This is a genomic window from Pseudarthrobacter phenanthrenivorans, from assembly GCF_036455295.1.
Lineage (GTDB): Bacteria > Actinomycetota > Actinomycetes > Actinomycetales > Micrococcaceae > Arthrobacter > Arthrobacter phenanthrenivorans_C.
The window spans coordinates 5,040-59,098 of sequence record NZ_JAYXNX010000019.1 but is presented as its reverse complement, the minus strand read 5'-3'; the positions used below and the strand labels follow the sequence as shown (position 1 = coordinate 59,098).

At 66.4% G+C, this 54,059-nt stretch carries 58 protein-coding genes, 1 tRNA gene and 1 pseudogene (1 of these 60 only partly in view); 36 read left to right on the top strand and 24 right to left on the bottom strand.

The window, feature by feature from the left end; all coding sequences use genetic code 11:
• Window positions 1-76 carry the beginning of an A/G-specific adenine glycosylase gene (locus VXJ37_RS18690; protein WP_331324542.1) on the bottom strand. Its footprint begins 851 nt before the window's first position, so the window shows 76 of its 927 coding nt (coding positions 1-76); it begins with the start codon at window positions 74-76; its stop codon lies off the left edge, out of view.
• Between the two features lie 175 nt (window positions 77-251).
• Here VXJ37_RS18690 and VXJ37_RS18685 point away from each other — a divergent pair, with 175 nt between their 5' ends.
• A complete protein-coding gene (locus VXJ37_RS18685) occupies window positions 252-956 on the top strand; it encodes a hypothetical protein (protein ID WP_331324533.1) in 705 nt (234 codons plus the stop codon).
• 147 nt (window positions 957-1,103) lie between these two features.
• On the opposite strand, the gene disA is transcribed toward VXJ37_RS18685, so the two are convergent.
• From disA to VXJ37_RS18670, 3 genes are all read right to left on the bottom strand, one after another.
• A complete protein-coding gene (gene disA / locus VXJ37_RS18680) occupies window positions 1,104-2,180 on the bottom strand; it encodes a DNA integrity scanning diadenylate cyclase DisA (RefSeq protein WP_331324532.1) in 1,077 nt (358 codons plus the stop codon).
• 269 nt (window positions 2,181-2,449) lie between these two features.
• Window positions 2,450-2,938 (bottom strand): 2'-5' RNA ligase family protein, encoded by a 489-nt coding sequence (locus tag VXJ37_RS18675; RefSeq protein WP_331324531.1) that lies wholly within the window; start codon window positions 2,936-2,938, stop codon window positions 2,450-2,452.
• Window positions 2,939-2,997: 59 nt separating this feature from the next.
• Complete coding sequence (locus VXJ37_RS18670; protein ID WP_331324530.1) at window positions 2,998-3,228, bottom strand: hypothetical protein; 231 nt, start codon at window positions 3,226-3,228, stop codon at window positions 2,998-3,000.
• A gap of 181 nt (window positions 3,229-3,409) precedes the next feature.
• On the opposite strand from VXJ37_RS18670, the gene VXJ37_RS18665 reads away from it, so the two are divergent.
• Window positions 3,410-5,023, top strand: coding sequence for a peptide chain release factor 3 (locus tag VXJ37_RS18665; protein WP_331324529.1), 1,614 nt, complete (start codon window positions 3,410-3,412; stop codon window positions 5,021-5,023).
• Window positions 5,024-5,029: 6 nt separating this feature from the next.
• Window positions 5,030-6,259, top strand: a complete 1,230-nt coding sequence (locus VXJ37_RS18660) for a beta-ketoacyl-[acyl-carrier-protein] synthase family protein (RefSeq protein WP_331324528.1) — start codon at window positions 5,030-5,032, stop codon at window positions 6,257-6,259.
• 76 nt (window positions 6,260-6,335) lie between these two features.
• Here the strand turns inward: VXJ37_RS18660 and VXJ37_RS18655 are convergent, their stop codons facing one another.
• On the bottom strand, window positions 6,336-6,824 hold the full coding sequence (locus VXJ37_RS18655) for an NUDIX domain-containing protein (protein WP_331324527.1): 489 nt from the start codon (window positions 6,822-6,824) through the stop codon (window positions 6,336-6,338).
• Between the two features lie 135 nt (window positions 6,825-6,959).
• On the opposite strand from VXJ37_RS18655, the gene VXJ37_RS18650 reads away from it, so the two are divergent.
• Complete coding sequence (locus VXJ37_RS18650) at window positions 6,960-7,199, top strand: hypothetical protein (protein WP_331324526.1); 240 nt, start codon at window positions 6,960-6,962, stop codon at window positions 7,197-7,199.
• Window positions 7,200-7,528: 329 nt separating this feature from the next.
• Here the strand turns inward: VXJ37_RS18650 and radA are convergent, their stop codons facing one another.
• Both radA and VXJ37_RS18640 read right to left on the bottom strand, forming a co-directional pair.
• Window positions 7,529-8,902 (bottom strand): DNA repair protein RadA, encoded by a 1,374-nt coding sequence (gene radA / locus VXJ37_RS18645; protein ID WP_331324525.1) that lies wholly within the window; start codon window positions 8,900-8,902, stop codon window positions 7,529-7,531.
• Between the two features lie 29 nt (window positions 8,903-8,931).
• Window positions 8,932-10,059, bottom strand: a complete 1,128-nt coding sequence (locus tag VXJ37_RS18640) for an FUSC family protein (protein WP_331324524.1) — start codon at window positions 10,057-10,059, stop codon at window positions 8,932-8,934.
• Between the two features lie 251 nt (window positions 10,060-10,310).
• Here VXJ37_RS18640 and pstS point away from each other — a divergent pair, with 251 nt between their 5' ends.
• The 5 genes and pseudogenes from pstS to VXJ37_RS18610 all read left to right on the top strand — a co-directional run bounded on the left by pstS (window position 10,311) and on the right by VXJ37_RS18610 (window position 15,080).
• Window positions 10,311-11,432: a phosphate ABC transporter substrate-binding protein PstS gene (pstS, locus tag VXJ37_RS18635; RefSeq protein ID WP_331324523.1), complete on the top strand. Its 1,122-nt coding sequence runs from the start codon at window positions 10,311-10,313 to the stop codon at window positions 11,430-11,432.
• A gap of 103 nt (window positions 11,433-11,535) precedes the next feature.
• Window positions 11,536-12,468 (top strand): phosphate ABC transporter permease subunit PstC, encoded by a 933-nt coding sequence (gene pstC / locus VXJ37_RS18630; RefSeq protein ID WP_141944408.1) that lies wholly within the window; start codon window positions 11,536-11,538, stop codon window positions 12,466-12,468.
• A complete protein-coding gene (gene pstA, locus VXJ37_RS18625) occupies window positions 12,469-13,581 on the top strand; it encodes a phosphate ABC transporter permease PstA (RefSeq protein WP_331324522.1) in 1,113 nt (370 codons plus the stop codon).
• An 82-nt stretch (window positions 13,582-13,663) separates the two neighbouring features.
• A pseudogene (locus VXJ37_RS18615) lies at window positions 13,664-14,538 on the top strand (phosphate ABC transporter ATP-binding protein).
• Between the two features lie 92 nt (window positions 14,539-14,630).
• A complete protein-coding gene (locus tag VXJ37_RS18610; protein WP_331324521.1) occupies window positions 14,631-15,080 on the top strand; it encodes a hypothetical protein in 450 nt (149 codons plus the stop codon).
• A 33-nt stretch (window positions 15,081-15,113) separates the two neighbouring features.
• On the opposite strand, the gene VXJ37_RS18605 is transcribed toward VXJ37_RS18610, so the two are convergent.
• From VXJ37_RS18605 to VXJ37_RS18590, 4 genes are all read right to left on the bottom strand, one after another.
• Window positions 15,114-15,521: a hypothetical protein gene (locus VXJ37_RS18605; protein WP_307309611.1), complete on the bottom strand. Its 408-nt coding sequence runs from the start codon at window positions 15,519-15,521 to the stop codon at window positions 15,114-15,116.
• Between the two features lie 178 nt (window positions 15,522-15,699).
• Window positions 15,700-16,710, bottom strand: a complete 1,011-nt coding sequence (locus tag VXJ37_RS18600) for an inorganic phosphate transporter (protein ID WP_331324520.1) — start codon at window positions 16,708-16,710, stop codon at window positions 15,700-15,702.
• Between the two features lies 1 nt (window position 16,711).
• Complete coding sequence (locus VXJ37_RS18595) at window positions 16,712-17,329, bottom strand: DUF47 domain-containing protein (RefSeq protein WP_331324519.1); 618 nt, start codon at window positions 17,327-17,329, stop codon at window positions 16,712-16,714.
• Window positions 17,330-17,641: 312 nt separating this feature from the next.
• Window positions 17,642-18,301 carry a hypothetical protein gene (locus tag VXJ37_RS18590; protein WP_141944395.1) on the bottom strand — a complete coding sequence of 220 codons (660 nt, stop codon included), beginning with the start codon at window positions 18,299-18,301 and terminating at the stop codon, window positions 17,642-17,644.
• Between the two features lie 209 nt (window positions 18,302-18,510).
• Here VXJ37_RS18590 and VXJ37_RS18585 point away from each other — a divergent pair.
• Window positions 18,511-18,583, top strand: a tRNA-Lys gene (locus tag VXJ37_RS18585).
• 87 nt (window positions 18,584-18,670) lie between these two features.
• Here the strand turns inward: VXJ37_RS18585 and VXJ37_RS18580 are convergent.
• Window positions 18,671-18,976 carry a M23 family metallopeptidase gene (locus tag VXJ37_RS18580; protein WP_331324518.1) on the bottom strand — a complete coding sequence of 102 codons (306 nt, stop codon included), beginning with the start codon at window positions 18,974-18,976 and terminating at the stop codon, window positions 18,671-18,673.
• Between the two features lie 99 nt (window positions 18,977-19,075).
• Window positions 19,076-19,417: a YciI family protein gene (locus VXJ37_RS18575; protein ID WP_331324517.1), complete on the bottom strand. Its 342-nt coding sequence runs from the start codon at window positions 19,415-19,417 to the stop codon at window positions 19,076-19,078.
• A 136-nt stretch (window positions 19,418-19,553) separates the two neighbouring features.
• Between VXJ37_RS18575 and VXJ37_RS18570 the strand changes: the two genes are divergently transcribed.
• The gene (locus tag VXJ37_RS18570) at window positions 19,554-20,582 is read left to right on the top strand and encodes a LacI family DNA-binding transcriptional regulator (protein WP_331324516.1); all 1,029 of its coding nucleotides are present in this window, start codon (window positions 19,554-19,556) and stop codon (window positions 20,580-20,582) included.
• A gap of 38 nt (window positions 20,583-20,620) precedes the next feature.
• On the opposite strand, the gene VXJ37_RS18565 is transcribed toward VXJ37_RS18570, so the two are convergent.
• Window positions 20,621-21,565 (bottom strand): ANTAR domain-containing response regulator, encoded by a 945-nt coding sequence (locus tag VXJ37_RS18565; protein ID WP_331324515.1) that lies wholly within the window; start codon window positions 21,563-21,565, stop codon window positions 20,621-20,623.
• 311 nt (window positions 21,566-21,876) lie between these two features.
• Here VXJ37_RS18565 and arfA point away from each other — a divergent pair, with 311 nt between their 5' ends.
• The 12 genes from arfA (at window position 21,877) to VXJ37_RS18505 (ending at window position 32,120) form a co-directional block, all read left to right on the top strand.
• Window positions 21,877-23,403 (top strand): arabinosylfuranosidase ArfA, encoded by a 1,527-nt coding sequence (gene arfA / locus VXJ37_RS18560; RefSeq protein ID WP_331324514.1) that lies wholly within the window; start codon window positions 21,877-21,879, stop codon window positions 23,401-23,403.
• Between the two features lie 37 nt (window positions 23,404-23,440).
• Complete coding sequence (locus tag VXJ37_RS18555) at window positions 23,441-24,028, top strand: HhH-GPD-type base excision DNA repair protein (RefSeq protein WP_331324513.1); 588 nt, start codon at window positions 23,441-23,443, stop codon at window positions 24,026-24,028.
• Window positions 24,028-25,032: a LacI family DNA-binding transcriptional regulator gene (locus VXJ37_RS18550; RefSeq protein ID WP_331324512.1), complete on the top strand. Its 1,005-nt coding sequence runs from the start codon at window positions 24,028-24,030 to the stop codon at window positions 25,030-25,032. Before VXJ37_RS18555 ends, VXJ37_RS18550 begins: the two co-directional genes overlap by 1 nt.
• A gap of 99 nt (window positions 25,033-25,131) precedes the next feature.
• Window positions 25,132-25,710, top strand: coding sequence for a cysteine hydrolase family protein (locus VXJ37_RS18545; protein WP_331324511.1), 579 nt, complete (start codon window positions 25,132-25,134; stop codon window positions 25,708-25,710).
• A gap of 72 nt (window positions 25,711-25,782) precedes the next feature.
• Window positions 25,783-26,085, top strand: a complete 303-nt coding sequence (locus tag VXJ37_RS18540) for an urease subunit gamma (protein WP_159634196.1) — start codon at window positions 25,783-25,785, stop codon at window positions 26,083-26,085.
• 11 nt (window positions 26,086-26,096) lie between these two features.
• On the top strand, window positions 26,097-26,450 hold the full coding sequence (locus VXJ37_RS18535; RefSeq protein WP_331324510.1) for an urease subunit beta: 354 nt from the start codon (window positions 26,097-26,099) through the stop codon (window positions 26,448-26,450).
• Complete coding sequence (gene ureC / locus VXJ37_RS18530; protein WP_331324509.1) at window positions 26,447-28,177, top strand: urease subunit alpha; 1,731 nt, start codon at window positions 26,447-26,449, stop codon at window positions 28,175-28,177. The genes VXJ37_RS18535 and ureC overlap by 4 nt, the downstream gene beginning before the upstream one ends.
• A gap of 17 nt (window positions 28,178-28,194) precedes the next feature.
• Window positions 28,195-28,680: an urease accessory protein UreE gene (gene ureE, locus VXJ37_RS18525; RefSeq protein WP_331324508.1), complete on the top strand. Its 486-nt coding sequence runs from the start codon at window positions 28,195-28,197 to the stop codon at window positions 28,678-28,680.
• A 150-nt stretch (window positions 28,681-28,830) separates the two neighbouring features.
• Window positions 28,831-29,499 carry an urease accessory protein UreF gene (locus VXJ37_RS18520; protein WP_331324507.1) on the top strand — a complete coding sequence of 223 codons (669 nt, stop codon included), beginning with the start codon at window positions 28,831-28,833 and terminating at the stop codon, window positions 29,497-29,499.
• A 13-nt stretch (window positions 29,500-29,512) separates the two neighbouring features.
• Entirely contained in the window at window positions 29,513-30,127 is a 615-nt protein-coding gene (gene ureG, locus VXJ37_RS18515) for an urease accessory protein UreG (RefSeq protein WP_331324506.1), read from the top strand.
• Window positions 30,124-31,080, top strand: a complete 957-nt coding sequence (locus VXJ37_RS18510; RefSeq protein ID WP_331324505.1) for an urease accessory protein UreD — start codon at window positions 30,124-30,126, stop codon at window positions 31,078-31,080. Before ureG ends, VXJ37_RS18510 begins: the two co-directional genes overlap by 4 nt.
• On the top strand, window positions 31,080-32,120 hold the full coding sequence (locus VXJ37_RS18505) for a HoxN/HupN/NixA family nickel/cobalt transporter (RefSeq protein ID WP_331324504.1): 1,041 nt from the start codon (window positions 31,080-31,082) through the stop codon (window positions 32,118-32,120). Before VXJ37_RS18510 ends, VXJ37_RS18505 begins: the two co-directional genes overlap by 1 nt.
• Window positions 32,121-32,190: 70 nt before the next feature.
• Here the strand turns inward: VXJ37_RS18505 and VXJ37_RS18500 are convergent, their stop codons facing one another.
• Window positions 32,191-34,122 carry an adenylyl cyclase gene (locus VXJ37_RS18500; protein ID WP_331324503.1) on the bottom strand — a complete coding sequence of 644 codons (1,932 nt, stop codon included), beginning with the start codon at window positions 34,120-34,122 and terminating at the stop codon, window positions 32,191-32,193.
• 167 nt (window positions 34,123-34,289) lie between these two features.
• Between VXJ37_RS18500 and VXJ37_RS18495 the strand changes: the two genes are divergently transcribed.
• Window positions 34,290-35,342 (top strand): LacI family DNA-binding transcriptional regulator, encoded by a 1,053-nt coding sequence (locus VXJ37_RS18495; protein ID WP_331324502.1) that lies wholly within the window; start codon window positions 34,290-34,292, stop codon window positions 35,340-35,342.
• A gap of 44 nt (window positions 35,343-35,386) precedes the next feature.
• On the opposite strand, the gene VXJ37_RS18490 is transcribed toward VXJ37_RS18495, so the two are convergent.
• The 5 genes from VXJ37_RS18490 to VXJ37_RS18470 form a co-directional block, all read right to left on the bottom strand.
• On the bottom strand, window positions 35,387-35,836 hold the full coding sequence (locus VXJ37_RS18490; protein ID WP_331324501.1) for a transferase: 450 nt from the start codon (window positions 35,834-35,836) through the stop codon (window positions 35,387-35,389).
• An 87-nt stretch (window positions 35,837-35,923) separates the two neighbouring features.
• The gene (locus tag VXJ37_RS18485) at window positions 35,924-36,583 is read right to left on the bottom strand and encodes a GntR family transcriptional regulator (protein ID WP_331324541.1); all 660 of its coding nucleotides are present in this window, start codon (window positions 36,581-36,583) and stop codon (window positions 35,924-35,926) included.
• A gap of 114 nt (window positions 36,584-36,697) precedes the next feature.
• On the bottom strand, window positions 36,698-37,726 hold the full coding sequence (locus tag VXJ37_RS18480; protein ID WP_331324500.1) for a transketolase family protein: 1,029 nt from the start codon (window positions 37,724-37,726) through the stop codon (window positions 36,698-36,700).
• Window positions 37,723-38,634, bottom strand: coding sequence for a transketolase (locus VXJ37_RS18475; RefSeq protein ID WP_331324499.1), 912 nt, complete (start codon window positions 38,632-38,634; stop codon window positions 37,723-37,725). The genes VXJ37_RS18480 and VXJ37_RS18475 overlap by 4 nt, the downstream gene beginning before the upstream one ends.
• Before the next feature lie 36 nt (window positions 38,635-38,670).
• Complete coding sequence (locus tag VXJ37_RS18470; protein ID WP_331324498.1) at window positions 38,671-40,008, bottom strand: MFS transporter; 1,338 nt, start codon at window positions 40,006-40,008, stop codon at window positions 38,671-38,673.
• A 187-nt stretch (window positions 40,009-40,195) separates the two neighbouring features.
• Between VXJ37_RS18470 and VXJ37_RS18465 the strand changes: the two genes are divergently transcribed.
• The 6 genes from VXJ37_RS18465 (at window position 40,196) to VXJ37_RS18440 (ending at window position 44,929) form a co-directional block, all read left to right on the top strand.
• On the top strand, window positions 40,196-41,020 hold the full coding sequence (locus VXJ37_RS18465; RefSeq protein WP_331324496.1) for a sugar phosphate isomerase/epimerase family protein: 825 nt from the start codon (window positions 40,196-40,198) through the stop codon (window positions 41,018-41,020).
• Between the two features lie 99 nt (window positions 41,021-41,119).
• Complete coding sequence (locus VXJ37_RS18460; RefSeq protein WP_331324495.1) at window positions 41,120-41,893, top strand: SDR family NAD(P)-dependent oxidoreductase; 774 nt, start codon at window positions 41,120-41,122, stop codon at window positions 41,891-41,893.
• Window positions 41,894-41,960: 67 nt separating this feature from the next.
• Window positions 41,961-43,706 carry a dihydroxyacetone kinase family protein gene (locus VXJ37_RS18455; protein WP_331324494.1) on the top strand — a complete coding sequence of 582 codons (1,746 nt, stop codon included), beginning with the start codon at window positions 41,961-41,963 and terminating at the stop codon, window positions 43,704-43,706.
• On the top strand, window positions 43,706-44,197 hold the full coding sequence (locus VXJ37_RS18450; protein ID WP_331324493.1) for an RpiB/LacA/LacB family sugar-phosphate isomerase: 492 nt from the start codon (window positions 43,706-43,708) through the stop codon (window positions 44,195-44,197). Before VXJ37_RS18455 ends, VXJ37_RS18450 begins: the two co-directional genes overlap by 1 nt.
• 22 nt (window positions 44,198-44,219) lie before the next feature.
• Window positions 44,220-44,492: a hypothetical protein gene (locus VXJ37_RS18445; RefSeq protein ID WP_331324492.1), complete on the top strand. Its 273-nt coding sequence runs from the start codon at window positions 44,220-44,222 to the stop codon at window positions 44,490-44,492.
• A complete protein-coding gene (locus VXJ37_RS18440) occupies window positions 44,489-44,929 on the top strand; it encodes an SRPBCC family protein (protein WP_331324491.1) in 441 nt (146 codons plus the stop codon). The genes VXJ37_RS18445 and VXJ37_RS18440 overlap by 4 nt, the downstream gene beginning before the upstream one ends.
• Here the strand turns inward: VXJ37_RS18440 and VXJ37_RS18435 are convergent.
• Entirely contained in the window at window positions 44,907-46,463 is a 1,557-nt protein-coding gene (locus VXJ37_RS18435; RefSeq protein WP_331324490.1) for a carboxylesterase/lipase family protein, read from the bottom strand. The two genes, VXJ37_RS18440 and VXJ37_RS18435, sit on opposite strands and share 23 nt — an antisense overlap.
• Window positions 46,464-46,563: 100 nt before the next feature.
• On the opposite strand from VXJ37_RS18435, the gene VXJ37_RS18430 reads away from it, so the two are divergent.
• Window positions 46,564-47,313: an ANTAR domain-containing protein gene (locus VXJ37_RS18430; protein WP_331324489.1), complete on the top strand. Its 750-nt coding sequence runs from the start codon at window positions 46,564-46,566 to the stop codon at window positions 47,311-47,313.
• Here VXJ37_RS18430 and VXJ37_RS18425 read toward each other — a convergent pair.
• Window positions 47,298-47,618, bottom strand: a complete 321-nt coding sequence (locus tag VXJ37_RS18425; RefSeq protein WP_331324488.1) for a hypothetical protein — start codon at window positions 47,616-47,618, stop codon at window positions 47,298-47,300. The two genes, VXJ37_RS18430 and VXJ37_RS18425, sit on opposite strands and share 16 nt — an antisense overlap.
• Window positions 47,619-48,175: 557 nt before the next feature.
• Here VXJ37_RS18425 and VXJ37_RS18420 point away from each other — a divergent pair.
• Both VXJ37_RS18420 and VXJ37_RS18415 read left to right on the top strand, forming a co-directional pair.
• Window positions 48,176-48,613, top strand: coding sequence for a universal stress protein (locus tag VXJ37_RS18420; protein WP_331324487.1), 438 nt, complete (start codon window positions 48,176-48,178; stop codon window positions 48,611-48,613).
• Window positions 48,614-48,669: 56 nt separating this feature from the next.
• Window positions 48,670-49,134, top strand: a complete 465-nt coding sequence (locus tag VXJ37_RS18415; protein ID WP_331324486.1) for a phage tail protein — start codon at window positions 48,670-48,672, stop codon at window positions 49,132-49,134.
• Between the two features lie 28 nt (window positions 49,135-49,162).
• Here the strand turns inward: VXJ37_RS18415 and VXJ37_RS18410 are convergent, their stop codons facing one another.
• Window positions 49,163-49,504, bottom strand: a complete 342-nt coding sequence (locus VXJ37_RS18410; RefSeq protein WP_331324485.1) for a CBU_0592 family membrane protein — start codon at window positions 49,502-49,504, stop codon at window positions 49,163-49,165.
• A 121-nt stretch (window positions 49,505-49,625) separates the two neighbouring features.
• Here VXJ37_RS18410 and VXJ37_RS18405 point away from each other — a divergent pair, with 121 nt between their 5' ends.
• Together VXJ37_RS18405 and VXJ37_RS18400 are read left to right on the top strand one after the other, a co-directional pair.
• Complete coding sequence (locus tag VXJ37_RS18405; protein WP_331324484.1) at window positions 49,626-50,552, top strand: LysR family transcriptional regulator; 927 nt, start codon at window positions 49,626-49,628, stop codon at window positions 50,550-50,552.
• A gap of 96 nt (window positions 50,553-50,648) precedes the next feature.
• Entirely contained in the window at window positions 50,649-51,800 is a 1,152-nt protein-coding gene (locus VXJ37_RS18400) for a cation:proton antiporter (protein WP_331324483.1), read from the top strand.
• Between the two features lie 14 nt (window positions 51,801-51,814).
• Here VXJ37_RS18400 and VXJ37_RS18395 read toward each other — a convergent pair whose 3' ends face one another.
• On the bottom strand, window positions 51,815-52,585 hold the full coding sequence (locus VXJ37_RS18395) for a FadR/GntR family transcriptional regulator (protein WP_331324482.1): 771 nt from the start codon (window positions 52,583-52,585) through the stop codon (window positions 51,815-51,817).
• Window positions 52,586-52,723: 138 nt separating this feature from the next.
• On the opposite strand from VXJ37_RS18395, the gene VXJ37_RS18390 reads away from it, so the two are divergent.
• The gene (locus VXJ37_RS18390) at window positions 52,724-54,022 is read left to right on the top strand and encodes an ABC transporter substrate-binding protein (protein WP_331324480.1); all 1,299 of its coding nucleotides are present in this window, start codon (window positions 52,724-52,726) and stop codon (window positions 54,020-54,022) included.
• Window positions 54,023-54,059: the final 37 nt, after the last annotated feature.

Genomic DNA, 54,059 nt, shown 5'->3' with positions numbered 1-54,059 from the left:
AGTCAGGCTCGCGCCAGGGCAGGTCGCGTGCGATGCCGTCGAACCAGGAGTTGATCCGGCGGTGGAGCGCCTGCAGGTCTGCATGGCCCGTCGCGGCGTCCGCGGCAGTGGTGGAGGGGGAGGTTTGAGTGTCGATGCCAACACTGTAATGGAAGGGCTCCGGCGCGCCGAAAACCCGGTGTGACCAGAGCAATGGGCGCGCGGCGGCGTGGTGGCAGTGCAGAACCGGCGGGTTTCCCTAGCCTAGGAGGATGGGCAGGCAAGGCAATTCACCAGCACGCGGCACGGCAACGGGTTCCAGCACCGTTCGGAAGCCCAGCGCCGCGGTCTACCGCCGCCGCCGGCTGGTTGTTGGCGGCGCCCTGTTGCTGGTGATCGTACTGCTGGTCAGCGGTTTTGCGCTGGCGGGTGCCTTCACTGGCGGCTCGCGGCAGGCGTCATCCACGCAGCCCTCCTCGCCCGCCCCTGCTGCCACCGGCGCAGCCACCTCCTCTGCTGCCGCCACCCCTTCCGCTTCAGCATCGGCACCGTCCGCAGCGCCGTCGCCCACCGCTTCCGCAACGCCCACCTGCAACCAGAACCAGGTCACGGTGGCCGCTTCCACGGACAAGCAGGCCTACGGCCCCGGCGAAAACCCCATGCTCACGCTGACGGTGACCAACGGCGGGACCGTCCCCTGCGAAGTCAACATCGGAACGTCGCAGATGGAATTCCTGGTGACCAGCGGCTCGGACCGGATCTTCTCGTCAAAGGACTGCCAGGCCTCCAGCGAGGACCTGGTGAAGGTGATTGCTCCCGGCGCAAGCGAAACCGCAAACTTCCCCTGGAGCCGGAACCGCAGCACGGACGGCTGCAAGGCAGTGGCAGCAGCTCCCGGCGGCGGGGGTGCCTACTACATCTTCACCGCGAAGCTGGGCTCCCGGGCAAGCCCAAAGGCCGTCTTCCAGCTGAACTGACTTTTCCACCCATCGATTGCTCCGTAGTTGTCGTTTTGAGGGGTGAAAACGACAACTACGGAGCAATCGATGGGGTTTAGCCGTGGCGCTGGGGGTAGTGCTGCAGGGGCCGAACCGGCACGGTGCTGGGTTCGGCGGGGCAGGGACTTAGAGGAAGCGGTCCAGGAGGCTGGCCTCGGCCATCCGGCTCAGGCCCTCCCGCACGGTGCGGGCACGTTGGTCGCCGATTCCGTCCACTGTCATGAGGTCGTCGATCGTGGCGGCCATGAGGTACTGCAAACCACCGAAATGGTCCACCAGCCGGTCCGCCACCGCCTTGGGAACTGCCTTGAGGCCGGACAACAGCCGGTAGCCGCGGGGCTGGACCACCGCGTCCAGGTTGGCTTCACCACCAGCGAACCCTACGATCGCCGAGATCTTCCCCAGGTCAATAAGTTCCGTGGGGCCCAGGCTGACCAGTTCGTGGACGGCTTTTTCGATGTCCTCGGCGGAGGCGTGGGGGCTGGCATAGTCGCGGATGATCACGTCACTGCCCGGGCCCCGGCCCACGGTGAGCTCGTCGAGCTGGAGGGAGAGGAGCCGGCCGTCTTCGCCCAGTTCCAGGACGTACTGCGAGATTTCCTCGGAGATGCGGCGGACCATTTCCTGCCGCTGGAGGGTCACGGCCACATCCCGCACCGTCACCATTGCCTCGATTTCGAGGGCAGACAGCGAACTGGTCACCTGGTCCAGGCGGGCGCGGTAGCGCTCCAGCGTGGCGAGAGCCTGGTTGGCGCGGGCAAGGACGTTTTCTGACCCCTCCAGGACGTGCCGCAGGCCGTTGACGTACAGGGCGATGATCTGCATGGACTGGCTTACGGAGATAACGGGGACACCGGTTTGCTTGGCCACCCGTTCGGCGGTGCGGTGGCGGGTTCCGGATTCCTGCGTTTCGATGCTCGAATCAGGCACCAGCTGCACCGCGGCGCGCAGGATGTTGCCCGCGTCCTTGTCGCAAATGATGGCACCGTCCATCTTGGCCAGTTCGCGCAGCCGGGTGGGCGAGAATTCGATGCCGATATCGAACCCGCCGGAGCAAATGGAGTCGATGGTGCGGTCCGAGCCCAGGACGATCAGGGCACCGGTACGTCCCCGGAGGATGCGTTCCAGGCCGTCGCGAAGGGGAGTTCCGGGGGCAACCCTGCCCAGAGTTGCCCTCAGCGATTCTTCGGGGCTCCGCGCCATAGGTGTTTCCCTTCAAAGGTGCGGACCGCCGCCCGCAGGAATGCCGGCTTCTGCAGTTGGCCGGCAGGATCGAAAAATGCTCTGATTCCCGCAAGCTCAATGATAGGGGTAAGAAACCCAAGTTCCGCACGGGCAAGCCCCAAAGTGCCCCATTAGGGGGTACCCGGAACCGCTGGCAAAACGCCGTTTTCACACCGTGCCGGACAGGCACTTTTGTCCCTTTCAGGTCCCGGATGCGGCGGCACGTGCCCGGATGCCCACGGGTGGGTTTACAGCGGAGTGACCGTCCTGGTGCTGCTGTCCCAGAGACGCGCGGCCGTGCACCGTCCTGCCACGCGCAGGTCCAGTAACTCCATGGCTGTTCCCAGTTGCCCGGCCGGGATTCGGCTGGAAAGAGTGACGTGCGGCGTCCAGCCACCCGGAAGCGTCAGCGGCAACGCGCCGGTCAAATTGCAGTGGACCTGCCGGTGCAGTTGCAGCAGGGGAGTGCTCAGCAGTACCGATCTGGCCAGGACGTACTTGCCCGTGCCCGCTGGAAAAACGATCACTCCGGAGAATGCGATGTCCAGGGGAAGCGCCTGCCACGGACCGCCCTCCGCCAATTCCAGCTCCCCGCCGGCGGCAAGCGTGATGTGCGGACTGTTGCTGGGGGAGGTGTGGGCTGCCAGGCTGGGCACGCCCGCTGCCTGGAGCCGCGCCCAGTCCGCCCTGATAAGGGAATCGGTGGGTTCGTCAAAGACCAACTCGACGCTGCGCATGAACCCATCATGCCGTCACCCGGGGTTTAGTACGCCGGAGAAGGTGCCGGCGGCCAGGATCAGCGCCTGCGCTCCCTGAGCATCCGCTCCAGGTCCCTGCTGACTTTCGAAAGGGACGCTGCCCTCAGCGCCCTGTGTTCCGCGGGCGTCTGGACCCCGGGCTTTCCGGTGCCAACTGATGATGCGCCGGAGGGGGAGCCCTGGCTGCCAGACGGGCGGGGACCGTTGGCCAGGTTGGTGGCCAGGGGATCGAAGAAAAGGTTGCCGGAGAAGGTGGCGCCATGGATCATGCGCACACGCTATCCGGCCCGCATTTCGCAGCCTTGAACGTCCCGTTTCGCCCGCGTTAAGCGGAACCGGTCCCGTTTGCGGCCCTGCGATAAACTTGTACTTTGGCCGTTTGCCAATGACATTCCCGCCCTCGAGTCGCACACCGCCCCGGGCAGAAACAACCGCAGCGAAAGTAGCACCGTGTCCCAAGATGTCCTGACCCCCGCCCGGATCTCCGCGATTCACAAGGAAGCGGGCCGCCGCAGGACCTTTGCCGTTATTTCGCACCCGGACGCCGGAAAGTCCACGCTCACCGAAGCGCTGGCCCTGCACGCAAAAGTGATCGGTACGGCGGGTGCTTCCAGCGGCAAGGCCAACCGCAAGGAAACTGTCTCCGACTGGATGCAGATGGAAAAGGACCGCGGCATCTCCATCAGCTCGGCCGCCCTGCAGTTCTCCTACCGCGACACTGTCATCAACCTCCTGGACACCCCTGGCCACGCCGACTTCTCGGAAGACACTTACCGCGTGCTCGCCGCCGTCGACTGCGCAGTGATGCTCGTGGACGCCGCCAAGGGCCTGGAAACCCAGACCATGAAGCTCTTCGAGGTCTGCAAGCAGCGCAACCTGCCCATCATCACCGTCATCAACAAGTGGGACCGCCCGGGCCTGGATGCCTTGGCACTGATGGACGAAATCACCGAACGCACCGGCCTGCAGCCCATGCCGCTGACGTGGGCCGTGGGCATCTCCGGCGACTTCCGCGGCGTCTGGGACCTGCGCAACGACCGCTTCGCCCGGTTCCAGCGCAATAACGCCGGGGCGCAGATCGCCATCACCGAGTACTTCACCCCCGAGGAAGCCGCGGCGGACCAGGGCAGCAACTGGTCCGACGCCGTGGACGAAGCCGGTTTGGTGGTCGAGTCCAACCTCGAGTTCGACGTGGAGGCGTTCCACGCGGGCCAGGCCACCCCCATCCTCTTCAGCTCCGCCGCCCTGAACTTCGGTGTGAAGGAACTGCTGGACGCGCTGGTGGACTTCGCCCCGCCGGCCGCTCCCCGGCCGGACATCGACGGCAACGCCCGCCCGGTCGAGTCCCCGTTCTCCGGCTTCGTGTTCAAGGTCCAGGCCGGCATGAACAAGGCCCACCGTGACCACGTTGCCTTCATCCGGGTTTGCTCCGGCGTCTTCGAACGGGGCATGGTGGTCACCCAGACCCGGACTGGCAAGTCGTTCGCCACCAAATACGCACAGCAGGTGTTCGGCCGCGAACGCGAAGTCATCGACGAGGCCTACCCCGGGGACGTTGTGGGCCTGGTCAACGCGTCATCGCTGCGTGTAGGGGACAGCCTGTTCCTTGACGAAGCCGTGGAGTACCCTGCCATCCCGCTCTTCGCCCCCGAGCACTTCCAGGTGGCACGTTCCAAGGACCCCAGCAAGTTCAAGCAGTTCCGCCGCGGCATCGAGCAGCTGGAACACGAGGGCGTCATCCAGCTGCTCCGCTCCGACCTCCGCGGGGACCAGGCGCCGGTGCTTGCCGCCGTCGGGCCCATGCAGTTCGAAGTGGTGGAGGACCGCATGGCGCATGACTTCAGCGCCCCCATGCGCCTGGAGCGCCTGCCCTACTCCCTGGCCAGGATTACGACGGCGGATGCCATGCCTGCGCTGGCAAACGTACCGGGCGCCGAGGTGCTTTTGCGCTCCGACGGCGAATACCTGGCGTTGTTTAACGACGTGTGGGCGCTGCGCCGGATCGAGAAGAACCATCCGGACCTGACCCTCGTGCCCATCGGCACGCACAACCCTGCGAAGTAAGGCACCGTGAACTCTTCCGCACCCCGCGCCGTCATTACCGGTGCCGGCACCATCAACCCCCTCGGTGCCGGCGTCAAGGAGACCTGGGAGGCCCTGCTTGAGGGGCGTTCCGGCATAGGCAGCCTTGAGCAGGACTGGGCAGCCCAGCTGCCGGTGAAGATCGCCGGGCAGGTCAGGGCGGACCTTTCGGAGCACCTCAGCACCCGCGAAATGAAGCGCATGGACCGCTGCGGTCAACTGGCCCTGATCGCCGCGCGCGAGGCCTGGTCCCAGGCAGGCGCACCGGAAGTGGATCCCGAGCGGTTCGCCGTGGTGATCGGCTCCGCGTACGGCGGCCTCGGGTCCACCATCGAGCAGGACCGCACGCTGAACCAGTCGGGTCCGCGCAAGGTCTCGCCGCACACCCTGACCCGGCTCATGGCCAACGGTCCTGCCGCGTGGGTGTCCATCGACCTTGGAGCCCGCGGCGGTGCCCGAACGCCCGTCAGCGCCTGCGCCTCCGGGGCTGAGGCGATTGTCCAGGCGGCCGAGCTGATCCGCTCGGGCGCTGCCGACGTCGTGATTGCCGGCGGCGTGGATGCCTCAGTGAATGACCTGGTGATCAGCGGGTTCTCACAGATCCGGGCCCTGTCCACCCGCTCCGGCGATCCGCAGCTTGCGTCGCGTCCGTTCGACGCCGGCCGGGACGGCTTTGTGCTGGCCGAGGGCGCCGCCGTGGTGGTGCTGGAGAGCGAAGCGCATGCCCGTGCCCGCGGCGCAGCAGTGCTGGGGGCCGTCGCCGGTGGGGCCGTGACCTCCGACGCCAACGACATCGTCGCTGCCGATCCCGCCATGCAGCGCCGCGTCATGGAGAAGGCGCTGGCCTCTGCGGGCCTGCAGCCGGGGGACGTCGGATTCGTCCATGCGCATGCCACCTCCACGCCCGTGGGGGACCGGCTGGAGGGCCAGGCCATCAGCGACGTCTTCGGGGCTTCCGTTCCGGTGACGTCCACAAAGGGGCATACAGGCCACCTGCTGGGCGGCGCAGGCGCGCTGGCCGCCGTCGTGGTTCTTGAAGCCCTGCGCACGGGCCAACTTCCCGGCACCCTGAACGTTGACACGCTGGACCCGGAGGTGGACCTCAACGTCATTACCGCGGCCACCCACGAGCTTCCGCCGGGTTCTGCCCCCGCAGGCTTGGTGAATGCCTTCGGCTTCGGCGGCCACAGCGTGGCCCTGGTCCTCACCGCCGGTTAGCCAAGACGCCGGAACGCTGCGAATACGCCCCACCGTTCCGGCGATCCGGATGCAGCAGGGCGTTCCAGCGGGTGAACTAGTTGGCCGCCATGTCCTCAACCAGTGCGTCGAGGACGGGCAGCTGGCCTTTCACGAGCTTCAGCCGGGCCTCCTGCTCCGGAAACCAGCGGGCGTCGTCAATCTCGGGGTAGTGCTGGATCCTGCCGGACCCCTTTGGCCACTCCAACGGAAAGGTGTTGCTGCTGATCGTCTCGGGGGCGAAATCGGCCTCCGCCGTGAAGACAGTGATGAGTTTCCCGGAGGATTGCCGGAACTCGCCCAGCAGCCGGTAGGCGGTCTCGGGGGCGGCAGTTCCCATCTCCTCTGCGAACTCGCGCAGTGCTGCGGCCAGTGGGTCCTCACCGTCGGCATACTCGCCCTTGGGAATGGACCAGGCGTGCTCGTCCTTTCGGGCCCAGAAAGGGCCGCCCATGTGCGCTATCCACACCTGCAGCGCGTCCCGTGTGCCCCCGTGCCCGGCCGCGTCCTGCCGGTACAGCAGCAAGCCTGCGCTTCGAACGGGCATCGATCCTCCAAACGGGTCACTTCGCAGACGAAGTGCAGTTGCCTTCCGCCGTTAACGTGGCGTTCACGGCGCTGCTCTAGGTTATTCCCTCAGGCACATTGCCAGGCACTCTCCTCGAAAGGGACGGGACCACCCATGGCCAACATTGCTGAAGTTTTGGGCCGGCTGACGCCGGAAGAAGTGGATGAGCTCCGCAACCTTGGTCCGCAGGGCCACCTGCCGCGGCATCTGGTTGATGCCCTGGACAGGGCGGCAGGGGGAGCCGGCTCGGGCCGCGGGTACTACGTCTCGAACGGAAACGTCAGCGCCACCGGCGGCCCGCTGCTGGTGCTGCGCAGCGACGTCTCCCGCTGGCTGGCGGACCCGGCCTCCTGACTCCAGCCCGACCCGGACCGGGCCTCCTGAATGCCGCCCGACCCGGACCCGGCGCCGGGCCCGCGCTGCTGCAGCGTGGCCAGGCGGGCGCGGTCAGGGCCACAGGCTGCCGAAGACCCCATTACAGCCGGTGGGACACCACCGGCTGTAATGGCTTCCTGCGTCCATGGTGAACCGCGCGGGCGGTTCCCTGCTTTTCCCCGATTACCCACGCTGCCTGCGGCACAGAAGAGTAATCCTCCGTCTGCGAGAAGGTTCTGCGCCTGCATTACCGGGCAGTAACGGGCTTGCCGGGACCGGCTTCCCCTGGCGTCAACACGACACCGCTGCTAGCCGATCAGGAGGCTGAGGGCTTCCGTCAGGTGCTCTACTTCGCGCACGGAAAACCCTGCGGGCACCGGCCCGGGTCCTGCATGGCTGGCGGGAACCACCGCGTGGGTGAATCCCAGCCGGTGGGCTTCCTGGATGCGCTGGTTGATGCCGGGCACGGGGCGGACCTCCCCTGCCAGCCCTACCTCACCGAAGGCAATAAGCCGGATGGGCAGTGGTTTGCGGGCCTTGGCTGAGGCGACCGCAAGGGCAACGGCAAGGTCTGTTGCCGGTTCGCTGAGCTTCACTCCGCCCACGGTGGCAACGTAGGAGTCGTCCTTGTGCAACAGGGTCCCCGCACGCTGCTGCAGCACGGCCAACAACATGGAGACCCGCGAACTGTCCAGGCCGCTGGTGGCCCGCCGGGGCTGGGAGTTTGGGCTTTCGGCAAGCAGAGACTGCACTTCAGCCAGCAGGGGGCGGCGGCCCTCCATGGTGACGGTGATGCAGGTGCCGGAAACCGGGTCCTTGGTACGGCTCACGAACAGCCCGCTGGGATCAGCCAGGCCCTCGATGCCGTTCTCATTGAGGTCGAAGCAGCCGACATCATCGGTGGGCCCGTAGCGGTTCTTGACCGCCCGGAGCAGACGCAGCCGCGAATGCCGTTCACCCTCGAACTGGCACACCACGTCCACCAGGTGCTCCAGCAGCCGCGGGCCGGCGATGGAACCGTCTTTGGTCACATGGCCCACCAGCAGCGTTGTCATGTTGCGCCGCTTGGCCGCGGCAATGATGGAGGCCGCCACCTCCCTGACCTGGGACACGCCTCCTGCGCTGCCGTCCACATCAGCACTGCTGAGCGTCTGCACTGAGTCAACGATCAGCAGCCGCGGTTCGATCTTCTCCACCTGCCCCAGTGCCTGGCCAAGGTCCGTCTCGGCGGACAGGTAGAGGGATTCCGCGACGGCGTCGATCCGCTCCGCGCGCAGCTTCACCTGGGCGGCCGACTCTTCCCCGGTGACGTAGAGGACGTCCTGGGCAGTACGCGCGAACTTGGCTGCCACGTCAAGCAGCAGGGTGGACTTGCCCACGCCGGGCTCGCCTGCCAGCAGGATGACGGCGCCGGGAACCAGGCCGCCGCCCAGCACCCTGTCCAGTTCGTCAACACCGGTGGGGAGGAACGCCGCCGTGGTGGCATCGACGTCCGCGATCTTCCGCGCCGGTTCCGCCACGGTTGTGGCCGCCGTGGTCCGTGCCACTGCCGTGCCTGTTTCTTCCACCGTGCCCCAGGCCTGGCACTCGCCGCAGCGTCCCACCCACTTGGCGGTGGTCCAGCCGCATTCGGCGCATTTGTAGGCGGGCGCCTTGGAGGTCCGGGAAGTCTTTGTTGCCATGGGTTCAACCCTAATGGCGGCCACCGACACTACAGTGCCGGCAGCACGTCCCTGGCCTCGTCCGCGTCCATGCCCGTGGCCTCCAGGAGGTCCACCATCAACGGACGGAACAGCATGACCACCGTTTCGCCTTCAAGCCGCTGCACCTCCAGCAGCTTGGGGTGCAGGCGCAGGGCGATCTCGCTCAGGTCCCGGCGGGCCGTGCGCAGGTGGGCGCGCCGGACGCCGTCGTGCGATTCCGCAAGGCCCAGCGACAACTCGTCAATCGCGGCAGCGGTCTCCTGCAGCACCTCTGCGATGCTGTCCGTCGCCTCGTCCGAGAGGGCCGCATGGTTGATGGCGCTGGTCAGCCGCCGGGCGAAGACGCGGCTGTTGCGCAGCGCCAGGTCGATGAAGTCCAGCGACTGCTTCAGCCGCTCCAGTTCATCGCGGTGCCGCCGGTAGGCAGGTGCCAGGGTGGCCACCTCCCCGGACGCCCGGAGGGACTGGCGCATGGCGTCCACCAGGGGCTGGCAGTTCCTGCCGCGGATCAGCGCGTGCCAGGCCTGGGTGGAGTCGCTGTTGGCCAGGGCTCCGGCACACTCGCGCAGCACCTCTGCCAGCTCATGCAGCAGCTTCTGGACATCGCGGCGCGGTTCCCGGCGAGGATCCTTGGGCATGAGGATGGTGACCAGCAATGCGCACAGGCCGCCCACCACTGCATCGATACTGCGGGTGAACGGGCCGCCCGATGGCGCCGGCAGCAGCACCACCAGCAGCGACTGCAGCGCCAGCTGGGTGGTGAAGATGTTGCCACTGTCCAGGAACCTGGCCAGCAGGATGGAAAAAAGAAGGACGACGGCGGCCACCCAGATATCGCCGCCCAGCCAGTGCAGGAGCAGGTCACCGACGGCAATACCGATGGTGCAGCCCAGTCCCACTTCCATGACGCGCCGCAGCCGGGGCTCACGGGAAAAGCCGAGCGCGATCAGGGACGAGGTGGCGGCGAACAGGGGACCGGAGTGGCCAAGGATGTAATACGCGAAAGCGTAGGCGCCCACCGCGCAGACCGTCATCTGGATGGCGGGGACGATGGAGTTGCGGCTTCGGATCAAGCCGGTCCGGACACGACTGCGCAGGAATCGCTTTGATGCTGAAAGTCCTGCAGGGATGGCCATGGGCTCAAGTCTATTCAGTCCCCGTCGACTCTCTGGTGCATGTCCACTACGGCCGGACATGTGATCCGCGCAATGGTGACCCGGTATTTGTAAGCCAATATCCCGCCGTCGTTAATCCTCCGTTCACCTTCCACCGCCCATCCCGTTACCTGCGGCCCATAACTTTTTGGAAGGTACAAAACGTACGCATCGCGCTGCAGGGGTTCTCCGTCCCTGTCCGCACCTGAATAACCCTGGAAGGGGTACATCTAGTGAAGGCACTCCGCTTCGGCCGCCACGCGGCTATCGCTGTTATCGCAGCCGGCGCACTCGCGCTCAGCGCCTGCGGTTCAGACAACGCCACCGGCACGTCGCCTGCTGCCGGCCAGTCCGCCTCCGGTCCCAAGGTCACCGGCACGCTGACCGGCATCGGCTCCTCCGCCCAGGGCGCAGCCATGGACGCCTGGAAGACCAACTTCGCCTCCGCCAACTCCGGCGCCACCGTGCAGTACTCCCCGGACGGCTCCGGCGCAGGCCGCAAGGCAATCCTGGACGGCTCGGCCCAGTTCGCAGGCTCGGATGCCTACCTCACGGACGCCGAGTACGCCTCCTCCAAGTCCGTCTGCGGTCCCGAGGGCGCCATCAACGTGCCCGTCTACATCTCCCCGATCGCCGTGGCCTTCAACGTTCCCGGCGTCACGGACCTGAAGCTGGACGCCTCCACCGTGGCCAAGATTTTCCGTGGCCAGATCGCAAAGTGGAACGACCCCGCGATCGCCGCCCTGAACGCAGGCGTCTCGCTGCCCGACCTGAAGGTCACCCCGGTGAACCGCTCCGACGACTCGGGCACCACCCAGAACTTCACCGACTACCTGTCCGCCGCAGCGTCCGACGTCTGGACCGACAAGGCAGCCGGCGTCTGGCCCTCCAGCCTCCAGGGCGAAAACGCCAAGGGCACCTCCGGCGTAGTCAAGACCGTGACGGACACCCCCGGCGCCGTGACCTATGCTGACGACTCCGCCGTGAGCGGCAAGCTGGGCGTCGCCCAGATCAAGGTTGGTGACTCCTTCACCAAGATCTCCGCCGATGCCGCTGCCAAGGCAGTGGACGCCGGCAAGCCCGTTGACGGCCGCGCCGCCAACGACCTCTCCATCAAGCTGGACCGCAAGACCACCATCGCCGGTGCCTACCCCATCGTCCTGGTGTCCTTCCACGTCCTGTGCACCACCTACGACAAGCAGGAGACCGTTGACCTGGTGAAGGCCTTCGAGCACTACGTGGTGTCCGCTGACGGCCAGAAGGCTGCCGCGGACTCGGCCAAGTCCGCTCCGCTGTCCTCCGACCTGGCTGCGAAGGCTGCCAAGTCCATCGACTCGATCAAGGTCAAGTCCTAGCAGACACTGTAAAACCGGGTTCCCCGCCTGCCGGAAGGCAGTGCGGGGAACTTGGCTTTGCACCCCGCGTCCTCAACCAAGCAACGAACCGAAGGGCCGTCGAATGACCGCCACCACGCTGACCAGTACCCAGGGCGCCGGGCGCGCCGGGGATAAAGTCTTTTCCGGTGCCGCACTGGCAGCCGGGTGCCTGATCCTCGCCGTCCTCTTCGGCGTCGCGCTTTTCCTGGTAGTCCAGGCAGTACCGGCGCTTACCGCACCCGCCGACAAGATCCAGGGCGGCCAGGGCTTCTTCGCCTACATCTGGCCCATCGTGATCGGCACGCTGATTGCCGCGGTCATTGCGCTGGTCATTGCCACCCCCATCGCCATCGGAGTGGCACTGTTCATCTCCCATTTCGCACCGCGCGGGCTGGCCTCCGGGCTGGGCTACGTGGTGGACCTCCTCGCCGCCATCCCGTCCGTTGTCTACGGCGCGTGGGGCGCAGCCTTCCTGGCCAAGGAGATCTCACCGGCATACGGCTGGCTGGCCGCAAACATGGGCTGGCTGCCCATCTTCGAGGGCCCGGCGTCCACCACCGGCAAGACCATCCTCACCGCGGGCATCGTCCTTGCCGTCATGGTCCTGCCCATCATCACCTCGCTGTCCCGCGAGATCTTCCTGCAGACCCCCAAGCTGCACGAGGAAGCGGCATTGGCCCTTGGTGCCACCCGCTGGGAAATGATCAAGATGGCCGTACTTCCCTTCGCCCGGCCGGGCATCATCAGCGCCATCATGCTGGGCCTGGGCCGCGCGCTGGGCGAGACCATGGCCGTTGCCCTGGTGCTCTCCTCCGGCGCCCTGACCGCCAGCCTCATCCAGTCCGGAAACCAGACCATCGCTGCCGAGATCGCCCTGAACTTCCCGGAAGCCAGCGGCCTTAAGGTCAGCACCCTGATCGCTGCCGGCCTGGTGCTGTTCGTCATCACCCTGGCCGTGAACATGATCGCCCGCTGGGTCATTACCCGGCACAAGGACTTCTCGGGAGCCAACTAAATGACCTCCACCCTTACCCCCGTCCGCAGCAAGCGGTCGGCGCTCACCAAGGGCCAGCTGCCTAAGTACGCGCCCTATGCGGTGCTCGCCGGCGCCCTGATCCTCGGCGCCGCCATCCTCGCCCTGATCGGCTTCAATCCGTTTGGCTGGGGCCTGGTCTCCGCGATCCTGTTCGCCGTGGGCCTGGTTTCCTGGAGTGCCGCCGTGGAAGGCTCCCGCAGGGCCAAGGACAAGCTGGCCACCTGCCTGGTGGTCGGCTCATTCCTGGTGGCGCTGCTGCCCCTGGTCTCGGTCATCTGGACGGTCATGGTCAACGGCATTCCCGGTCTCCTCGACCCCGGTTTCCTTACCACCTCCATGAACGGCGTGACAGGCGCCTTCGACAACAAGGCCGTGGAGAACGGCGCCCCCGTCATGGGCGGCATCTACCACGCCCTCCTGGGCACGGTGCAGATCACCCTTCTGGCCACCGTGATCTCCGTGCCCGTGGGGCTGCTCACCGCCATCTACTTGGTGGAGTACGGCCACCACGGACGCCTCGCCAAGGCCATCACGTTCTTCGTGGACGTCATGACCGGGATCCCTTCCATCGTGGCCGGCCTTTTCGCTGCCGCGTTCTTCTTCGCGGTGGTGGGCCCGGGCACCAAGACCGGCGCCGTGGCCGCCGTCGCGCTCTCAGTGCTGATGATCCCCGTGGTGGTCCGTTCCAGCGAGGAAATGCTCAAGATCGTCCCCAACGAACTCCGCGAGGCCGCTTATGCCCTGGGCGTCCGCAAGTGGCGGACCATCCTTAAGGTGGTCATTCCGACGGCGATTTCCGGCATCGCGTCCGGCGTCACCCTGGCGATCGCCCGGGTCATCGGCGAGACGGCGCCCATCCTGGTCACCGCCGGCTTTGCCACCAGCATCAACAACAACGTGTTCGGCGGCTGGATGGCCTCGCTGCCCACCTTCATCTACACCCAGATCCTCAACCCCACCTCGCCCTCCAACCCAGGTCCGTCGTCACAGCGGGCATGGGGTGCGGCGCTGGTGCTGATCATCCTGGTCATGGTCCTGAACCTGGTGGCACGGCTGATCGCACGGATCTTCGCCCCCAAAAAGGGCCGGTAACCCGCAAGCCCGCGGAACCTCCTTCCGTCCACCCGCGGCGGATCCTAGACTTCATCCCATACCCAGTAAGTGAAGGAACACCATGTCTAAGCGCATCGACGTCAAGGACCTGAACGTGTACTACGGCGACTTCCTCGCCGTGGAGGACGTCAGCATCAACATCGAGGCCAAGTCCGTCACCGCGTTCATCGGCCCGTCCGGCTGCGGAAAGTCCACCTTCCTCCGCACCCTGAACCGCATGCACGAGGTCATCCCCGGCGCCCGCGTGGAGGGGGAGGTCCTGCTCGACGGCGACAACCTGTACGGCCCCGGGGTTGACCCCGTGNGAACCGCATGCACGAGGTCATCCCCGGCGCCCGCGTGGAGGGGGAGGTCCTGCTCGACGGCGACAACCTGTACGGCCCCGGGGTTGACCCCGTGACCGTCCGCTCGCAGATCGGCATGGTCTTCCAGCGCCCCAACCCGTTCCCCACCATGTCCATCCGGGACAACGTGCTGGCAGGCGTGAAGCTGAACAACAAGAAGATCTCCAAGGGCGAGGCCGATGTCCTGGTGGAGCGCTCGCTCAAGGGTGCCAACCTGTGGAACGAAGTCAAGGACCGGCTGGCGAAGCCCGGCTCCGGGCTCTCCGGCGGACAGCAGCAGCGGCTCTGCATTGCGCGTGCCATTGCCGTGGAGCCGCAGGTGATCCTCATGGACGAGCCCTGCTCTGCCCTGGACCCCATCTCCACCCTGGCCATCGAGGACCTGATCAATGAGCTCAAGGACCAGTACACGGTGGTCATCGTGACCCACAACATGCAGCAGGCGGCGCGCGTGTCGGACAAGACCGCGTTCTTCAACATCGCCGGCACGGGCAAGCCCGGCAAGCTGATCGAATACGGCGATACCCACACCATCTTCAGCAACCCGGTCCAGAAGGCCACCGAAGACTACGTCTCCGGACGCTTCGGATAGACGCCGCTCCCGTTGGCTATCTGCCAACCCGTTTAGTACGCTGAACTAGATACTTTCGGGACTAGTAGTAAGCCAGCTTAAGGAGTTTTGCCATGACGCAGACGGCCAGCAGCCCCCTGGGCACCCAGCTTACGGTTTCCCTGCCTGCGGCGGGCGCAGGCGCAGCGGCGCAGGATGCCGTACTGCAGGACTCAGTGCTGTCGGATCCCGTGCTGCCGGCGGAGGGTTTCGCCGCAGCAGCCAGTTTGACGGGACCCCTTGCGGCAGGCCCCCTGGCCCCGGAACTCGAACCCCACCTGGCGGTGGCGGCGGCCGCTGCCGAGGAGGATGTCCTGTCAGTGGTCTGGCGGGCCAGCTCGCTCCTTGAAAGCATGCAGTGGGAACTGGACAACGCCCAGGAGTCCCTCCGCCAGGCGGTCCGCAAGGCCTCCGCTTCCGGAATCGCGCACGCTGAGCTCTGCGCGGCCGCGAACCTGTCACCTGAAGAGCTGGCAACCGTCCTCATGGCCGCACAGGGTGGGACAGAGGCCATCCAGCTGTAGCTGGGCCGGGCGGTTCACTCCGGTACGGCGTGTTCACTCCGGCACTTCGAGCTGGAACCCGCAGTGGCAGCGCAGGACCCGGGTGGGCAGGGACACCGCGTTGAGCCCGCTGCCCGTGTTGCTGCTGCGGTAGCAGAGCCGCTCCACCTCGAACTCCGCTTCCTCCATGGGGAAGCCGCAGTGGATGTAGTCGTCCCCGAAGAGGACCACCTTGGCCATCCAGCGGACCTGGTTCAGGGCAGCTGCCACGTCCGTGGCGTAGGCGGTGTGTTCCTGGAAGAGGCTGCAGTCGTTGCAGGTGTAGGAGACGGTGACCAAATCCCCTCCGGCAGCACCGATCGCCGTGATGGCGTGGATGGTCAGCTGGTTCTCGGTTCCGCAGGCCTCGCACTGGAGCTGCCGGGGCTGGGGCAGCGGACCTCGGGAATACGGGAGAGACATGGCGCCTGCTCTTTTCCGCGATGTGCATCCAAGCCGCCGTGTTGCTGCAGCGGCGCCCGTCCAGAGCCCTGCACACGGCGCGGACGGCCAGGTCCCCGGCACCGTGACCGGGACGCACTTTCGAATCTACGTCACGGCTTTTGGCCTGTATAGGGGAACTGCGCCCCCGGTTGCAGGACTAGATGGAGATGGGGGACAGCGCCAGCGCCAGCACGAAGGCCAGCGCGCACGTGGCCAGGGGCGTGAGGGCCCAGTACCACAGGATCCGGATGACAAGCTTGCGGTTGGTCACCGAAAAATGCTGGTTCTCTCCGGCGCCCAGCGCTCCCGCCGTAACGGTGTGCGTGGTGGACAGCGGCCAATGGAGCCCGATGGCGCCCACGAAGAGCATCAGCGCGCTGAAGGTCTGGGCCACGGAGCCGCGGAGGGGATCAATCCTGGTGATCTTGTAGCCGATGGTGTGCGAAATGCGCCAGCCGCCGAACAGGGTGCCGGCCGTCATCATCACGGCGGAGAGCGCTGCCACCCATGGCGGGATCCCGCCGTCGGAATGCCCGGCCGCCAGGAGAGCCAGCAGGAGCACCGCGCTGACACGCTGTCCGTCCTGGAGGCCGTGGCCGAAGGCCACCGCACCTGCCGCAACCGCCTGGCCCCGGCGGAAGCGCTGGTTCACCACGTTGGGTTGCGTGTAGCGGGCCACCCACGTGGCCGGGTACACGAGGAGGAACGAACCGCTGTAGGCCACGAGCGGAGACAGCACCAGCGGCAACACCACCTGGAACAGGAGCGACTGGTCGACGCCGGCCACTCCCGGACCGCCGATGGCCAGGCTGGCCAGGCCTGCTCCGGCAAGGCCGCCCACCAGGGCATGGGTGGAGGACGCCGGGATGCCCCGGTGCCATGTCAGCAAGCCCCAGGCGCAGGCGCTCGCCAGCCCCGCCACCAGGATGGAGAGCCCGTCACTTCCGGCCGGAAGACTGATCCAGGTCTGGCTGGCGGCGACGGCCAGCATGGCGCTCAGGAGGGCGCCGACGAAGTTGAAGAACGTGGCGAGCAGTATGCCCACGCTGGGAGTGAGGGCCCTGTTCCGCACGGCAAGGGCAACGGAGGTGGACGCGTCCCGGAAGCCGTTCAGGAAGGCAAAGACCGCCGCCAGCAGGACCACCGCGGCGAAGATGACCGCCGACACCTCAGGATTCCTTGACGATGATGCTGCCTACCTGGGTGGCCACCCGGCGCATGTCCTTGGTGACCTCCACCAGCTGGTTGGCGATGTCCCTGTTGCGGGAGTACTGGGCCCACTTCATGTCCGCGATCATGTCCGCCACCCAAACGCGGTGGGTCCGTTCGGCCCGCTTGGCAAGGCGCAGGATCTCGATCCAGTAGTCCTCGAGGTCATCGAGGTCATTGAGCCGGCGCATGGCATCGACCGTAAGTTCGGCCTGGCGGCTGATGATTTCCAGCTGGTCCGCCGCGCGCCTGGGCAAGCGGTCAAGCTTGTACAGGGCCACCAGTTCCGCAGCGGCGTCCATCTTTTCCATGGCCTCGTTGAGATACCGCGACAGGGCGTACATGTCTTCGCGGGGGAGGGGGTTCACGAAGCTGGTGCGCATGTGGGTCAGGAGAGCGAAGTGCAGCTCGGCGGACTTGGCCTCGATGTTGTGCATGTCTTCCACGAGGCCGCCGTGCTCGTCCGCGGGTACGCCAAGGATCTCGGCGAGGGTGGCGCTGGCCAGCACGATCTGTTGTGCCATCTGAGAGAGCAGGTTCAGCCCTGCGGGCTCCTGGGGAAAAAGGCGCAGCTTCACGTGTTTACCGGTCTCCGGGGACTTATCAGGGCGGGGGCTGCTGCCGTGTGACTTGACTCCGGCGGGCAGCTGTCGCCTACTCTACCGGCCCTTAACTGCACCCTCTGAATCGGCCCCTGGAAGAGGGCAGAAAAATGGTGCCGAACCGGATACGCCTCTCGGCGGTAGGCCGCTCTAGGCGGCTAATTGTTGAAGCCCGGGGGTTTCGCGGCTCGGCACCGGTTTCAGTCTTCTACTTCACCCCGTGCAAGTCAATCTTGACAGCGGGGGCCCGGTTTGTCCCGGAAAGAAGCGGCCTTTGCCCCGGCCGGCTCAGTCCAGTTCGCCAAGACGCCACGCGTTGGCAGCGTGCTCCAGGTCCTCCGCGGTCTTCACCAGCTGGTGGGAGTTGCGCGTGAGTTTGCTGGCGTGGGCTTCGTTGGCGTGCTCGGCGCCGTCGGCGAGGGTGGCCTGGCCGAGCGCCACCACGCGGCAGAACGCGGCGGAACGTTCCAGCGCGACGTCGAAGTCGCCGTCGAACGCGCCGGAGAGGATGGCGTCCGCCATGCTGCGCATTTCGTCGGCCCCCGGGGGCTCCGCAGCCCCGGCCACCACGTTGGAGACCTGCGCTGTGTCCTTGCCGGCGCGGAAATAGACCGAGATGCGTTCGGGGTCCTGGACGGTGGCCGCGCGCAGGGCGTACAGGCGCCACAGTGCCCCGGGAAGGGAGCGGGCGGGGCTTTCGGCCCACATCTCGGCAATGGCCTCCAGGCCCTGCTCGTCGGCAAGCCGCACCAGGCGTTCGGTCACCTGGGGATCGTCGCTGTCACGGCCATGGCGCACCAGGGCCTGGGCGGCAAGGTGGGCGGCCTCCGAGACCCGGGCGGGGTCGGCACCGCCTGCGAAGGGCTCGAAGTCCATCGGCGCGAATGGCTTGGGCTTGTGGTGCCGGTTGCTGCCGCCGTACGGACTGGTTCCTGCTTGCTCGCTCATGCCCCCACGCTACTCCTGTGCGGCAACGGAAATCGAGCATCCGGACTGCCGCCAACACCTGCGCAGGGAGCCGCGGCAGGGTGGCCTGAAGCGGCCGACGGCGGCGTCCGGAGCATGTGCGAAGACGCCGGAACCATGGGTTAGAGTATTAACGTCCAGAAATGGATTGGGCCGGACGGGCGGACACAGCGTGTTTGACTGACCGGCAGGGGCCTTTAGCTCAGTTGGTAGAGCATCGGACTTTTAATCCGTGGGTCGTGGGTTCGAGCCCCACAGGGCCCACCCACAGTTACTTCGGAAGTCCGCCGCGTACGACGGCGGACTTTCCGCTTTAAGCGGTTAGACGCGGGTTGTCATGAAATCCCCTTCTCAGGCGGAGACAATCGTCCCGTTCCGCGGCAGTCCACCGGGGAATGAGATGGGAATAGCGGAAGCCCGCCCCGGATCCATCGAATCCATGGCCTGGACGTGCAGATGAGGCTCGGTGCTGTTGCCGGAATTGCCGCAGGCGCCGATGGCGTCACCAACCCCGACGGGGTGCCCGGGCCGCACGCAGACGCTCCCACGCTTCAGGTGGCACAGGGCAATGAACGCCCCCGTGCCTTCGATGATCACGTGGTTGCCGGCCAGCCCCAGCCACCCCTCCCGCGAAGTCGATGGCCCAGCGTGCGCCAAACAGCTCTGTTCCGTGGCTGGGCACCCGGTCCGCAGGGGAGTTCTGCACCAGCCAGCGGCCGGCAAACGGATACTCCAGGTCCACCTGCCCCGCTTCCACTAGCTGGCGGGATCATACTGGAAGGCGCGCACCTCCTGCGCGCAGCGGCAGGCGGCGGCGATCTTGGCGGCCCAGTGCAGTGCGGCGTCGTAGCTGGGCAGTTCCAGCACGGTGTAACCACCCTCGATGTGCGCCGTCTGGGGATAGGTCCCTTCACTTACGGTTCCGTTGCCGCTGACCATGACGGGCGGGACGCTCTCGTCAATGCCGCCGCCGAAGACCCAGACGCCGGCGTCCTTTGCCTCCCGGACCACTGCGTGCGCTGCGTCGGCAACCTCCTGCAGCCCGCCGTCGGGAATGTCCATGGCTGCGCTGGGAAAAGAGATCAGGTACTTGGTCATTCCACCGGCTCCTTCTCTGCAAACGGGGGGTGCCTTCATCCTTCTCCGGGTGCCCGTGCCGCGCAAGGATTCCGCCGCATTCCGGCCGCCGCCATTTACCACGGGAGAAGCGCCGCCGAGCAGGCACAATAGGCACATGGCAAATACCAGCAAGGGCCGGATGCCGCGCCTGGAAGACGTGGCCAAAATAGCGGGCGTCTCCCACCAGACCGTCTCCCGCGTGGTGAACAACCACCCCAACGTCAGCAAGGCGACACGGGAAAAGGTAGAGGCCGCCATTGCGGAACTGGGGTACCGGCGCAACACCGCGGCCCGGAGCCTGGTCACCCGGCGCTCGCAGACCATCGGGGTGCTGGCCAGCGAACTTTCCCAGTACGGCCCGGCCAACACCCTGCTGGGGGTTGAACATGCCGCCCGCAACGCGGGCTACTTTGTCAGCATCGCTGCCCTGCGGGAGGTCAGCAGGGACGCGATCTCCAACGCCGTGGGCCACTTCATGGACCAGGCGGTGGACGGGATCGCGGTGCTGGTGCCGCACTCGGACACCCTCGCCGTGCTGGAGCAGATGAACCTTCCCGTCCCCGTGGTGGCTGTGGGCTCCGCCGGGAGCGCGAAGGTCAGCGGGGCCATGGTGGACCAGCGCGCGGGTGCCAGGCTCGCCGTCGAACACCTTGTCAGGGAGGGCCACCGGCAGATCGGACATATTGCAGGTCCGCCCGACTGGACGGACGGTGCCGAGCGTGCGGAGGGATGGCGTGCGGTGCTGCGCGAGGCGGGCCTGGACGAATCCCTGCTGGTGGAAGGGGACTGGAGTGCGGGCAGCGGCTACGCGATCGGCCGCAGGCTTGCTTCCAGGCTCACTGCCACGGCCATTTTCGTGGGGAACGACCAGATGGCCCTGGGCGTGCTGCGCGCGTTCACCGAGGCGGGCGTCAGGGTGCCCGACGACGTCTCCGTGGTGGGCTTCGACGACCAGCCTGAAGCGGGGTACTTCACGCCCCCGCTGACCACCGTCCGCCAGGACTTCGAGGAATTGGGCCGCCGCTGCATGGACATCATGCTCAAGGAGATCGAGTCCGGCGCCCCGGTGAGCTCCACGGTGGTGGCGCCGGAACTCGTGGTCCGTGCCAGTACTGCGCCGCCAGCTTCCCCCCGGGCCGGATAGGCCGACGCCACGCGGAGTAGCCCCAACGGGCCCGGCGGTCAGTGGCCGAAGTGTGAGCGCGGCGCACCTTCCGGCAGCTTGTCCAAGAGGTCTTCGGCCACCTTGCGCACCTTGATGTTCCGGTGGCTCGACGCCTTGGCGAGGATGGAAAACGCCTCCTGGTAGGAGCACCGGTTCTGCGCCATGATCACCCCGCACGCCACGTTGATGGAGGTTCGGCTGTCCAGGGCCGAGCGCAGGTCGGTGGCCAGCGAGCGGGCGGTGTGCATATTGATGGCCATCTGAAGGCTCTTGGTTGCCAGGACCGCGAAGCTGCGGGCTTCGGCAATGACCTGGAGGGGGAAGGCTTTTGCTTCATGCGCAAAGAAAGCAAGGGCGGCGCTGGACTGGCCCAGCTCGCTGTGTCCGGGAAGGCCGTCGTCCACCGGCGCCCCGGCATCCAGGCGGAGCCGCACAGCCAGGGAACTGCCGTAGCCGGACGACTGCAGCTGGTCCGAATAGCGCTGCCAGCGGAAATCGCCGTTCCTCTGGAGCACCGCCACGGGGTGGCCGCCGGCCATGACATCTGTGGCCGGCCCCTCGGCCGTGCCCCGTTCCCACTCCAGCAGTCGGACCACGTCACCGGTGGTACCCGCAATGGCCGGACCCCGCTTGGGCTGGTGCAGCACCAGGCCGCAGCCAACCTCCAGGCCCGCGGTCCGCATTACATGTCCTGCCGCAGCAGCAACCAGAAGGTCCAGCGAGTCGGCCAGTGAGTGGGCGCCGTTGACAAGGTCCAGCAAAAGCGCCGGGTTCCCGGCTGCGGCCTGCCCGTGGGCGGCGGCTTGCAGGGGTGGGTGGCCGGCGCGGGTTCCGGGGCGGTCAAAAGGGCCGGCGACGGCTGGGGGAGAGTCCTTGGTCTCGAAGGACTCCTCGTCGCCGGCCCCGCCTGTTACCCGCGTCCGATGGACCGGGAAGCCTGGGCCTACCTGTCGTACGTGCATATCCAGTCTCACACCCCCTAGTGAGCCAAGTACCGAGAGCCAGAACAGGTCTTCTTGTCTCTGGGAAAAACCTAGTTGGCGCAGAGGCCCCGGCGAATGCGTAACCGGTACCTGTTTTTCCCGGCAGCCGGTACTTGGAAACCCCGGCACGGACGCCGTCCGCGGCATCAGCGCAGGCCAGGCCCCGGAGCCTGTCCCGGCCGCTGCAAATAATGGGCTGGAGGATGCCGGAAAAAGTTCTTGACGCTTGGAACGGAGCACCCAAGAATAGATTTCTATAACGTTGTAAAAACTGAAGCCGAGGATATTCCGTGACCCACTCTGGACCTGCCGCAGCAAAAATCACCGTCGATCCCTCCTTCACTGTTGGGCCCGTCCGCCGTCGTACTTTCGGTGCCTTCGTGGAGCATCTTGGCCGGTGCGTCTACACCGGCATCTTCGAGCCGGGCCACCCGGACGCCGACGGGGACGGCTTCCGCAAGGACGTCCTGGAGTTGACCCGCGAACTGGGCGTCTCCACGGTCCGCTACCCGGGCGGCAACTTCGTGTCCGGGTACCGGTGGGAGGACGGCGTGGGTCCGGCAGGCCAGCGTCCCGTGCGACTGGACCTTGCCTGGCACTCCACCGAACCCAACCAGGTGGGCGTGGACGAGTTCGCCAAGTGGTCGGCCAAGGCCGGTGCGGAGCCCATGATGGCCGTCAACCTCGGTACGCGGGGACTCCAGGAGGCGCTGGACCTCGTGGAGTACTGCAACATCGACGGCGGCACGGCCCTTTCGGAGCAGCGCCGGGCCAACGGGGCTGCTGACGGATACGGGATCAGGATGTGGTGCCTGGGCAATGAGATGGACGGTCCCTGGCAGATCGGGCACAAGGACGCCCTGGAGTACGGCCGCCTTGCCGCTGATACGGCGCGGGGGATGCGCATGATCGATCCCGGCCTGGAACTGGTGGCCTGCGGCAGCTCCGGACCCACCATGCCAACTTTTGGCGAGTGGGAGCGCGTTGTCCTGTCCGAAACCTATGAGCTGGTGGACCTGGTCTCGGCGCACCAGTACTTCGAGGACTCCGGCGACCTGCAGGAACACCTCACCGCCGGGCACAGGATGGAGGCCTTTATCCGCGACCTCGTGAGCCACATCGACCATGTGAAGTCCGTGAAGAAGTCGGCCAAGCAGGTGAACATCTCCTTCGACGAATGGAACGTGTGGCACATGAGCCGCGACGAATCCAAGGTGCCCACGGGCAATGACTGGCCCGTAGCCCCCGTCCTGCTGGAGGACACCTATACCGTGGCGGACGCCGTGGTGGTGGGGGACCTCCTGGTCACGCTGCTCCGGAACACCGGCCGCGTCCATTCGGCAAGCCTGGCGCAGCTGGTCAACGTCATCGCGCCTATCATGACCGAGCCCGGCGGCAGGTCCTGGAAACAAACCACTTTCCACCCGTTCGCGCTTACGTCCCGCCACGCCTCCGGTACCGTCCTGCAGCTCGCCGTCGAATCCCCGCTGGTCAGCGGCGGCACGACGGCGGACGTCACGGCGCTCTCCGCCGTCGCCACCTTTGACGCGGAAAAGGGGGAGGCGGTGGTGTTCGCCGTGAACCGATCCGCCACCGACGCCCTCACCCTGGATGCCGCCGTGGCCGCGCTGGGCAAGGTCCGGGTGGTGGAGGCCCTCACCTATGCCAGCAAGGATCCGTACTGGCAGGCCAGTGCCGATGATTCAACCTCCGTCCTGCCGTCCGGAAACGGCACCGCCCACGTTGACGGCGGCCGGCTCACAGCGGAGCTCCCCGCCGTGTCCTGGTCCATGATCCGGCTGGCTGTGGACGCCTGATCCGGGAGTAAGACGACGGCGGCCCCCAGGTGGGAGGATGGACGGCATGGAACTGCACATCACAGGGGACCCTGCCGCGGACAAGTTGCTGAGTGAGGACGCCTTCGCCCTGCTGACCGGCATGCTGCTGGACCAGCAGGTCACCATGGAGTCCGCGTTCGCCGGGCCTGAGAAGATCAGGTCCAGGATCGGCTCACTGAAGCCGGAAGCCATCGCTGGGCAGGACCCCGCTGCGTTCGTCGAAGTGTTCAAGGAACGGCCCGCCGTCCACCGTTTCCCCGGTTCCATGGCTGCCCGCGTGCAGGCGCTCGCCGAGGCGGTGCAGAACGAGTGGGACGGCGATGCCGCCGCGATCTGGACCAAGGGTTCGCCTGACGGCGCGGAGGTGCTGCGCAGGCTCAAGGCCCTGCCCGGCTTCGGGGACCAGAAGGCCAAAATCTTCCTGGCGCTCCTGGGCAAGCAGCGCGGCCTCGACGCGCCGGGGTGGCGTGAAGCCGCCGGCCACTACGGTGACGAGGGCAGCTACCTGTCGGTGGCGGACATCGTCGACCCGGAATCCCTGGCCAGGGTACGCGCCAGCAAGCAGGCCGCCAAGGCAGCCGCGAAGGCTGGAAAAGAGCGTTAATGGCCGTCACCATGAACGATGTGGCGAGGGCGGCAGGCGTTTCACTCAAGACGGTTTCCAACGTCCTGAACGACTACGAATTCATCCGTCCGGCCACCAAGCAACGGGTGCAGGACGCCATCGCCGAGTTGGGTTACGAAGCCAACCTCACCGCCCGCAGCCTCCGGTCCGGCAAGACGTCCATGCTGGGCCTTGTCCTCTCCGACCTCTCCGCGCCCTACTACGCGGAGTTGGCGTCCAAGCTGATGAAGGCCGCTTCCCGTCGCGGTTACCGCGTGATCGTGGAGCAGTCCGATGCGGGGGTTGCCGCCGAGCTCGGCGCCCTGCAGGGGACTTTCCGGCAGCTCACGGATGGTCTGCTGTTCACGCCACTGGTGGCGGATGCGGATGCCATCGCGGCCCGGGCGGGCAAGAAACCGCTGGTGATGCTGGGCGAGCACATCATGGATCTGCGCTTCGACCTGGTGACCATGAAGAACGGGGAAGCCGCGGCTGCCCTCACCCGGCACCTGCTGGCCGGCGGCCGTCGTCGGATTGCCGTGATCGGCGCCCGGCCGGACGAGTCCGCCGGAAGCGCCGGGCTTCGCCTGAACGGGTACCGGAAGGCGCTGGAAGATGCAGGCATCGCGTTCGACGCCGGACTGGTCGCCCCCGCCGAATGGCGCCGTGACGCCGGTGCCGCCGCCGTTGCCGGCCTCCTGGAAGCGGGGGTTGAGTTCGACGCCGTCTTTGGGCTGAACGACGTCCTGGCCCTGGGTGCTCTGCACGAACTGCTGATCCGCGGCGTCAAGGTGCCGGGGGAGGTTGCAGTGGCCGGCTTCGACGACATCGATGAGGCCCGCTTCGCTTCACCCCCGCTGACCACAGTGTCCCCGGGAATGGAGGAGATCGCCGAGCGGTCCATCGGCCTGCTGCTGGACCGGATCGCCGCCCGGGAAACATCCGCGCAGGGCGTGCACGTGGAGGCCGGATTCGAGTTGAAGATCCGGGAATCGGCACCCTGAAACCGCCTTCCGGAGCCCCCGTGTTCCGGTAGGTGCACGTTTTGTCCGGACGCGGAGGGGTACCTTTCCGAAACCGGCTCAACGAGGAAAGGTGCCCACATGATTGCCCTCCTGGTCATCGACATGCAGAACGCATTCTTCGAAACGCCCGAACTGGCGGCCCAGCAGGAACGGGTGGTCAGTGAGTGCAACCGGCTGCTCGAAGGGTTCAAGGCCGCCGGACACAAAACCCTCCTGGTGGGAACCGAACACGAGCGGGACAAGTCCACCTGGACGCTCAGCATGCTCGAAGATGACCAGGGGTTCATCTTCCGCGGCAGCGAGCAGGCCCAATCGGTACCGGGCCTCATCACCGAGGACCTTCCACAGCTGAACAAAACCAGGGACAGCGGCTTTGTGGGCACCAACCTGTTGGCACGGCTGCGGAACTGGGGCGCCGGGGAAGTGGTACTCGCCGGCGTGTCGACCCACAACTGCATCGCCCAAACCGCCGCGGACGCGTTCGCGCACAACATCCGGGTCACGTACGCCAAGGACGCCATGGCCTCCGAAGCCGACCAGGACGCCGCCGATATGCTCCGCATCCTCTCCGCCACCTACCGCCAGCCCATCCAGTCCAGCGACGAAATCCTGGGCCGCCTCAGCGAGGCGAACCAGCAGGCGGGCGGCCTTCACTGATACTCCTGAAACCTGGTGGAAACGTGACCCGCCTACTCTGGCAGCACGCCCCAGGCCGTCGAAGGGAACCCCATGCATCTGATGCCGCGTGAGCAGGAAAAACTCCTGATCGTGGTGGCCGCCGACCTTGCCCGGCGCAGGCAGTCGCGCGGCCTCAAGCTCAACTACCCCGAAGCCGTGGCCATCATCAGCTACGAGCTGATCGAGGGCGCCCGGGACGGCAGGAGCGTTGCCGACCTGATGAGCTACGGCACCACGCTGCTCACCCGCGAGGATGTGATGGAAGGCGTCCCGGAGATGATCCACGACGTCCAGATCGAAGCAACCTTCCCGGACGGCACCAAGCTGGTCACCGTCCACAACCCCATCCGCTGAGGAGCGCAGCCATGATTCCAGGCGAATACGTCCTGCGGCCGGATCCCGTGACCGCGAACGCCGGCAGGGAGGCAATCGAGGTTGCCGTGACCAACACCGGCGACCGGCCCGTCCAGGTGGGCTCCCACTTCCACTTCGCCGAGGCCAACGCCGCCCTGTCCTTTGACCGGCAGGCTGCGTACGGCCGGCGGCTGGACATCCCGGCAGGAACGGCAGCCCGGTTCGAGCCCGGCGACTCCCGCAGCGTCCGGCTCATCGAACTGGCAGGCGCGCGCGAGGTGTACGGACTCAGCAACGCGGTCAACGGAAAGCTCGACGGCGGTACCCACCAGTCCGGGTCCGCTGCGGAAGGGAATGGCAAGTGACTTTCGAGATTCCGCGCCGACAGTACGCAGACCTCTACGGGCCCACCACCGGTGACAAAATCCGCCTGGCGGACACCGACCTGTTCCTCGAGATTGAGCAGGACCGCACCGTGTACGGCGAGGAAGTGGTGTTCGGCGGCGGGAAGGTCATCCGCGACGGCATGGGCCAAAACGGCCAGGCCACCCGCGAAGAGGACATTCCGGACACCGTCATCACCAACGCAGTGATCCTCGACTACACGGGGATCTACAAAGCCGACGTAGCCCTGAAGGACGGCCACGTCTTCAAAATCGGCAAGGCCGGCAACCCGCAGATCACCGACGGCGTGGACATCGTGATCGGCTCCGGCACGGAGATCATCGCGGGGGAGCGGAAGATCCTCACTGCCGGGGGCATCGACACCCACATCCACTTCATCTCCCCGGACCAGGTCCCCACCGCCCTTGCCAGCGGCGTCACCACCATGATCGGCGGCGGCACCGGCCCCGCCGAGGGCACGAAAGCCACCACTGTCACCCCCGGGAAGTGGCACATCCAACGGATGCTGCAGGCGGCCGAGGGGCTGCCCATGAACATCGGCCTGTTCGGCAAAGGCCACGCGTCCGCCGTCGAACCCCTCGCCGAGCAGATCCGCGCCGGCGCCATCGGGCTCAAAGTCCATGAAGACTGGGGCGCCACCACCTCCTCCATCGACACCTCGCTGAGGGTGGCCGACGAGTACGACGTCCAGGTGGCCATCCACACCGACACCCTGAATGAGTGCGGGTTTGTGGAGGACACCATCCGCGCCATCGACGGCCGCGTGATCCACACCTTCCACACGGAGGGCGCGGGCGGCGGGCACGCCCCGGACATCATCAGGATCGCGGGCATGCCCAACGTCCTGCCCGCCTCCACCAACCCCACGCTGCCGTACACACGCAACACCATCGAAGAGCACCTGGACATGCTGATGGTGTGCCACCACCTCAACCCGGACATTCCCGAGGACGTGGCCTTCGCCGATTCCCGCATCCGTGCCGAGACCATTGCCGCCGAGGATGTCCTGCAGGACCTGGGCATTTTCTCCATTACGTCCTCCGACTCCCAGGCCATGGGCCGGGTGGGCGAAGTGATCACCCGGACCTGGCAGGTGGCGGACAAGATGAAGAAGCAGCGCGGGGTTCTGGAAGACAACGACGGCGGCATGCACGGCAGCGCGGACAGCGACAACTTCCGCCTCAAGCGCTACGTGGCCAAGTACACCATCAACCCCGCCGTCGCCCAGGGCATCGCGGACTCCGTGGGGTCCGTGGAAGTGGGCAAGTTCGCCGACCTGGTGCTGTGGGATCCTGCGTTCTTCGGCGTTAAACCTGAACTGGTGCTCAAGGGCGGCCAGATCGCCTACGCGCTGATGGGGGACTCCAACGGGTCCATCCCCACCCCGCAGCCGCGGACCATGCGCCCCATGTTCGCCACCTTCGGCAAGGCCGTGCAGCAGTCCTCCATCACCTTCCTGTCCAAAGCCGCAATCGAGGCCGGCGTGCCCCAGGAACTGGGGCTGGAGAAGGTCATCCGGCCCGTCGCCGGCATCCGGAACCTCTCCAAGGCCGACCTCAAGTACAACGACGCCACCCCTGACATCCAGGTGGATCCGGAAACCTACCAAGTGACGGTCGACGGCGAGGACGTCACCTGCGAACCGTCGGACGTGCTGCCCATGGCACAGCGGTACTTCCTGTTCTAGAGCCCGGGAGAAACAACATGATCATCGACAAAGTCCTCGGCAACCTGCACGAACTGTCCCAGGCCGAAGCCGCCGCCTTCGCAGGCCTGCACCGCGAGAAGGTGGTGCTGCCCAACGCCTCACTGGTCAAACGCATCCAGCGCGCCACCACCGACCACGGCAAGGAAATCGGCATCCGGCTCCACTCCGGCTCTGGGGACCTCCGCGATGGAGACATCCTCCACGTGGAGGAAACCAACATGATCGTCGTCTCGGTGCTTCCCACCGACGTCCTGGTCATCGCGCCCCGCACCATCCACGAAATGGGCGTCACCGCACACTCCCTGGGCAACCGGCACCTCCAGGCACAGTTCTTTGATGAGTCGAGCGAGTACAAAGCTGACGTCATGGTGTGCGCCTACGACCACACCGTCGAGGACTACCTCCGCCACAACTCCGTGCCCTACACCCGCCAGGAACGCGTCCTCCCTGTGCCTTTCCGCCATGCTGAGCACTCGCACTAGTAACCCTGTCGCCGCGCTGCGCGCTCCACGGGAGGTGTCACTTGGGTGCGCCGCCCCGGTTTGGGGGCCGTGCCCGCTTCGCGGTGCCCGCCACGCCGCGGCCCCCAAACCGGGCCGTCGCGATGCTCCGTCCCGTTGGGCGGCAGTGCGGTGAGCAGTTACCAGCTTGCTCTTCAACAGTTGGTCGATTCTGCTTTGCCTACTGGGGCTTTTGCGCACTCCCTTGGGTTTGAGACGTACATCGACTGGGAGCTCGTTTTTGATGAACGGTCCTTTGGAAACTGGCTCTCTGCTTTTGTCTCGCAGTCGCTGACCTACTCGGATGGGTTGGCTATTCGGCTGTTCTATGAGGGTGCGGAGCTGGGGGAGTTGGACGCTCTTCTTTCTGCTTCGCTTTTGCCTCGGCAGGTTCGGGAGGCCAGCGTGAAAATGGGGTCGCGGCTGCTGGAGATCGGGGCGGAGGTGTTTCCTTCGCCTGCGCTGGACCTGTACCGGGACCTGGTGGCCACCGGCCGGGCCGCCGGGCACCAGCCGCTGGCGTTCGCCGTCGTCGCCCGTTCACTCAGGGTGCCGCTGCAGGAAGCTCTCGCCGCCTACCTCTTCGCCACCGTGACATCCCTGACGCAGAACGCCGTCCGTGCCATCCCGCTCGGCCAGAACGCCGGGCAGCGGGTGCTGCGGAAGGCGCACGACGACGTCGCTGCCGCCACCGACACGATCGGCCGCCTCACGCTGGACGACCTTGGGGCCGTCAGCCCCGGACTGGAAATTTCGCAAATGCGGCACGAACGCCAGCGTGCCCGCATGTTCATGAGCTAGCAGGAGGAACACCATGACTGAACCCATCAAAATCGGCATCGGCGGGCCCGTCGGCGCCGGCAAGACCCAGCTCGTGGAACGGCTCACCCGGCACATGAGCGGCGGGATCTCCATGGCCGCCATCACCAACGACATCTACACCATCGAGGACGCCAAAATCCTCGCCGCCAACGGCATCCTCCCCGTGGACCGGATCATCGGCGTCGAAACCGGCGGCTGCCCCCACACCGCCATCCGCGAAGACACCTCCATGAACACTGCCGCCATCGAGGAACTCAAGGCCCGGCACCCGGACCTGCAGGTCATCTTCGTCGAATCCGGCGGCGACAACCTTTCCGCCACCTTCAGCCCCGAACTCGTCGACTTCTCCATCTACATCATCGACGTGGCCCAGGGCGAGAAAATCCCCCGCAAAGCCGGCCAGGGCATGATCAAGTCCGACCTCTTCATCATCAACAAAACCGATCTCGCCCCCCACGTCGGCGCGGATCTCGCCGTCATGGAACGGGACTCCAAAGAGTTCCGCGGAAACAAGCCTTTCTGCTTCACCAACCTCAAAACTGACGAGGGGCTCGACAAGGTCATCGAATGGATCCGGCACGACGTCCTGATGCTCGACCTGGCATGACGTTCAGCAGTTCCGTCGTCGACTCACCTTGGGCGGCGCCCGCGGATGAAGGGGGCCGTGCCCGCTCCGCGGTGCCCGCCACGCCGCGGCCCCCTTCATCCGCGACCGCTGATCGCCCAGTGCGAGGGCGATTGGCGCTGGGCATCACGGCGCGCGGCTATAGGTCCATCGCTTCACGACAGTTCCATGAGGGTGCTCTCAGGGTTATACGCCCGCATTACCTTGATGACTCCGGGCAGGTTTGTTATGTCCTTGTGAATCCTGGTGGGGCTTATCTGGGGGCGGATCTCTTTCTCCTCGATGTTGAAGTCGGGGACGGCGCTGACCTGCTGCTGACCACCCAGTCCGCTACCAAGGTTTACCGGACCCCCGGGTCTTTTGCCGAGCAGTGCATGACCGTGCGGCTGGGGGAGGGGGCGCGGCTGGAACTTATGCCCGATCAGCTCATCGCCTACCGGGAAGCCAGCTACCGGCAACGGACCTCGGTGACCTTGCGGCCGTCGTCGTCGCTGGTCATGGCAGAGGTGGTAACCCCGGGCTGGTCTCCCGACGGGGCAGCCTTCCGGTACGAGGAAGTGCGGCTGCGCAACGAGATCCGGGTTGAAACAGGCCGTGGCACGCAGCTGCTGGTGTTGGACAACCTGCTGATCCGGCCACCCCTCGGCGACATCACTGGGCTCGGCTTCATGGAAGGCTACAGCCATCTGGGCTCGCTGGTGGTGGTGGACGCAAGGGCGGACCAGGCACTCGCCGACGAACTGCACAGGCTCACCGCGGGCTTCGACGCGCTGACCGGGATCTCGCTGACCCGGGCCGCCGGAGGAACTACCGGGCTGGTGCTGCGAAGCCTCTCCAACAGCACCGGTGGACTGAACCGCCTGCTCGGCACCTGCACCAGCCTCCTCCGGGAACGCTGGCACGGCCAGGGACCGCTGGACCTGAGGAAGCACTGATGACCAGCATCGGCGCCCTCTACCGGAACCGGGACGCCCTGCCGCTGCGGACCCGGGTGCTGTGCACCTTCGGTGCGGTGGCCGCGCTGCACGCTGCCGCCGTCGTCCTCCTGCTCGCAGGCAACGCGGGCGACGACGAACCGCAGGCGCTCACGTGGGGCCTGGTGCTTACCGCCTACCTGGCCGGCGTGAAGCACAGCTACGACTGGGACCATCTGGCAGCGATCGACAACTCGACCCGTACCTTTGTGGCCCAGCGGCAGGACCCTGTCAGCGTGGGCTTCGCGTTCAGCCTGGGGCACAGCTCGGTGGTGACGCTCGCAGGCGTGCTGGTGATCGCCGGTGCCTCCATGGCCGGTGGCCTGATGCAGGACGGTACCGCCGGGAACCTGGTGCTGGGGCTGATCGGCAGCGGAGTGTCCGGTCTGTTCCTGCTGGCCATGGGGCTGTTCAACGGCTCCGCCTTCGCCCGTGCGGCCGCTGCCTTGCGCCGCTCCCGGAACGGCGCCGCCGTCACAGCGCGGGACCTGGAGCCACAGGGACTGGTGGCACGACTCCTGGCGCGTCCGTTGTCCAAGGTCCGGCGGCCGCGCAACATCTACGTCATTGGCTTCCTGTTTGGCTTGGGTTTCGATACCGCCACCACCATCGGACTGCTGATGATGACGACGGCGGCGTCCCTGGCCGGGGTGCCTCCCTTTGCGTTGCTCGCGCTGCCCCTCGCCTTCGCTGCCGCGATGACGCTGTGCGATTCGGTGAACGGCATGGCGATGATGCGCATGTACCGCTCCGCGCTCGATGATCCGCGGCAGAAACTTGGCTTCAATGCTGCCGTCACCGGCATTTCCGCGGTCTCGGCCTTGTTCGTCGCCGTGATGACGCTGGCCGGCTTCTTTCACGCCGCCTTCAGCCTGCATGATCCGGTGACGGCTTGGCTGGCGTCCATTGACCTGGGCGATGCGGGACTGCTTCTGGTGGCGCTGCTGCTGGCCGTGTGGGGCGGCATTGCGTTGCATGGGAAGGCGCTCCGAACCAAGTGACGGGGCTCGGTGCCGGCCGGCCTCCGCCGCCGGCACCGCGCCCCGAATCCTTGGTGGCTGTCCTTAGCTCCTAGCCGAAGTCGGCCACGTAGCTGGGGACTCCGACGGCGTCAGTGGAAACCGGTGCTCCGGTGTTGTTGACGACGTGGTCAATCGTCCCGGCACCCAGGTTGACCGTCAGGAGGCTGTGCAGCTTCACTCCCGGCGTTACCGGCACTTCGAAACCCCTGGTGGCATGGAGGGTGGGGTCCACGTTGGTGTACACGTAACTGCCGCCGCCCCAAAGTTCGTGGTTCCTCACGGAATCCGAGACCTTGTATCCGGCCCAGCCAAGGACCCCGTCATGCTGCCACGCGGCCTGGTTGGGAGCATCGTACGGCAGCTCATTCTGGAAGAAGACCGTCTTGCCGCCTTCGCCGTTCCAGGTGACGTTGTACTCCTGATAGTGCTCCACGAACAAGCCTGTGGCGGTGACGTTGTTGCCGTTGACGATCACGCCGTTCCGGCCGGTATTGGTTGTCCAGCCCACGCCGTTGCCGTGGTCGGCGCGCCAGGCCCAGATGTGGTCCAGGAGGACGTTGTCGCTGTTGACTTCCAGGCTGGCCGAAGCTTTGCCAACGTGGGGGCCGCCGACGCGGAAGAAGACGTCGTGGAGCGTGGTGGGGTTGGCCGGATCGCTGTGCACGGCCGAGTTGGCCGGCCCTTCGCCTGCGCCCATGCGTGCCTTGCCGATTTGCATGAGGGCCGGTGAGTTCACGTCGCCGGCATCCACGGTGACCGCGGCGATATCCACGCCGGGGACATCTGCCACAGTCAGCGGAACGGATCCGTTGACGGCGGTGAGTGTTGTCATGCCGAGACCGAGGACAACTGTTCCCGCCCGCTTGACCTCAATGCTTTGGTCAACGTCGTAGCCGCCAGGGGTCAGCAGGAGGTTCTTTCCCCGTGCCAGCTGCGAATTGATTGTCTGGACCGAATCGCCGGGCTTTGCGAGGTAGAAGTCGCTCAAGGGGATGCTGCGGCCTGCTGTGGGGCCGTTTTCCCAGGTGGTGCCGGCAGAGTCTTGTCGGACGGCGGGGACGAAGACGCTGTACTGCCCCGCGGAGTCCACGGTCAGGTAGGGCTTTTCCCGGCTGATGGGGGTGCTGGGCAGCGTGGTGTACGGCGGGTTGGGGAATGAGTCTGCAGGTGCGCCGCTCACGCCCGAGAACACCTGGTTCCAGACTCCGTTGGACCAGCTTCCAATGTTGCTGTCGCGGACCAGGTACTGCTGCTGGGAGCCGTTGATCACCGCTCCCGTCTTCGAGTCGGCTATGAAGCCGCCACTGGCATACTGCGGGCCGGCTGTGCAGTAATCCATCAGGGAGAGGTTGCCCCCGGTGATGTTGACGCGGCGCATGGGGGAGGCCTGCGACGCCGCCCAGAAATTGGCCGAGCTGCGGCAGCCTTCGAGGCCCGTGACATTGATGGTGAGGTTGGACAGGGACCGCCAGAAGTTGTTCAGGGCGATGCAGTTATTCGCTGCGAGGCAGCGGTTGTAGACGTCCACATGGCCATTGATGGTGACGTCGGTGGGGGCTGCGCCCAGCCCTGCCACCTCGGTGGAGTAGCCCACCTGGACGATCAGGGGCTCTGCCGGGGTGCCGTAGGTGCCGGGCTTGAACAGCAGGGAGTATCGTTTGGTCCCCATTTCGTCGTCCACCTGCTGGGCGGCGATGGAGTCCACGGTGGCCTGGATCTGCGCCACCGGCATGCTGGGATCGAAGACGTAGACGTTGGGCCCGAACGGGTTCTGCGCGGGCTGGGGTGGAGCTTTCGGCGAGGCGGCTGCCTGCTGTGCCGGTACTGCAGACGGCGCTGACGGCGCGGCCTGGGCGGGAGCGGTCCCGCCCGCAGCGAAAAGCCCGAGCAGGAGGGCGGCCCCCACTGCTATGGCAGCGGGGTGGTACCGGCGGGGTGATGGCGCGGGTTGGGATGGATCAGGGCAAGGGGCTAGCGGCATTGCTGGTCCTGTCATTCGGTGAGCTGGACGACCCCTTCGGCCGCAGTGGGCAACGGGGGATCGAATGGTGGGAGCGCTCCCATCGGGGAAGAGTAGCATCGCCCTCCGGTACCGGCAAGGGTTGACGGGAGCGCGCCATGCCCTCCGGGTGTCGTAATGTCTGAGGAGTGAACCGAAAGACCACTCCACCTGCCCCAGCCAGGGAGAGACGGCCCAACCCGACGCTCGAAGACCTGGCCAGGGCGGCCGGAGTTTCCCGCTCCACTGCCTCCCGGGCCATCAACGGTGGGTCAAAGGTAAGCCCGGAGGCCCAGGCCGCGATCGACGCAGCGATCGTGGAGTTGGGCTACACCCCCAACCGCGCAGCACGCACACTGGTCACCAGGCGGGCGGGATCGGTGGCGCTGGTCATCCCGGAGCCGGATGCCCGGGTCATGATGGACCCGTACTTCGCCGCCGTGGTCACGGGCGTCAACCAGGCCCTGCGCGATACCGATCTGCAACTGGTGCTCTTGATGTCGCGGACAGGGGATGATTCTTCGCGGACCCTTCGCTACCTGCGCGGAGGCCATGTTGACGGGGCCATCGTGGTGTCCCACCACCGCGCGGATGACTGGGTGGAAACCCTCGGTTCCACAGGGGTGCCCACCGTCTTCATCGGCAGGCCGTGGGACAGGAAGTCGGAACTTCCGTTTGTGGACGTGGAAAATTTCGAGGGCGGCCGGCTGGCCGCCCGGCACCTTGCCGGCCTCGGCCGCACCCACCTCGGAACGGTTGCCGGCCCCAGCGACATGACGGCCGCCGTCGACCGCCTGGAAGGCTGGAGGCAGGGGCTTAAGGAGGCCGGCCTGCCGCCCGGACCCGTCGCCTACGGGGACTTCACGACGGCGGGCGGCGCGGACGCGGCGAGGAGCCTCCTGGCCCAGTCGCCGGAGCTGGACGGTGTTTTCGCCGCCTCTGACCTGATGGCACTCGGCGTAGTGGACATGGTCCGGGGCATGAAGCGGCAGGTGCCGCAGGACATTGCGGTGGTGGGCTTCGATAACCATGCCATCGTGGCCGCGAACGGCCTGGGGCTCACTACGGTTGCCCACCCGATGACGGACATGGCCGCAGCAGCAGCACAGTTGCTGATCGATGCCATCGGGAACCCCGGGCAGCAGTTGGAGCCGGTGATCTACCCGGCGGAACTGGTGGTTCGCGGAAGCACGGCCGGCTGACCCTCAAGATCCCAGCAGGCCGACCATGCGCAACGGGAGGTGGCTCAGGCGGCCAGGCCGCCCTTTGCCTTGCGGTGCGGCCGGTGCTTTGCCCGCGCCAGGCGTGAATGGAGCCCGGCCAGCACCTCGCTGCCGTCCGGCACCGTGATGTCGGTATCGAGGTGGACGCCATGCTCGATCAGGACGCTGGAGCCGATCCTCGAGTGGCTGCCAATATGCACCCGGTTCCCGATCACTGTGCCCCGGCCGATATGCACGCCGTCGCCAATAACGGTCCGGTCGCCGATGGTGGCATCCCGGTCGATCCAGCTGCCGTGTCCAATCCGGCAGCCTGCGCCCACCTGTGCGCCGTGTTCGATGTAGGTCATGGGGCCGATCCGGGCGCTGTCCGCCACCCTGGCTCCGGGAGCAATGAGGCCGCCGCCGTTGTCATGGCGTGCATACCGGGTGACCTTTCCGGCGTCGTCCTCAACTGACACAAACTTTGCGGTCATACCATCCCTCGTTAAGCGCTGCGGCTATTTACCGCTCAGTAAGTTAACGGGCGGGAGGGCGCAGGGATTCCCGGATGTCAAGAGGGGTCAGGCAACCAGGTTGGCCGCGGCGGTGTCCATGTGCTCCAGGATGGTTTTGCGCGCCAGGGTGGCGTCGCCGGTGTCGATGGCGGCCACGATGTCCTTGTGGCGGTCCACGCTCATGTTGCTGACGCCCTTTTCGAGGCCCGCGAACATGATGGACATGCGAATGGAACCCTCCAGGGATTCCCAGGAGTGCAGGAGGGTTTCGTTGCCGGTGAGGCGGCAGAGGGTGCGGTGGAACTCAAGATCGGATTCAATGCGTTCCTCAAGGGTCCCGCCGGTTGCCTGGGTCATGGCGTCGATGGCCTGGTGCAGCGATTCGGTGACGTGCTGCCGGTCCGGGAGCTCGCACAGGGTCCGGGCGGCGAGGGATTCCAGCGCGGCACGCACGGCGTAGATGTCCCGGATTTCCTTTTCGTCCAGGTGCCTGACGGAGAGGCGGCCGCGGGGACCGGCGGACAGCAGCCCCTCCTGCTCGAGCTGGCGGAGGGCTTCGCGCAGGGTGCCGCGGCTGATCTGGAGCATTTCGGACAGTTCGGTTTCCACCAGGTGCCGGCCGGGTTCGAGTTCCCCGCTGGTGATGGCGGTCCGCAGCGCGGAGAGTGCCTGCTCGCGCAGGCTTTTCTTTTCCAGTCCCAGCAGCGGGGCGGTGAGTCCGGCCATGGCTTCTGTCCTCAATGTCATAAGTCGACTGTTTACAGTCGGTAGTGAATTAGATAGTACGGCAGAAGGCACGGCTCCGGCTTGGGACCGGTGCCGTGCCTTCTCCATGCTTCCCTAGCCGAGTTCCGCGAGGACCTTGGCCACGATGCGGTCCACGGCCAGGCCGTAGCGGTCGTGCAGCGTGGGCAGGGCGCCGGCGTCGAGGAACTGGTCCGGCAGTGCCACGGGCACCACGCGCTTGCCCACGCCGGCGGTGACAACGGCGGAGGCCACGGTCTCGAACAGGCCGCCCACCACGGAGTGGTTTTCCAGGGTCACGGCGAGCCGGTCGGTGTTGACCTCCTTGAGGACGGTTTCGGCGTCGAAGGGCTTGATGGTGGGCGTGTGCACGACGGCGACGTCCACGTTGTGTGCCGCCAGCGCCTTGGCTGCCTGCAGGGCGCGCATGGTCATCAGGCCGGAGGAAATGAACACAACGTCGTTGCCGCCGCGGAGGACCTTGGCCTTGCCGAGTTCGAACGTGTAGTCGTACTCGTCCAGGACCGTGGGCACGTTGCCGCGCAGCAGCCGCAGGTACGTGGGTCCTTCGGAGGCGGCGAGCTGCGGGACGGCCTGTTCGATGTCCACCGAGTCGCAGGGATCCACGATGGTCAGGTTGGGCATGCCGCGGAAGATCGCCATGTCCTCGGTGGCCTGGTGGCTGGGGCCGTACCCGGTGGTCAGGCCGGGCAGGCCGCCCACGATGTTGACGTTCAGGTTCGGCTCGGCAGCGTCCAGGCAGAGGAAGTCGTAGGCGCGGCGGGCCGCGAACACCGAGTAGGTGGACGCGAAGGGCACCAGGCCGGACTCGGCCAGGCCTGCAGCTGCGCCGAAGAGCAACTGTTCGGCCATGCCCATCTGGAAAAACCGCTCGGGGAAGGCCTGGGCGAAGATGTGCATGTCCGTGTACTTGCCCAGGTCCGCGGTCAGGCCCACGATCTTGTCGGTTTCCTGGGCGGCCTTGACCAGTGCGTGCCCAAACGGCGCGGAGGAGGTCTTCTGGCCGGGGTCGGCGAACGATGCGATCATCGCCGAGGTCTTCAGCTTCGGCTTGGCGGGCGTGGCCGCCGCTGCGGTGTCCGGGGCCTCGGTGGTGGTGCTCATGCTGAAGCCTTTCCTTCGTAACCGGCAGTGAGCTGCTCGCGGCAGATCTGCCATTCGTTCTCTTCGATGCGCATGAAGTGCGCCTTTTCGCGGTCTTCCAGCAGCGGAACGCCGCGGCCCACCTTGGTGTCGCACAGGATCACGGACGGACGTCCGACGGCGGCGGCCTGGGCAGCTGCGTTGTCGAACGCTGCCAGCAGCGCGCCGACGTCGTTCCCGTCCACGCGCTGGGTGTACCAGCCGAACGATTCCCACTTTTCGGTGACCGGTTCGGTGCGCAGCACCGTGTCGGTCTTGCCGTCCGCCTGCAGGGCGTTGATGTCCACCATGGCGGTCAGGTTGCCCAGCTGGTGGTGGTGCGCGCCCATCGCCGCCTCCCAGGTGGAGCCCTCGTCGAGCTCGCCGTCGGAGAGGAAGTTGAACACCCGGGCGGATGAGCCCTGGTAGCGCAGCCCCAGCGCCATCCCGACGGCGATGGTCAGGCCGTGGCCCAGCGAACCGCCGGAAATTTCCATGCCGGGCGTGTAGGTGGACATCCCGGACATCGGCAGCCGGGAGTCATCCGAGCCGTAGGTTTCCAGTTCCTCCACCGGGACGATCCCGGCCTCGGCCAGCGCCGCGTAGTGGCCGATGGCGTAGTGGCCGGTGGAGAGCAGGAACCGGTCGCGGGCTTCCCAGTGCGGGTCTTCGGCGCGGAACCGCAGCTGGTCCCCGTACACCGTGGCGAGCATGTCCGCGGCTCCCAGGGCCTGGCCCACATACCCCTGACCCTGCACCTCGCCCATGTTCAGGGCGTGGTGCCGGATCCGGTACGCGGCGGCGCTGATCTTCTCCAGCCGTTCCGGAGTCACCGCACTCTGCAGTGTTTGGCCCCCGGGGGCGGTTTCCTGGACGGTATCTGTAGGCATTACTGGCTCCGTGGTCGTATCGTGCGTGGTGGTCATTCAGGCGTTGACGGTGTTCGGGGTGCTTTTGGTGGCTTCGTCCGCCAGTTCACGTTCGCGCTTGCCCCAGGTCTCCCGGGTGGCGACGGCTGCCCAAAGGCCGATCAGGGCGTAGGCGCCGAAAAGCAGGGCCGGTCCCATCCAGCCGAAGCTGACGAACAGCAGGGTGGTGATGAAGGGGGTGAAGCCGGAGACCATGGCCGAGATCTGGTAGGCCAGGCTGGCGCCGGAGGCGCGGGTCTTGGCCTGGAAGAGCTCCGGGAACCAGGCGCCCTGGGCGCCGGCGAGGGAGTTCTGGCAGACCGCGTAGGAGATCACGATGGTGAGGATGATGGCGATGAAAAGGCCGGTGTTGACCAGCAGGAACATCGGAATGGCGAACAGGGCTGCGAACGCGGTGGACCACACGTAGAGGGGGCGGCGTCCGATGCGGTCGGTGAGGGCGCCCCAGGCCTGAGTGGCGAAGATGCCGATGGCGGAGGCGATGCAGAGTGCGATCAGCGTCTGGGTCTTGTCCGCCAGGTGCTGGCTGTTGATGTAGGAAATCATGTAGGTAATGGACACTGCGTAGCCGGCGGTCTCGGCGATGCGGAGGCCAATGCCCTTGACGATGTTGCGCCAGTCGGTCTTGATGACCTCGACGATGGGGGCCTTCACGATGGCGCCGCTGTCCTTGACCTCGTCGAAGACGGGGGACTCGGGGACCTTGGAACGGATGATCAGGCCCACGATGACCAGCAGGATGCTGGCGAGGAATGGGATGCGCCAGGCGAGTTCGTTGCCGAGCTGGACGCTGAAGAGGAAGACCAGGTTGGCCAGCAGCAGGCCGACGGGGAAACCGGCCTGGACAATGCCGGTGTACTTGCCCTTGGCCTTCCACGGGGCGTGCTCGTAGCTCATGAGGATGGCACCGCCCCACTCCGCGCCGAAGGCCAGGCCCTGGACGATGCGGACGAACACCAGCAGTGCGGGGGCCAGCAGGCCGACCGCCGCATAGGTGGGGAGCAGGCCGATGGCGAAGGTGGCCAGGCCCATCAGGATCAGCGAGGCAACCAGGACGGGCTTGCGGCCCACCTTGTCACCGAGGTGTCCGCCGATGATGCCGCCCAGAGGGCGTGCGGCGAAGCCGACGCCGAGGGTGGCGAAGGAAGCGAGGGTTCCCGTAACGGGATCGGTTCCGGGGAAGAAAGCGGTGCCGAAGTACAGTGCGGCAGCGGTGCCGAAGCCGATGAAGTCATACGTCTCGATTACGGCCCCCACGCCGGATCCGATGGCAACTCGCCTGGCGTCCTTGGTGCCGTGGACCGGACCGCGCATGGTCAGAGCATCTTTGCTCATGGTGGTTCCCTTTCGAAAAGCGGCTGAAGGAAGTCCGCCGCTGTCGACTGTTAACAAATGATACGACCCCAGTGTGACCCAGATCATTTTCACTGTCAACAGTCAACTTTTGGAGTTGACTGTTGACAGTTAACGAAGATACTGTGGTCCCCATCACTAAAGCTCGGCACGAACCAGAGGATCAATGATGTTCCATCCCAGACTCGGGTGCTCATCCATCAGCTTCCGGCACCAGGACTTGGCTTCCGCCCTGCGCACGACGAAGGGACTCGGCTTCGAGGAGATCGACCTGGGCGCCCTTCCCGGAGTGTGTGATCACGTGCCTTACGAGCTCAGCCTGGCGGCCGTGGACGCAGTCTCCGCTGAGGTCAACGCGTCAGGCCTCCGGGTCCGCTCCGTAAACGGCGACATTGGGGACCTGAACAAGGTGCTCGACGGCGACGGCAAGGCTGCGCGGGACCGCCACCTTGAGGCCCTGCTCACCCTGACGACCAAGATCGGGGCGAAGGCATTGGTCCTGCCGTGCGGCGCCCTGGACCACACCCCGGTCCGGAGCGTCGAGGAGGACCTGGACCTCGTTGCCGCCCAGCTCATCGGTGCCGGACGGCGGGCGGCGGAGTTCGGCGTCGAACTTTGGACCGAATCCCTGCACTTCCTTCGGTTCTGCTGGAATCTGGAGCGCGCAGGACTACTGGCCGACCGCCTTGCCGGTTCCGGCGTCGGAATCGTCATGGATTTCAGTCACATTGTGGCGTCCGGTGAGGACCTCCAGGCCTATCTGGACCGGCACCGGGGCCGCATCAGCCATGTCCACCTGCGCGATGCTGTGCCCGGGAACATCAACCTCAGCATTGGCAACGGCGACGCCGACTTCGCCGGTGGCCTTAAGCGGCTCGCAGCGGACGACTACTCCGGCCACTTCTCACTCGAACTGGAAACCCGGGACGTCACCAACGACGAACGTCCCGCGGCGGCCGCCAAGGCCGCCAGCTTCATCACCGACCTCGTCTGACCTGAACCCTCATCGATTGCTCCGAAGATGTCGTTTTGACGCCTCATAACGACAAATGCGGAGCAATCGATACACAAAAACAATTCAAGGAGCACCACCATGACCACCATCCAGCGCACCGCCGTCCTCACCGGAGCAACATCGGACCGCGGCATCGGCATCACCACCGCCCGCCGCTACGCCCGTGACGGCTGGGGCATCGTCATCCTGGACCTCGACGGCGAGAAGTCCGCCAAGGTCGCAGCTGAAATCGGCAACGAATTCAACGTTCCCGCCTTCGGCCACGAGATCGACGTCGCCAACGAAGCCTCCGTCACCGCCGCCCAGGCCGCCGTCGCTGCCGAAGTGGCCGCCGGCAACCTCCCGCCCGTCGGCGCCCTTGCCAACATCGCCGGCATTACCTCACCCATCCCCTTCCTGGAAACCACCCTCGAGCTGTGGCACAAGGTCATGGACGTCAACGCCACCGGCACCTACCTGGTAACCAAGGCTTTCCTGCCGGACATGATTGACAACGGCTGGGGCCGGATCGTGAACATGTCTTCCGTCTCCGCCCAGCGCGGCGGCGGCGTCTTCGGCAAGGTCCCCTACTCCGCCGCCAAGGCAGCCATCCTGGGCTTCACCAAGGCGCTGGCCCGGGAGCTCGGAACCACCGGCGTCACCGTCAACGCCATCACACCCGGCGCCGTGGACACCAACATCCGCGTGGGCAGCACCGAGGAGCAGGAAGCCGCCATCAACGCCGGCATCCCGCTGGGCCGCAATGCCACCACCGAGGAAGTGGCCTCCGTTATCGCCTTCCTGTCCTCCGAGGACTCGGCCTACCTCACCGGCACCACCATCGACATCAACGGCGGCAGCCACATCCACTAGCAGCCACTGACAGCCCCAGCACGGACAGCCCTGCCCTGATACCACCGCGGACGCCGGAGAACCCACCATGACCAAAATCTTCAACGACCCCTTAGAGTTCGCCGAGGAGGCCCTGGCAGGCTTCTGCGACGTCCACTCGGACCTGGTCCGCCAGGTCCCCGGCGGCGCTGTCCGCCGCTACCGGCCAGCGCAGCCCAAAGTTGCCGTCCTGGCCGGCGGTGGCTCCGGCCACTACCCCGCCTTCGCCGGCCTGATCGGCACCGGCTTCGCGGACGGCGCGGTGGTGGGCAACATCTTCACCTCGCCGTCCGCGCAGCAGGCCTACTCGGTGGCCAAGGCCGCCGGGTCCGGTGCCGGGGTGGTTTTCACCTACGGCAACTACGCAGGCGACGTGATGAACTTCGGCATGGCCAGCGAGCGGCTCGCCGCCGAGGGCATCGCGGTGGAGAACGTCCTGGTGACGGACGACATCGCCAGCGCGCCGCCGTCGGAATCCGCCAAGCGGCGCGGCATCGCCGGTGACTTCACGGTGTTCAAAGTGATGGGTGCCGCCGCCGAGAACGGCGCCGACCTGGCCGAGGTGGTCCGCCTGGGCCGCAAGGCCAACGACCTCACCCGCACCATCGGCAGCGCGTTTGCCGGCTGCACGTTCCCGGGCGCCGGCGCCCCGTTGTTCACCCTGCCGGAGGGGCAGATGGGCCTGGGCCTTGGCATTCACGGCGAGCCCGGCCTGCACGACACGGACTTGCCCTCCGCCAAGGAACTGGGCCAGGAGCTGGTGGCCCGGGTGCTCTCCGAAACCCCGCCGAACGCCGGCAGCAGGATCGCCGTCATCCTCAACGGGCTCGGGTCCACCAAGCATGAGGAACTGTTCGTCCTCTGGGGGACCGTGGCGCCGCTGCTGCGCGCCGCCGGCTACACGCTGGTGATGCCTGAGGTCGGCGAGCTGGTCACCAGCCTCGACATGGCCGGCGTCTCGCTGACCGTGACCTGGCTTGATGAAGAACTGGAACCGCTGTGGGCCGCCCCCGCAGAGACCCCCGCGTACCGCCGCGGTGCCGTGTCCACCCAAGCGGGGACGTCCGCTAAAGAAGAAGCGTCCGACGCCGGCGCCTCCGCAGCGGCATTCGTCGCCACCGACGCCTCCCGCGGGTATGCCGCGGCCTGCGTGGCCGCGATCGGGGCCGCCCAGGCTTCGCTGCACGAGGCCGAGGAGCGGCTGGGCCGGATGGACGCCATCGCCGGCGACGGCGACCACGGCCGCGGCATGGTCCGCGGCGTGGACGCCGCAACTGCCGCAGCATCCGCCGCCTTGACCGCCGGTGCAGGTGCCGGCGACGTGCTGGCCGCGGCCGGGGACGCCTGGGCCGACAAGGCAGGCGGCACCTCCGGTGTCCTCTGGGGAGCGGGACTGCGCTCCTTTGGCGAGACGGTAGGGAACTCTTCGGCACCCGGGGCCGCCGTCCTTGCGGCCGCCGTGACGGCGTTCGCGGACCGGATTGTCCAGCTGGGCAAGGCCGAAATCGGCGACAAGACCATGGTGGACGCGCTGCTGCCGTTCGCTTCCACGTTCAGCCGCGCGGTGGCCGACGGCGCCGAGCCGGGCCTGGCCTGGCAGGACGCTGCCCGCGAAGCGGCTGCCGCGGCGGAGGCAACCTCCGATCTGCTGCCCCTCAAGGGCCGCGCCCGCCCGCTGGCGGAGAAGAGCCTGGGAACGCCAGACCCTGGCGCCACATCCCTGGCGATGGTGTTCGGCGTGATGGGACCGCACTTCGCCGGTGCCGCAGCCGCTGCTTGGGCAGGAGCAAAGTAATGACGACGGAAGGAACCACCATGGGGCTGCGGCTCATTGTCGGCGCGGATGAAGCCGGCGTCGACTACAAGGACAAGGTTCTTGCAGACCTGCGCAAGGATCCGCGGGTCAGTGAGGTCATAGACATCGGCGTCAACCGCACCGATGCGCCGGACGACTTCACCCGGCCCTACCCATACGTTGGCATCGCGGCCGGCGAGATGATCCGGGACGGCGCCGCCGACCGGGCCATCCTCTTCTGCGGCACGGGCATCGGGGTGGCCATTGCCGCGAACAAGGTGGAAGGCATCCGCGCTGCCGCCGCGCACGACTCGTTCTCCGTTGAACGGTCCATCCTGTCCAACGACTGCCAGGTCCTCACCATGGGCCAGCGCGTGGTGGGCATCGAACTCGCCCGGCGCCTCGCCAAGGAATGGATCGGGTACACGTTCGATCCATCGTCGGCCTCTGCGGGCAAGGTCAAGGTCCTCACCGACTTCGAGTCCTGCTAGCCGGAAGCATCAGGGGAACGCGATGAAGCCCTACCCCTCCCACGATTGGACCCGGTTGATCGGTGTACCCGTGGAGATCCGCAGGGATTCCGGGGTGGTCCGGGCCGGCGTGGTGGATGACGCCATGCCGCGCCCGGCCGCCCTGTGGCTCGCCGCCGATGCCGGCGGCGGCAGGGAACTGTTCACCGCCGCCGAGGGCTACGAGGCATGGATCCGGCCGCGGGTGCTGGGCGGCACGCTTTGCTACAAAACGGCTGCCGACCAGTTGAAGGGTGCTCCTACACTGGGACCATGATCACAGTCACCGGAAGTGTGGAAACCAATCTGTCCGCGGAGAAGGCCTTTGCCTTCCTGAGTGAGTTTGAAAACACCAGTGAGTGGGACCCCAACACCCCTGTCATGGACAAGATCACGCCGGGACCGGTGGCGGTGGGGCACAAGTACCATGCGGAGTCCGAGTTCCGGGGAAAGCGCCAGTCCCTGGAATACGAGGTCATCGAGCTGACCGCCAACCACATCAAGCTGCGCGGCGAAAACAAGACCGTTACCTCGTTCGATTCCATCGACGTCAGCCCCAACGGGACGGGTTCGGTAGTGAAGTACACGGCCGAGTTCAGCATCCACGGCCCAGCCAGGATCATCCAGCCGCTCCTGAAACCTGCCTTCAATTCCCTGCGCGATCCCGCATTGAACGGGATCAGGGACACGCTCAACGCTCTGGCAGCGGCCTGACGCCCTCGAAGAACTCCCGGATCTCCCGGCGCGGATCGTCTTCAAGGTGCGTGTCGGCGTCGAGCACCATGGTGCTGCGCGCCTCACCGTACTCGGGCCATCCGCGCCTGGCAGTTGCCGGGGTTCCGGTGCCAGCGAAGGCCGCCCAGGCCCCGCTCATCATGTCGCCGAGGGCTTCCGGTGCCTTGCCCCTGGTGAGGAACGCAGCTTCCGGCGCCTCCAAGTGCCGGAAGACGAACGGGATGTCCAACGCGTGGCAGGCGCCGAGCTTTCCGCCCATTGCCGGGCTGGGCCACGTGAACAGGTAGGCGAAGGTCCTTCCGGCCGCGCCACCCAGCGCAGCCAGCTGGCGAGCCGCCAGGAGCCGGTTGCTGGGTTGCCGGTAGACGGAATCGGCAATGGCGGCCTCCAGGAGCTCCTTGCCTGCCGGCTCCCGGTTGAGCATCTGGGCAAGCGCCGCGGCATAGCCGGGTGCTTCGGCGGCCGGAATCCCGGCCCCTGCGAGCACTGAAGCAGCGCGGTCCGGGTAGCCGGGGTCACCGGCAGCAGGCGGGCGCAGCTCCACTGCGAAAGAGCCCTCATTGAGGTTGGTGCCGATCAGCAGGTCCACATTCTTGTTGAGTCCGTTGCGGATGCTCTCCAGCGGCGGCACTGGCAGCGACGGTGTGCCAACCGTGGGCTGGAACGGAAGCGGCACGGCAAACGTTTCCGCCGCGAGGCGCCGTTCCAGCGCGGCCTGGGCCTCCAGCAGCCGCTCCACAGGGAGGGTCAGAAGCTCCTTCGCCGACGGTTCCTCCAGCCCGCACAGCCCCAGGAACCCGGCACTGACACGGGCAGAGTCCGCCGGCAGGCGGTACCGTTCCGCCGTGCCGCTTTGCATGATGGCGCGGCGGAACAACCCCTCCGACGCCGGCATGCCCAGCAGGGTGCCGATTGCCGCTGCGCCGGCGGATTCGCCGAAGATGGTGACGTTGTCCGGGTCGCCGCCAAACGCGCTGATGTTGCGGCGGATCCAGCGCAGTGCCTCCAGTTGGTCCAGCAGGGCGAGATTGGACGAGTCCTCATACCCGGGGCCCAGCAAGTCCACCAGGTGCAGGAAACCCAGGGCGCCAAGGCGGTAGTTAATGGACACCAGCACTACGCCCGCCGCGGCGGCGAGCCGGGCGCCGTCGTACATCCCGTCACTGTTGGCGCCCAAAAGGTAGGCGCCGCCATGGATCCACACCATCACCGGCCTGGCGGCAGCGTCGGTTCCCGGCGTCCAGACGTTGAGGTTTAGGCACCCCTCCTCGCTCCAGGTGCGCGGCCTCGCGCCCGGGGGCGCGGGCGACTCTGGGTTCTGGGGCGCAGCGGGGCCGGGTGCGGTGCAGTCCAGTACTTCGTTCCAGGGCCGCACCGGAACAGGTGGCCGGAAGCGGTTGGCTCCCGACGGCGGCCCGGCGTAGGGAATGCCAAGGAACCGGTGGAGGGTGGTCCCGTCAGTGTCCAGCCAGCTGCCGCGGACAGGACCACTGGGCGTGGAGAGGCACGTCATGGTTGACAGATTACGGCCTCACCACAGGTAGGCTGTCATCACCGTTCGGCAGTGGGCGACCACAGTGTGTGGCTTTAACTACTGTCCGGGAGGCAAGACCGTGCCCAACGCCGGCGTCCCTGAACGCGCGGACTTTGCAGACGTTGCCCTGCGTCTCCAGGAGTCGTTCCTGCAGAACCCTGAGGTTGAGGCATTCCTCCGGGACCTGGCGGCGTATGCAGCGTCCAGGCTGGCCCCGCCGGAGCACGAATGCTCCTGTGAAATTACGGTGCTGCGGCCCAAGAAACCCCCAGTAACTGCCGCGAGCCACCCCGATGCGGTGCTGCTAAGCCCACTGGAGTCCGACAACGGTGACGGCCCGGGCCTGCTGGCGATGCGGACCGACACTACCGTGCTGGTGGCGGACCTGCGGCGGGAGCAGCGTTGGCCGGAGTACGTCCGGGCAGTGCGGAGGCACGGCTTCCTTTCGGTGCTAAGCATCCCCGTTGTGCTGGAGGGGGGAGCCCGGGGCGTGTTGACGTTCTACTGTGTAGAGCCTGTTGACATCACTGACGAAATTCCTGTTGCCGAGGCCTTTGTACGGCAGGCGTCCAAGGGGCTCAAGCTCGCGCTGCGCATGCTGAAGCTGGAGGAGACCCGGGACGGTATGAGCGCCGCCATGCAAACGCGGACCGTGATCGACCTTGCGACCGGTGCCATCATGGCCCAGAACCGCTGCAGCCAGGCTACCGCCTTCAAACTGCTGAAGGACGCGTCCAATAGCCGGAACATGAAGCTGCGGGAGGTTGCCGCCGCCGTGGTGGCATCGGTGGCGGGCGCCGCCGACACCTTCACCTACTTTGACGAGTAGGGGTCCTGGCGCTCCTGGTCCTTGCGTTCCCGGTCCTGCCGCTTCGGGTGGAGAAGGTACAGGGCCGAGCTGCTGAGCGGAGCCCGCAGCGGGAGTCCCTCCTCGGCGCAGTGTTCATTAACGGCCTGCGCCAATGCGTCCCGCTCCTTCGGGGAGAGGGCGGCTTCGCCCGCGCAGTAATCCCTCAGGAGCTGTTCGGAGGCATCACCGCCGAGCCCAACAAATTCCAGCCACAGCTGTGCCAGATCCAGCCGGTGCTCCTTGATGACAGCACCCGTCAGGGCCTGCTGGTCCAAGGCATCCATTGTCCCGTCCTAGCTTTGGTTGAACTCCTTCAATTGGTATTCGAGGCCCGCCGCCGGGCGGATGGGCAGGATCCAAAAGTTTTCCGGGCAACGCCTCCTGCTGCGGGGGTGCCGGCGTGCAATCCAGCTGTCTTGCCCGGCCCCGACGCCGTGGGACCTTCGCCCCTAGGCAGGAAACCCGTCCGCGCAGTCAACTTGAGTGTCTGGAGCAGGCGAGTACAACAGGAGGCAGGACCATGGGCGCATGTGATGTCTGCGGCAGCAGCGAGGGCCGCATGTTCACCGTCAGTATGGGGAACCAGACCGGCACATTCGACAGCTTTGAGTGCGCCATTCATATGATGGCTCCCGCTTGCGAGCACTGCGGCTGCCGAATCCTGGGGCACCCGGTCCAGAGCGAAGCGGGAATCTACTGCTGCCTCCACTGCGCCAGGGAAGCAGGCAACCCCCACAAGGCAGCCACAGCGGAACACTCCACGGTGGCCGTGCCGGCGCAAGGCGCATCAACGGGCCAGGGATAGCCCCGAGCCCATCGGTGCAGGAGGAAAAGGAAAACTGTGGCTGGCAGCGGAAGTTTCAAAATTGTGGTGGGCGTGGACGGCTCCGACCAGTCCAGGGCGGCAATGGATTGGGCGGTGGAGGAGTCCAGGCTGCGCAGGGGTGAGGTGCAGGCAATAACCGCCTGGAGCTTCCCCTATGTCAGCGACGCCATGGGCACAGCCTGGGACTATGAGATCTTCGAAAAGGACGCCCAAGCCATTCTTGAAGCGGAACTGGAACGCGTCAAAGACCAGGGTGTGACCGTTACTGGCCGCATTGTGGAGGGCAATCCGGCCGCGGCGCTCATCGATGCTTCAAAGGACGCCGACCTGGTGGCAGTGGGATCACGAGGCCACGGCGGATTCACCGGGATGCTGCTCGGCTCCGTATCCCACCAGACAATCCACCACGCGCACTGCCCGGTGCTGGTGATCCGGGAGCCAGGCACGGACTAGCTGCGGCATGGGCCTGCGTCTGGAAGGATGGGCGAAAAACCACCCCAGGAGGACCGATGCCGTACACCGTGGATTTCAAAAACGTGTCCACCGCAGGATTGGAATCATCGCCCGTGGCGCCGGCGCTGGCCGGCCTGCGGGCCAACGAGGCGCGGTACTACAAGAACAAGTACGGCCACGATTTCACTGTGGTCCCGGCGGCCAAGGCTATCGAGGTGCTGGACTACGTGAACACCATCCTGTCCACCGAGCGGAACCTGGTCATCGCATCCAAGCCGCTTGAGGTATCCGCCTTCGAAGTGGACGGGCTTCGGATGGCCTACGTTTTCTACGAATCCGGGCTGGCCATCAACGTCATGTACGCGATCGACGAGGGCGGCAAGCGGGCCGTGGGCTTCAAGCTGTCCGATGGGATGGAAGTCCCCGAAGAGCTGGCCGCCAGCTTCAAGTTCGCCCGCCAGAAATCCAAGCTCGCCGGTACCATCCGCGGCTCCTACTTCGTGATCAAGGGCGAGTACTGAAACGTTTGCTTCCGGGTGCAGGCCGGACCTACAGGGGACAGGCCGTCCGCTGCGGTTCAATGACGGCGAGCTGGCCTGTTGACTCGGGCATCCCCGGAAGCTGCACCGGCGCCGTCTCACCAACAGCAGGTACCCTGGCACCCCGCATGCGGAAGAGTGCCGTGGCGGAAATGAGGAACCAGGCGATATTGCTGACCACCGACGGCCACGCCTCGTGGAAGGCGCCGTTGACGATAAAGGCGCAGGACCCCAACAGGTTGGCGGTTTGGAAGCCCTTGCCGGCCTTGAGCCATCCCATCGAAACGGCCAGGTAGGCGCTGAGAATCGCAACCGCACCGGCCCAACCGGAAATTTCCCATACGAGTTCCATGTGTTGCCTCCCAGCGTCAGTTCTCCTTTGGCCTGCAGTCCCAATCCTTGGCAATTATTGGCTCCGCAATTCCTTTAGTTCAATTGCTTTCTTCTGAAGCTGTGGTTTAGAACTACTTAACATGGACATCGATCCGCGCCGCGTGCGCGTCCTTCTCGCGGTTGCCCGGAACGGCGGCGTCCTGGCGGCCGCCGAGGAACTGAGAATCACCCCCTCAGCTGTGTCCCAGCAACTCAGCAAGCTGGAGGACGAAACCGGTCATGCCCTGGTGCTGCGCACGCCGAAGGGCTCAGTGCTGACGCCGGCGGGCGTGGCGATAGCAGAAGCCGGTGAAGAGATCGAACGCGCGCTCAGCGCTGCCCTGGCCCGGATGGAAGGAGGGGCCAAGGTGGCAGGGGTGGTGCGCGTGGGAGGATTTACCAGCTTCGTGCGGACCGTCGTGATCCCGCGCCTGCCAGCATGGCGCACCCAGTATCCGCAGTTACAGATCCATATTGTGGAAGACGACTTTCCCGTCCTCATGCGGCTGCTGCGCCAGCGCGAGCTTGATGCCGTCGTCGTGGAGCTTGATTCGACGGCGGCCGAGCAGCGTGCGCTGGGGGCGGGACTGATTGAGGAGCCACTCCTGGATGAGCCGTGGAAACTGGTGGTGCCGTCCGGCTCCCTGCTCACCACCGAGAACATCGACCTCGGGCGCCTGCCGCTTCCATGGCTGGGAGTGGAACCTTCGGCAGCCAACGTTTCCGTGCTCAGCCGGCTGGGCCGTGCCACGGGAACGCAGATGGAAACGGTCCACCAGTACCTGGACACCCTGACGGCGCTCGCCCTCGTCGCCGCGGGCGAAGGCGTCGCAATCGTCCCCACCCTTGCCCTGACCGGCGTGGTCCAGGACGGGGTGGAGGTCCTGGACGTTCCCGGACTGGGTACCCGGCGCATCGTCCTGCGGCGGTTCGGCGGACGCCGCCGGCGCAGCAGCCTGCCCGTGGATACCGTGGCACGGCTGCTGCGCGAATCAGCGGCGGCGTTCGACACGCGGTCGGCATCCTGACCAGCCTGCAGGCCTGCCGCCCCCGTTGACCGAAGGCGCCGGCGTGAGTACTGTGGCCGCACCGCCGTCCGCCGGGCGCCGGCAAAAAGGAGGCAGGTGTCGTTCTTCCAGCTTTCGCTGATCGCCGCCGTCGCGCTCCTCGGACCCTTGCTGGCATTCCCCCGGACATGGCACCTTCCCATGGTGCTCGGGCAACTGCTGGCCGGCATCGCCATCGGACGGACCGGCCTGGGGCTGGTGGATTCCTCAGATCCGACGTTCACGTTCGTTGCCGACGTCGGGTTCGCCCTCATCATGTTCGTCGCCGGAACGCATGTTCCAGTACGGGACCGGGCCATCCGACCAGCGCTGGGCGGCGGCGCATTGCGTGCTGCGATCGCCGCGGCCCTTGCGGCCGCCGTAGGAACCATCATTGCGTTCGTCTTCGGCACCGGACATGCCCCGCTCTACGTCGTCCTGCTGGCATCCTCGTCAGCGGCACTGGTCCTGCCGATTGTCGACTCCCTGCGCTTGGGGGGACCGAAGGTCCTTACGACGACGGCGCAGGTGGCGGTGGCGGACATCGCCTGCATTGTGGCCCTTCCGCTGGCCGTGGACCCGCCCAACGCTCCGAGGGCAGCAGCAGGGGCGGCCGCCGTCGCGGCATGTTCCGTGGTGTTGTTCTTCGTGCTCCGGTGGCTGGAGCGCAGCGGCACCCGCGGGCGGGTGCATGACGTGTCCGAGGAACGGAAGTTCGCCCTGGAACTGCGCATCCAGCTTGCCTTGCTCTTCGCGCTTTCCGGCATCGCCGTTGCAGGCCACGTGTCCGTCATGCTCGCCGGGTTTTCATTTGGACTGGTAGTGGCGGCAGTGGGTGAGCCCCGGCGCCTGGCGCACCAGCTCTTCGCGGTCAGCGATGGTTTCCTCGGGCCTGTGTTCTTCGTCTGGCTCGGCGCATCGCTGGACCTTCGCGCGCTCGCCGGCACTCCAGGAATGGTGCTTCTCGGCATTTGCCTTGGAGCGGGGACCCTCCTGGTCCACGGAAGCCTGCGCCTCCTCGGCCAACCGCTCCCGCTCGCGGTGCTTGCAGCCTCCCAGCTGGGCGTGCCGGTTGCGGCGGCCGCCATCGGGTCCCAGACGGATCTGCTGAAGCCGGGTGAAGCCTCGGCCTTGATCCTGGGTGCCCTCATCACCATCGGGGCAAGCGCCGCGGCCGGCTCAGGTGCTGCCCGTTCATTCACACGGAAGGCCCCGGCGCCGGCGGGGTAGCAGGTTCCTCCGCGCTATGTGCCTGCGGTGACGCCCTCCGACGGGCCGTCACCAGTATCCGACGCATGGCTGCTTGACCAGATGTCGCCCATTTCCTCCGTGGACTGCTCCACGATCCGGCTCATGGCCGCGTGGGCGGCGCCGGCATCACGGTGTTGGATGGCGCTGGCCACGTCCACATGCATCTGCAGTGCCTCATGGTCCGGAAGATGGGGCATCAGGCCGTGCTGGGTGCGGCCCGCCAGCACTTCGGCCACGAGTTTATGGAGCTGCGAAAACATCAGATTGCCGGAGGCGTTGAGGACTGCGGCGTGGAACTCGATGTCCAGGCGCAGGAATTCATCCTGGTCCCCCCGCTGGCCCGCAGCCCAAAGCCGCGCGGCCATGGACACGAGTTCGCTGGCCTGGTCCAGCGAGGCGCGTTCGGCCGCCAGGCGCGCAGCCTGTGGCTCGATGGCCCCGCGCAGTTCATTCAAGGCCCGCAGCTGCTCGAGCCGTTTGGCCGATGCCAGCCGCCACCGGATCACCTGGGGGTCGTAGAGGTTCCAGCTTGCCTCCGGCCGGACAACCGTTCCGAGGCGCCTGCGGGACTCAAGCATTCCCATGGAGGAGAGGACCCGGGTGGCTTCCCGGATTACGGACCGGGACACCTTGTGCTGCGCCTCCAGCTCGTCCAGCCGCAGGATGGAATTCGGTGCCAGCGTTCCCTCGGCAATGGCGAGCCCCAGGTTCTCGACCAGCGACGAGTGCAGGTCCGGGGCCAATGCCGCCTTTGGGATTGTCATGAATAAATCATATGGTGCTGCGGCAAGCCCTTGTATAAGTCTGCCTTATTTGTTTATGCTCGCAGAACACAGCAGACGTAAAGAGGCGTTTGCATCCGGCCCGCGGAGTTGCGGGCCCTGAAGGCAAAGGGAGTCGTAATGAAGCGGCGTTCGATTGTGAAGTACGCGGCAGTGGCCGCGGCCATGTCGCTGGGGCTGACCGCCTGCGGTGGCGGCGGAGGTGGCAGCGACCAGGCGAAGCAGTCCGGGACTGTCCGCGTGACCCTGGCCAACCATGTCTGGACCGACGGCATCAAGGCCGCCATTCCGGAGTTCGAAAAGTCCACGGGCCTGAAGGTTGAGCTCACCCAGCTGGGCGAGGACCAGCTTTCGGACCAGTACAACGTCAAACTCAACGCAGGCAGCGATGAAATCGACGTGATGATGTACCGCCCTCTGCAGGAAGGCAAAGCCTTCGCCAAGAACGGCTACCTGGCCGACCTGACCAAGAACGTCTCCGCAGACCCCAACTGGGACTGGAAGGACTACCAGGAGGGCCCCGTCAAGGCCACCACGGTTGACGGCAAGGTGGTTGGCGTTCCGATCATCACCGAGCGCGAGGTCCTGTACTACCGCAAGGACCTGCTGCAGGCCGCAGGCCTCCAGGTACCCAAGACCATGGATGAACTGGAAGCGGCAGCGAAGACCATCAAGGCATCGAACCCGGGCACCGCCGGCTTCGTGGCCCGCACCAACAAATCTGCCGCAGTTACCCAGTTTTCCAGCTTCCTGTACAGCTTCGGCGGAGACTTCGTCGACTCCAACGGCAAGGCTTCCGTCAACACCGATGCAGCCAAGAAGGCCTACTCCTTCTACGGCGGCCTGATCCGCAACTACGGCCCCGCCAACGTCAGCACCGACATGAGCTGGCCGGAGGCAATGGCCATCTTCACCCAGGGCGGCGCGGCCTTCTACACCGAGGCTGATTCGCTCTACAAGAACGCCACCGACCCCGCCAAGTCCAAGGTGGCTGACAAGGTGGGCTTCGCCCCGCTGCCCGCCGGCCCAGCCGGTTCCAAGCCGTACAACATCCCGTCCTGGGCCCTCGGCGTGAACCAGAACTCCAGCAACCAGGAGAACGCCTGGAAATTCATCCAGTGGGCAACCAGCAAGGAGCGCACGCTGGAAGCCCAGAAGGCAGGCGTCCCGGGCCCCCGCACATCCGTTTGGGCCAACCCCGACGCAACCTCCACCTACCCGAAGGACCTTGCGGACGCGATTTCCGCCAGCGCCAAGAACGGCGTGGGCCATGACCGCCCTGAGGTTGTCACGGTAGGCAAGGCACGCGAAATCGTGGGAGCTCCGATCGTGTCCACCATCACCGGATCGGACCCGGCCGCCGCTGCCAACGACGCCCAGACTGCTTTCCAGAGCTTCCTGGACAGCGAAAAGAAGTAGGCGACAGGCGCGCCATGCGCCACATCCCCGCGCCGGG

Bases quoted from the DNA above. Each gene is read 5' to 3' on its own strand.
- VXJ37_RS18540 (WP_159634196.1), top strand. From the start codon at position 25,783: ATGCATCTGATGCCGCGTGAGCAGGAAAAACTCCTGATCGTGGTGGCC.
- VXJ37_RS18675 (WP_331324531.1), bottom strand. From the start codon at position 2,938: ATGCGCAGCGTCGAGTTGGTCTTTGACGAACCCACCGATTCCCTTATC.
- VXJ37_RS18685 (WP_331324533.1), top strand. From the start codon at position 252: ATGGGCAGGCAAGGCAATTCACCAGCACGCGGCACGGCAACGGGTTCC.
- VXJ37_RS18390 (WP_331324480.1), top strand. From the start codon at position 52,724: ATGAAGCGGCGTTCGATTGTGAAGTACGCGGCAGTGGCCGCGGCCATG.
- VXJ37_RS18470 (WP_331324498.1), bottom strand. From the start codon at position 40,008: ATGAGCAAAGATGCTCTGACCATGCGCGGTCCGGTCCACGGCACCAAG.
- VXJ37_RS18480 (WP_331324500.1), bottom strand. From the start codon at position 37,726: ATGAGCACCACCACCGAGGCCCCGGACACCGCAGCGGCGGCCACGCCC.
- VXJ37_RS18490 (WP_331324501.1), bottom strand. From the start codon at position 35,836: ATGACCGCAAAGTTTGTGTCAGTTGAGGACGACGCCGGAAAGGTCACC.
- VXJ37_RS18550 (WP_331324512.1), top strand. From the start codon at position 24,028: ATGGCCGTCACCATGAACGATGTGGCGAGGGCGGCAGGCGTTTCACTC.
- VXJ37_RS18425 (WP_331324488.1), bottom strand. From the start codon at position 47,618: ATGGATGCCTTGGACCAGCAGGCCCTGACGGGTGCTGTCATCAAGGAG.
- VXJ37_RS18485 (WP_331324541.1), bottom strand. From the start codon at position 36,583: ATGGCCGGACTCACCGCCCCGCTGCTGGGACTGGAAAAGAAAAGCCTG.
- VXJ37_RS18405 (WP_331324484.1), top strand. From the start codon at position 49,626: ATGGACATCGATCCGCGCCGCGTGCGCGTCCTTCTCGCGGTTGCCCGG.
- VXJ37_RS18605 (WP_307309611.1), bottom strand. From the start codon at position 15,521: ATGTCTCTCCCGTATTCCCGAGGTCCGCTGCCCCAGCCCCGGCAGCTC.
- VXJ37_RS18650 (WP_331324526.1), top strand. From the start codon at position 6,960: ATGGCCAACATTGCTGAAGTTTTGGGCCGGCTGACGCCGGAAGAAGTG.
- VXJ37_RS18610 (WP_331324521.1), top strand. From the start codon at position 14,631: ATGACGCAGACGGCCAGCAGCCCCCTGGGCACCCAGCTTACGGTTTCC.
- VXJ37_RS18460 (WP_331324495.1), top strand. From the start codon at position 41,120: ATGACCACCATCCAGCGCACCGCCGTCCTCACCGGAGCAACATCGGAC.
- ureG (WP_331324506.1), top strand. From the start codon at position 29,513: ATGACTGAACCCATCAAAATCGGCATCGGCGGGCCCGTCGGCGCCGGC.
- VXJ37_RS18575 (WP_331324517.1), bottom strand. From the start codon at position 19,417: ATGACCAAGTACCTGATCTCTTTTCCCAGCGCAGCCATGGACATTCCC.
- VXJ37_RS18640 (WP_331324524.1), bottom strand. From the start codon at position 10,059: ATGGCCATCCCTGCAGGACTTTCAGCATCAAAGCGATTCCTGCGCAGT.
- VXJ37_RS18475 (WP_331324499.1), bottom strand. From the start codon at position 38,634: ATGCCTACAGATACCGTCCAGGAAACCGCCCCCGGGGGCCAAACACTG.
- VXJ37_RS18410 (WP_331324485.1), bottom strand. From the start codon at position 49,504: ATGGAACTCGTATGGGAAATTTCCGGTTGGGCCGGTGCGGTTGCGATT.
- VXJ37_RS18465 (WP_331324496.1), top strand. From the start codon at position 40,196: ATGTTCCATCCCAGACTCGGGTGCTCATCCATCAGCTTCCGGCACCAG.
- VXJ37_RS18570 (WP_331324516.1), top strand. From the start codon at position 19,554: ATGGCAAATACCAGCAAGGGCCGGATGCCGCGCCTGGAAGACGTGGCC.
- pstC (WP_141944408.1), top strand. From the start codon at position 11,536: ATGACCGCCACCACGCTGACCAGTACCCAGGGCGCCGGGCGCGCCGGG.
- VXJ37_RS18670 (WP_331324530.1), bottom strand. From the start codon at position 3,228: ATGATCCATGGCGCCACCTTCTCCGGCAACCTTTTCTTCGATCCCCTG.
- VXJ37_RS18655 (WP_331324527.1), bottom strand. From the start codon at position 6,824: ATGCCCGTTCGAAGCGCAGGCTTGCTGCTGTACCGGCAGGACGCGGCC.
- VXJ37_RS18555 (WP_331324513.1), top strand. From the start codon at position 23,441: ATGGACGGCATGGAACTGCACATCACAGGGGACCCTGCCGCGGACAAG.
- VXJ37_RS18450 (WP_331324493.1), top strand. From the start codon at position 43,706: ATGACGACGGAAGGAACCACCATGGGGCTGCGGCTCATTGTCGGCGCG.
- VXJ37_RS18435 (WP_331324490.1), bottom strand. From the start codon at position 46,463: ATGACGTGCCTCTCCACGCCCAGTGGTCCTGTCCGCGGCAGCTGGCTG.
- ureE (WP_331324508.1), top strand. From the start codon at position 28,195: ATGATCATCGACAAAGTCCTCGGCAACCTGCACGAACTGTCCCAGGCC.
- VXJ37_RS18590 (WP_141944395.1), bottom strand. From the start codon at position 18,301: ATGAGCGAGCAAGCAGGAACCAGTCCGTACGGCGGCAGCAACCGGCAC.
- VXJ37_RS18505 (WP_331324504.1), top strand. From the start codon at position 31,080: ATGACCAGCATCGGCGCCCTCTACCGGAACCGGGACGCCCTGCCGCTG.
- VXJ37_RS18415 (WP_331324486.1), top strand. From the start codon at position 48,670: ATGCCGTACACCGTGGATTTCAAAAACGTGTCCACCGCAGGATTGGAA.
- VXJ37_RS18535 (WP_331324510.1), top strand. From the start codon at position 26,097: ATGATTCCAGGCGAATACGTCCTGCGGCCGGATCCCGTGACCGCGAAC.
- VXJ37_RS18565 (WP_331324515.1), bottom strand. From the start codon at position 21,565: ATGCACGTACGACAGGTAGGCCCAGGCTTCCCGGTCCATCGGACGCGG.
- VXJ37_RS18545 (WP_331324511.1), top strand. From the start codon at position 25,132: ATGATTGCCCTCCTGGTCATCGACATGCAGAACGCATTCTTCGAAACG.
- VXJ37_RS18395 (WP_331324482.1), bottom strand. From the start codon at position 52,585: ATGACAATCCCAAAGGCGGCATTGGCCCCGGACCTGCACTCGTCGCTG.
- disA (WP_331324532.1), bottom strand. From the start codon at position 2,180: ATGGCGCGGAGCCCCGAAGAATCGCTGAGGGCAACTCTGGGCAGGGTT.
- VXJ37_RS18445 (WP_331324492.1), top strand. From the start codon at position 44,220: ATGAAGCCCTACCCCTCCCACGATTGGACCCGGTTGATCGGTGTACCC.
- VXJ37_RS18440 (WP_331324491.1), top strand. From the start codon at position 44,489: ATGATCACAGTCACCGGAAGTGTGGAAACCAATCTGTCCGCGGAGAAG.
- radA (WP_331324525.1), bottom strand. From the start codon at position 8,902: ATGGCAACAAAGACTTCCCGGACCTCCAAGGCGCCCGCCTACAAATGC.
- VXJ37_RS18500 (WP_331324503.1), bottom strand. From the start codon at position 34,122: ATGCCGCTAGCCCCTTGCCCTGATCCATCCCAACCCGCGCCATCACCC.
- VXJ37_RS18510 (WP_331324505.1), top strand. From the start codon at position 30,124: ATGACGTTCAGCAGTTCCGTCGTCGACTCACCTTGGGCGGCGCCCGCG.
- pstA (WP_331324522.1), top strand. From the start codon at position 12,469: ATGACCTCCACCCTTACCCCCGTCCGCAGCAAGCGGTCGGCGCTCACC.
- VXJ37_RS18455 (WP_331324494.1), top strand. From the start codon at position 41,961: ATGACCAAAATCTTCAACGACCCCTTAGAGTTCGCCGAGGAGGCCCTG.